This window comes from Pseudomonas sp. MYb541 (genome assembly GCF_037479595.1).
Classification (GTDB): Bacteria; Pseudomonadota; Gammaproteobacteria; order Pseudomonadales; family Pseudomonadaceae; genus Aquipseudomonas; species Aquipseudomonas canadensis.
Genome location: NZ_JBBGYS010000001.1, coordinates 112,789 through 169,129, shown reverse-complemented (window position 1 = coordinate 169,129; position 56,341 = coordinate 112,789). Strand labels below are relative to the sequence as shown.

At 60.0% G+C, this 56,341-nt stretch carries 50 protein-coding genes and 4 pseudogenes (2 of these 54 running past the window's edge); 25 read left to right on the top strand and 29 right to left on the bottom strand.

Annotated elements, in window-relative coordinates:
• Positions 1-328: the 3' end of a LysR family transcriptional regulator gene (locus tag WH299_RS00845; RefSeq protein WP_339549395.1), read on the top strand. 515 nt of this gene lie to the left of the window's left edge; the window shows 328 of its 843 coding nt (coding positions 516-843); its start codon lies beyond the left edge, outside the window; the stop codon is at positions 326-328.
• A 10-nt stretch (positions 329-338) separates the two neighbouring features.
• On the opposite strand, the gene WH299_RS00840 is transcribed toward WH299_RS00845, so the two are convergent.
• The gene (locus WH299_RS00840) at positions 339-1,193 is read right to left on the bottom strand and encodes a LysR family transcriptional regulator (protein WP_028617658.1); all 855 of its coding nucleotides are present in this window, start codon (positions 1,191-1,193) and stop codon (positions 339-341) included.
• 88 nt (positions 1,194-1,281) lie between these two features.
• Here WH299_RS00840 and WH299_RS00835 point away from each other — a divergent pair, with 88 nt between their 5' ends.
• Positions 1,282-1,794 carry a multidrug/biocide efflux PACE transporter gene (locus WH299_RS00835; RefSeq protein ID WP_323624833.1) on the top strand — a complete coding sequence of 171 codons (513 nt, stop codon included), beginning with the start codon at positions 1,282-1,284 and terminating at the stop codon, positions 1,792-1,794.
• Here the strand turns inward: WH299_RS00835 and WH299_RS00830 are convergent.
• Positions 1,693-2,451 (bottom strand): SDR family NAD(P)-dependent oxidoreductase, encoded by a 759-nt coding sequence (locus WH299_RS00830; protein ID WP_323624834.1) that lies wholly within the window; start codon positions 2,449-2,451, stop codon positions 1,693-1,695. The two genes, WH299_RS00835 and WH299_RS00830, sit on opposite strands and share 102 nt — an antisense overlap.
• Positions 2,452-2,557: 106 nt before the next feature.
• Here WH299_RS00830 and WH299_RS00825 point away from each other — a divergent pair, with 106 nt between their 5' ends.
• Positions 2,558-3,454 carry a LysR family transcriptional regulator gene (locus WH299_RS00825; protein WP_339549394.1) on the top strand — a complete coding sequence of 299 codons (897 nt, stop codon included), beginning with the start codon at positions 2,558-2,560 and terminating at the stop codon, positions 3,452-3,454.
• Here the strand turns inward: WH299_RS00825 and WH299_RS00820 are convergent.
• Entirely contained in the window at positions 3,451-4,368 is a 918-nt protein-coding gene (locus WH299_RS00820) for a LysR family transcriptional regulator (RefSeq protein ID WP_122728450.1), read from the bottom strand. The two genes, WH299_RS00825 and WH299_RS00820, sit on opposite strands and share 4 nt — an antisense overlap.
• A 120-nt stretch (positions 4,369-4,488) precedes the next feature.
• Here WH299_RS00820 and WH299_RS00815 point away from each other — a divergent pair, with 120 nt between their 5' ends.
• From WH299_RS00815 to WH299_RS00805, 3 genes are read left to right on the top strand one after another with little or no spacing between them, the layout of a single operon-like run.
• Positions 4,489-5,247, top strand: a complete 759-nt coding sequence (locus WH299_RS00815) for a 5-oxoprolinase subunit PxpA (RefSeq protein WP_122685439.1) — start codon at positions 4,489-4,491, stop codon at positions 5,245-5,247.
• A 57-nt stretch (positions 5,248-5,304) separates the two neighbouring features.
• The gene (locus tag WH299_RS00810; RefSeq protein ID WP_028617653.1) at positions 5,305-6,183 is read left to right on the top strand and encodes a 5-oxoprolinase subunit B family protein; all 879 of its coding nucleotides are present in this window, start codon (positions 5,305-5,307) and stop codon (positions 6,181-6,183) included.
• Complete coding sequence (locus tag WH299_RS00805; RefSeq protein ID WP_123474626.1) at positions 6,180-7,154, top strand: 5-oxoprolinase subunit C family protein; 975 nt, start codon at positions 6,180-6,182, stop codon at positions 7,152-7,154. The genes WH299_RS00810 and WH299_RS00805 overlap by 4 nt, the downstream gene beginning before the upstream one ends.
• Positions 7,155-7,294: 140 nt before the next feature.
• Here WH299_RS00805 and WH299_RS00800 read toward each other — a convergent pair whose 3' ends face one another.
• From WH299_RS00800 to WH299_RS00785, 4 genes are all read right to left on the bottom strand, one after another.
• Positions 7,295-8,911, bottom strand: a complete 1,617-nt coding sequence (locus WH299_RS00800; RefSeq protein WP_122728446.1) for an inorganic phosphate transporter — start codon at positions 8,909-8,911, stop codon at positions 7,295-7,297.
• A 102-nt stretch (positions 8,912-9,013) separates the two neighbouring features.
• Positions 9,014-10,036: a transporter gene (locus WH299_RS00795; RefSeq protein ID WP_016978332.1), complete on the bottom strand. Its 1,023-nt coding sequence runs from the start codon at positions 10,034-10,036 to the stop codon at positions 9,014-9,016.
• Between the two features lie 120 nt (positions 10,037-10,156).
• Positions 10,157-11,329, bottom strand: a complete 1,173-nt coding sequence (locus tag WH299_RS00790; RefSeq protein ID WP_339549392.1) for a GAF domain-containing sensor histidine kinase — start codon at positions 11,327-11,329, stop codon at positions 10,157-10,159.
• A 173-nt stretch (positions 11,330-11,502) separates the two neighbouring features.
• Positions 11,503-11,811 (bottom strand): PepSY domain-containing protein, encoded by a 309-nt coding sequence (locus WH299_RS00785; protein WP_126570650.1) that lies wholly within the window; start codon positions 11,809-11,811, stop codon positions 11,503-11,505.
• Positions 11,812-11,966: 155 nt separating this feature from the next.
• Between WH299_RS00785 and WH299_RS00780 the strand changes: the two are divergent.
• Positions 11,967-12,834 (top strand): annotated as a pseudogene (locus WH299_RS00780) (sterol desaturase family protein).
• Here WH299_RS00780 and WH299_RS00775 read toward each other — a convergent pair.
• Positions 12,826-13,479: an AraC family transcriptional regulator gene (locus tag WH299_RS00775; protein ID WP_339549390.1), complete on the bottom strand. Its 654-nt coding sequence runs from the start codon at positions 13,477-13,479 to the stop codon at positions 12,826-12,828. The pseudogene WH299_RS00780 and the gene WH299_RS00775 overlap by 9 nt on opposite strands.
• A complete protein-coding gene (locus WH299_RS00770; protein ID WP_122728436.1) occupies positions 13,480-14,607 on the bottom strand; it encodes a glycerophosphodiester phosphodiesterase family protein in 1,128 nt (375 codons plus the stop codon).
• A gap of 232 nt (positions 14,608-14,839) precedes the next feature.
• On the opposite strand from WH299_RS00770, the gene WH299_RS00765 reads away from it, so the two are divergent.
• The gene (locus WH299_RS00765) at positions 14,840-15,163 is read left to right on the top strand and encodes a DUF2025 family protein (RefSeq protein ID WP_028617644.1); all 324 of its coding nucleotides are present in this window, start codon (positions 14,840-14,842) and stop codon (positions 15,161-15,163) included.
• Here WH299_RS00765 and WH299_RS00760 read toward each other — a convergent pair.
• Both WH299_RS00760 and WH299_RS00755 read right to left on the bottom strand, forming a co-directional pair.
• Positions 15,160-15,483: an antibiotic biosynthesis monooxygenase family protein gene (locus tag WH299_RS00760; protein ID WP_339549389.1), complete on the bottom strand. Its 324-nt coding sequence runs from the start codon at positions 15,481-15,483 to the stop codon at positions 15,160-15,162. The genes WH299_RS00765 and WH299_RS00760 overlap by 4 nt on opposite strands.
• Positions 15,480-16,181, bottom strand: a complete 702-nt coding sequence (locus WH299_RS00755; protein ID WP_178083549.1) for a CTP synthase C-terminal region-related (seleno)protein — start codon at positions 16,179-16,181, stop codon at positions 15,480-15,482. The genes WH299_RS00760 and WH299_RS00755 overlap by 4 nt, the downstream gene beginning before the upstream one ends.
• 80 nt (positions 16,182-16,261) lie before the next feature.
• On the opposite strand from WH299_RS00755, the gene WH299_RS00750 reads away from it, so the two are divergent.
• Complete coding sequence (locus tag WH299_RS00750; protein WP_339549386.1) at positions 16,262-17,140, top strand: LysR family transcriptional regulator; 879 nt, start codon at positions 16,262-16,264, stop codon at positions 17,138-17,140.
• On the opposite strand, the gene WH299_RS00745 is transcribed toward WH299_RS00750, so the two are convergent.
• The 5 genes and pseudogenes from WH299_RS00745 to WH299_RS00730 all read right to left on the bottom strand — a co-directional run bounded on the left by WH299_RS00745 (position 17,137) and on the right by WH299_RS00730 (position 21,189).
• Positions 17,137-17,655, bottom strand: coding sequence for a DUF1003 domain-containing protein (locus tag WH299_RS00745; protein ID WP_123474618.1), 519 nt, complete (start codon positions 17,653-17,655; stop codon positions 17,137-17,139). The genes WH299_RS00750 and WH299_RS00745 overlap by 4 nt on opposite strands.
• 76 nt (positions 17,656-17,731) lie before the next feature.
• Positions 17,732-18,166, bottom strand: a pseudogene (locus tag WH299_RS29570) (methyl-accepting chemotaxis protein); the annotation flags it as partial.
• 117 nt (positions 18,167-18,283) lie between these two features.
• Positions 18,284-19,051, bottom strand: a pseudogene (locus tag WH299_RS29565) (PAS domain-containing protein); the annotation flags it as partial.
• A gap of 261 nt (positions 19,052-19,312) precedes the next feature.
• Complete coding sequence (locus WH299_RS00735; RefSeq protein ID WP_339549383.1) at positions 19,313-20,371, bottom strand: diguanylate cyclase; 1,059 nt, start codon at positions 20,369-20,371, stop codon at positions 19,313-19,315.
• Positions 20,372-20,562: 191 nt separating this feature from the next.
• Positions 20,563-21,189, bottom strand: coding sequence for a TetR/AcrR family transcriptional regulator (locus WH299_RS00730; RefSeq protein ID WP_122728418.1), 627 nt, complete (start codon positions 21,187-21,189; stop codon positions 20,563-20,565).
• A 123-nt stretch (positions 21,190-21,312) separates the two neighbouring features.
• Between WH299_RS00730 and WH299_RS00725 the strand changes: the two genes are divergently transcribed.
• The 3 genes from WH299_RS00725 to WH299_RS00715 all read left to right on the top strand — a co-directional run bounded on the left by WH299_RS00725 (position 21,313) and on the right by WH299_RS00715 (position 24,845).
• Entirely contained in the window at positions 21,313-22,362 is a 1,050-nt protein-coding gene (locus WH299_RS00725; protein ID WP_122728415.1) for an MBL fold metallo-hydrolase, read from the top strand.
• A gap of 356 nt (positions 22,363-22,718) precedes the next feature.
• The gene (locus WH299_RS00720; protein ID WP_339549382.1) at positions 22,719-23,231 is read left to right on the top strand and encodes a hypothetical protein; all 513 of its coding nucleotides are present in this window, start codon (positions 22,719-22,721) and stop codon (positions 23,229-23,231) included.
• A gap of 249 nt (positions 23,232-23,480) precedes the next feature.
• Entirely contained in the window at positions 23,481-24,845 is a 1,365-nt protein-coding gene (locus WH299_RS00715) for an amidase family protein (protein WP_339549381.1), read from the top strand.
• On the opposite strand, the gene WH299_RS00710 is transcribed toward WH299_RS00715, so the two are convergent.
• Complete coding sequence (locus WH299_RS00710) at positions 24,829-25,632, bottom strand: SDR family NAD(P)-dependent oxidoreductase (RefSeq protein ID WP_339549379.1); 804 nt, start codon at positions 25,630-25,632, stop codon at positions 24,829-24,831. The genes WH299_RS00715 and WH299_RS00710 overlap by 17 nt on opposite strands.
• A 114-nt stretch (positions 25,633-25,746) precedes the next feature.
• Here WH299_RS00710 and WH299_RS00705 point away from each other — a divergent pair, with 114 nt between their 5' ends.
• Complete coding sequence (locus tag WH299_RS00705; protein ID WP_339549378.1) at positions 25,747-26,685, top strand: GlxA family transcriptional regulator; 939 nt, start codon at positions 25,747-25,749, stop codon at positions 26,683-26,685.
• Between the two features lie 4 nt (positions 26,686-26,689).
• On the opposite strand, the gene WH299_RS00700 is transcribed toward WH299_RS00705, so the two are convergent.
• The 7 genes from WH299_RS00700 to argH all read right to left on the bottom strand — a co-directional run bounded on the left by WH299_RS00700 (position 26,690) and on the right by argH (position 33,548).
• Positions 26,690-27,055, bottom strand: coding sequence for a helix-turn-helix domain-containing protein (locus WH299_RS00700; RefSeq protein ID WP_122728404.1), 366 nt, complete (start codon positions 27,053-27,055; stop codon positions 26,690-26,692).
• A 93-nt stretch (positions 27,056-27,148) separates the two neighbouring features.
• A complete protein-coding gene (locus WH299_RS00695; protein WP_122728403.1) occupies positions 27,149-28,096 on the bottom strand; it encodes a hypothetical protein in 948 nt (315 codons plus the stop codon).
• Positions 28,097-28,150: 54 nt separating this feature from the next.
• The gene (locus tag WH299_RS00690) at positions 28,151-29,320 is read right to left on the bottom strand and encodes an MFS transporter (protein ID WP_028617629.1); all 1,170 of its coding nucleotides are present in this window, start codon (positions 29,318-29,320) and stop codon (positions 28,151-28,153) included.
• Between the two features lie 149 nt (positions 29,321-29,469).
• The gene (locus tag WH299_RS00685) at positions 29,470-30,291 is read right to left on the bottom strand and encodes an ABC transporter substrate-binding protein (protein WP_122728401.1); all 822 of its coding nucleotides are present in this window, start codon (positions 30,289-30,291) and stop codon (positions 29,470-29,472) included.
• A gap of 25 nt (positions 30,292-30,316) precedes the next feature.
• Entirely contained in the window at positions 30,317-31,081 is a 765-nt protein-coding gene (locus WH299_RS00680; protein WP_010208290.1) for an amino acid ABC transporter ATP-binding protein, read from the bottom strand.
• A gap of 24 nt (positions 31,082-31,105) precedes the next feature.
• Positions 31,106-31,984, bottom strand: a complete 879-nt coding sequence (locus tag WH299_RS00675) for an amino acid ABC transporter permease (protein ID WP_016979819.1) — start codon at positions 31,982-31,984, stop codon at positions 31,106-31,108.
• Between the two features lie 136 nt (positions 31,985-32,120).
• On the bottom strand, positions 32,121-33,548 hold the full coding sequence (gene argH / locus WH299_RS00670; protein WP_126570640.1) for an argininosuccinate lyase: 1,428 nt from the start codon (positions 33,546-33,548) through the stop codon (positions 32,121-32,123).
• Between the two features lie 193 nt (positions 33,549-33,741).
• Between argH and WH299_RS00665 the strand changes: the two genes are divergently transcribed.
• Complete coding sequence (locus WH299_RS00665; RefSeq protein WP_122728395.1) at positions 33,742-34,701, top strand: LysR substrate-binding domain-containing protein; 960 nt, start codon at positions 33,742-33,744, stop codon at positions 34,699-34,701.
• A 115-nt stretch (positions 34,702-34,816) separates the two neighbouring features.
• Here the strand turns inward: WH299_RS00665 and WH299_RS00660 are convergent, their stop codons facing one another.
• From WH299_RS00660 to WH299_RS00645, 4 genes and pseudogenes are all read right to left on the bottom strand, one after another.
• Positions 34,817-35,461, bottom strand: coding sequence for an HAD-IB family hydrolase (locus tag WH299_RS00660; RefSeq protein WP_339549376.1), 645 nt, complete (start codon positions 35,459-35,461; stop codon positions 34,817-34,819).
• Between the two features lie 72 nt (positions 35,462-35,533).
• A pseudogene (locus tag WH299_RS00655) lies at positions 35,534-35,704 on the bottom strand (HNH endonuclease); the annotation flags it as partial.
• Positions 35,705-35,769: 65 nt separating this feature from the next.
• A complete protein-coding gene (locus WH299_RS00650) occupies positions 35,770-37,020 on the bottom strand; it encodes a ribonucleotide-diphosphate reductase subunit beta (protein ID WP_016979813.1) in 1,251 nt (416 codons plus the stop codon).
• A gap of 473 nt (positions 37,021-37,493) precedes the next feature.
• Positions 37,494-37,763, bottom strand: coding sequence for a DUF2790 domain-containing protein (locus tag WH299_RS00645; protein ID WP_339549373.1), 270 nt, complete (start codon positions 37,761-37,763; stop codon positions 37,494-37,496).
• A 413-nt stretch (positions 37,764-38,176) separates the two neighbouring features.
• Between WH299_RS00645 and acs the strand changes: the two genes are divergently transcribed.
• The 7 genes from acs to WH299_RS00610 all read left to right on the top strand — a co-directional run bounded on the left by acs (position 38,177) and on the right by WH299_RS00610 (position 46,078).
• Entirely contained in the window at positions 38,177-40,132 is a 1,956-nt protein-coding gene (acs, locus tag WH299_RS00640) for an acetate--CoA ligase (RefSeq protein WP_339549371.1), read from the top strand.
• A gap of 652 nt (positions 40,133-40,784) precedes the next feature.
• Entirely contained in the window at positions 40,785-41,570 is a 786-nt protein-coding gene (locus WH299_RS00635; RefSeq protein ID WP_122726362.1) for a lysine/arginine/ornithine ABC transporter substrate-binding protein, read from the top strand.
• A gap of 91 nt (positions 41,571-41,661) precedes the next feature.
• Positions 41,662-42,351 (top strand): ABC transporter permease, encoded by a 690-nt coding sequence (locus WH299_RS00630; RefSeq protein WP_010208305.1) that lies wholly within the window; start codon positions 41,662-41,664, stop codon positions 42,349-42,351.
• Positions 42,348-43,046 carry an ABC transporter permease gene (locus tag WH299_RS00625; RefSeq protein WP_122726364.1) on the top strand — a complete coding sequence of 233 codons (699 nt, stop codon included), beginning with the start codon at positions 42,348-42,350 and terminating at the stop codon, positions 43,044-43,046. Before WH299_RS00630 ends, WH299_RS00625 begins: the two co-directional genes overlap by 4 nt.
• Before the next feature lies 1 nt (position 43,047).
• On the top strand, positions 43,048-44,160 hold the full coding sequence (locus tag WH299_RS00620) for a succinylglutamate desuccinylase/aspartoacylase family protein (protein ID WP_028617618.1): 1,113 nt from the start codon (positions 43,048-43,050) through the stop codon (positions 44,158-44,160).
• Positions 44,161-44,187: 27 nt separating this feature from the next.
• On the top strand, positions 44,188-44,952 hold the full coding sequence (locus WH299_RS00615; RefSeq protein ID WP_010208310.1) for an ABC transporter ATP-binding protein: 765 nt from the start codon (positions 44,188-44,190) through the stop codon (positions 44,950-44,952).
• A gap of 145 nt (positions 44,953-45,097) precedes the next feature.
• On the top strand, positions 45,098-46,078 hold the full coding sequence (locus WH299_RS00610) for a GlxA family transcriptional regulator (RefSeq protein ID WP_016979802.1): 981 nt from the start codon (positions 45,098-45,100) through the stop codon (positions 46,076-46,078).
• 14 nt (positions 46,079-46,092) lie between these two features.
• Here WH299_RS00610 and WH299_RS00605 read toward each other — a convergent pair whose 3' ends face one another.
• Positions 46,093-52,020: a dermonecrotic toxin domain-containing protein gene (locus WH299_RS00605; protein ID WP_339549370.1), complete on the bottom strand. Its 5,928-nt coding sequence runs from the start codon at positions 52,018-52,020 to the stop codon at positions 46,093-46,095.
• A 308-nt stretch (positions 52,021-52,328) separates the two neighbouring features.
• Here WH299_RS00605 and WH299_RS00600 point away from each other — a divergent pair, with 308 nt between their 5' ends.
• From WH299_RS00600 to astD, 4 genes are all read left to right on the top strand, one after another.
• On the top strand, positions 52,329-53,549 hold the full coding sequence (locus WH299_RS00600; RefSeq protein WP_122726368.1) for an aspartate aminotransferase family protein: 1,221 nt from the start codon (positions 52,329-52,331) through the stop codon (positions 53,547-53,549).
• Between the two features lie 246 nt (positions 53,550-53,795).
• A complete protein-coding gene (aruF, locus tag WH299_RS00595; RefSeq protein ID WP_003175655.1) occupies positions 53,796-54,815 on the top strand; it encodes an arginine/ornithine succinyltransferase subunit alpha in 1,020 nt (339 codons plus the stop codon).
• Positions 54,816-54,866: 51 nt separating this feature from the next.
• On the top strand, positions 54,867-55,892 hold the full coding sequence (gene astA, locus WH299_RS00590) for an arginine N-succinyltransferase (protein ID WP_028617615.1): 1,026 nt from the start codon (positions 54,867-54,869) through the stop codon (positions 55,890-55,892).
• Positions 55,889-56,341 carry the 5' end (the start) of a succinylglutamate-semialdehyde dehydrogenase gene (gene astD, locus WH299_RS00585; protein WP_164393720.1) on the top strand. The gene runs 1,017 nt beyond the window's last position, so 453 of the gene's 1,470 nt are visible here — the first part of the coding sequence; its start codon is at positions 55,889-55,891; its stop codon lies beyond the right edge, outside the window. The genes astA and astD overlap by 4 nt, the downstream gene beginning before the upstream one ends.

Genomic DNA, 56,341 nt, shown 5'->3' with positions numbered 1-56,341 from the left:
GCCGATTGAAGACTGGATCACCTGCCCGCAGCACGATTCCCATCAACGCTTGATGGCCTTGTATGGTCGCTCGCCGCAAGCGGTGGCCGGGCATGCCGGTTCGCTGACCCAGGCGTTGCATATGGTCGCGGCGGGTGTGGGCGTGGCGATGTTGCCGCAGTCGCTGGCGGCGGAGCGGGCCGGTGTGGTGATTCGGGAGTGGCATTTGCCGGCCCCCACGCGTCGGGTGGGCTTGTGTTTCGCTGCGCAAGCCTTGGAGTCGCCCGCATTACGTGCGCTGCACGAGTATTTCCAGACCCACTGCCCGCCGCAATTGTCGGCCGCATAAGCCTGTAGGGTTATTCGAGCATCTGGCTCAACATCCAGCTTCCCGCCGGCCCTGGTGGATGTTGGCGCGACCACAGTGCATCCACCGCCACCGAGCGTGGCCAACCCCGGACGTTGAGTTCAACCAGCCCGGCATTACCAAACCGCTCCACCAACCAGCGCGGCAACTCCGCCCAGCCGAAGCCGAGTTGAGCCATCTCCATCAGCATCAGAAAACTCGGCGCCGACCATACACGGCCCGATGGGCGCGTTTCGTTGGGGCTGATGATGCTCCCCAGGCGCAGTTCACGGTGTTGCTGCAAGGCTTGCGGGTCGATGTTTTGGACGCGGGTCAACGCGTGGGTGGGGGCGACGAACAGCGCGATTTCCGTGCGTTCGGCCACAGGCGAGCGCGTCAGGTCGGGCGGGTAAACCTCCTGGGCTTCGATCAAGGCAATCTGTGCGCGGCCGCTCTGCACCAGGGCGATCAAGTCTTCGCACTCGGCGATCAGCCATTCCAGTTCAAGGTCCGGGTAGCGTTGTTCGAACGCTTTGAGGGCGAGCTCAAAGCGTTCTGACTGGTAGGTGTCTGACATGGCGATCGTCACCTTCGGCTCCAACCCCTGGGCCAACTGGCTCGCTGCTAACTCCAGACGGCTGCTGGCCTCCAGCACCTGCTCGGCGCGCTGCAGTAGCACCTGCCCGGCGGGGGTCAGTGTCGGCTTGCGGCTGCTGCGGTCGAACAGCACTACATCCAGGTCAATCTCCAGGCTCGCCACCGCCGCGCTGACGGTGGACTGGCTCTTGCCCAGCTTGCGCGCTGCGGCAGAAAAGGAGCCTTGGGTCGCGGCCTGGACAAACGCTTGCAACACTTCGTGGGAGGCCATGACTATCGCCTTGATCGATGGTTATTAGTTATGAAGTATCGATTCAAAGGGTAATCATGGCAACCATCGTCACTCACGGAGAAGGGTCATGCACCCCACCAAGTCGATTACTGAACGTGTTTGCCAAGCCCTGGGTTTTGAAGGCCTGGCGTTGTTGATCTGTACACCACTGCTGGTCTGGATCACCGGCCGGCCGGCGCTGGAAATGGGCGCGGTGACCTTGGGTCTGAGCCTGCTGGCGCTGACCTGGAACATCATTTTCAACAGTCTGTTCGACCGCCTCAAGGTGCGCCTGCAACTCTCGGGCGGCGGTTGGACGCGGGTGTTGCATGCACTGATGTTCGAAGGCGGACTGATTATCGTGGCAGTGCCTTTGATCGCGGCGTGGCTGAACATCAGCCTGATGCAGGCGTTTATGCTCGACATCGGTGTACTGCTGTTTTTCCTGCCGTACACCTATGTCTATCACTGGGGCTATGACGTACTGCGCGAGAAGTTTCTACAGAAACATGCCGCCCGACGCCTCGATGCGCTGCCCCGTGATCCAGTTGCTGCCGTCGGCCAGCAGGACGGCGATGGCACCGCCAATATCGTCCGGTAAGCCTGCCCGGCCCAGGGCTGTGTTGTTGGCGACCATCGTATTGAGCGCCGCATTGTCGCGCACGGCGCCGCCGCCGAAGTCGGTTTCGATGGCGCCGGGCGCGAGGATGTTCACGGTGATCCCACGGCCGCCCAACTCCTTGGCCTGATAGCGGGTCAGCACTTCCATCGCACCTTTCATCGACGCATACGCCGCATACCCCGGCAGGCTGAATCGCGCCAGACCGCTGGAAATATTGATGATGCGCCCGCCATCGCTGATCAGTGGCAGCAGTTTTTGCGTGAGGAAAAACGGCGCCTTGAAGTGAATCGCCACCAGTTGGTCGAACTGCGCTTCGGTGGTCTCGGCAAAGCTGGCGTGGGCGCCGATGCCGGCGTTGTTGATCAGAAAGTTGAAGTGATCCTGTGCAAATACATCCTTGAGCAAGCGGCCGACTTCACCGACAAAGCCATCGAAGCTGCCACTCTGGCTCACATCCAGTTGCAACATGGCGGCGCGGCCACCCAGTGCTTGAACCTGTTCGACCACCGCTTGGGCTTCAGCCGCCGCGCTGTGGTAAGTGCCGATGATGTCAACGCCCTGTGCCGCCAGGTGCAACGCGGCGTTTTTACCCAGGCCACGGCTGGCGCCGGTGATGAGTGCGATTTTACGGGTCATGGTGCAGTCCTCTCAGGTGATCAGTGGCAGCGAGTGTATTTATTCGCCCCTAACGTGATAAACAGCGCTATACCGGAATCACTGGCCGGATAAGGCGAACAATCCCATGAACAAACTTGAGCTGCTGCGCACCTTCGTGCGCGTCACCGAGCTGTCGAGTTTTACCCAGGCCGGCGAGAGCCTGGGCCTGCCGCGCTCTACCGTGTCGGAACATGTGCAGGCGCTAGAAGAATTGCTCGGCGCGCGTTTGCTGCAACGCACCACGCGCAAGGTGCAGGCGACCCAGGATGGCCGTGTGCTGTATGAGCGCAGCAAGGACTTGCTGGCGCACATGGAAGAGTTGGAAGGGTTGTTTCGCCAGGATGAGGCGCAACTGACCGGACGGATTCGCGTGGACATGCCCAACGTGATGGCGCGCAGCATGATTCTGCCGCACCTGCCGCTGTTCATGGAACGCCATCCGCTGATCCAGATGGAAATCAGCAGCTCGGACCGCCAGGTGGACCTGATCGCCGAAGGCTTCGACTGCGTGTTGCGGGTAGGCGCCCAGCCCGATCAAACCGTGGTAGCGCGCCGGGTGTGCAGCATGCCGATGGTCAACTGCGCGAGCCCGGCCTACCTGCAGCGCTACGGTGTGCCGCAGACCCTGGCGGACTTGGCGGATCATCAATTGGTGCATTACGTAAGGCCGTTGGGCGCACGCTCATCCGGCTTCGAATACCTGTCGGGCGGCAAAGTCCTGCGGGTGCCGATGGCCGGGCGTGTCACCGTCAACAGCACGGATGCCTATCAAGCGGCGTGCCTGGGCGGCTTCGGCATTACCCAGGTGCCGTTGCCGGGGATACGCACCTTGTTGGCCAATGGAGAACTGGTGTCGGTGCTGCCGGATTACCCGGCGCCGCCGTTGGACGTGTCACTGCTGTACGCCGGCCAGCGTCACTTACCGTTGCGGGTGCGGGTGTTCATGGACTGGTTGGCGGCGACGTTGCAAGCCCACCTTTAACGCCGCGCCGATAATTGTTGCGGTGCCAGGAACGCGTCGTGGAAGTAATCGCGCACCGCCTGCATCGCTGGGGTAAACGCGTGCTCGCGGTGCCAGGCCAGGCCCACACTCATCGGCGTCACTGGATCGGTGACGGTGAGTGTTTCGATACGCTTGCCTTCCAGGGACCAGGGCCTGTGCACCAGGTCCGAAAGGATCGCCACGCCGCTGCCATTGGCGACCATGCTGCGCACCGCCTCCACCGAACTGGTGCGCAGGCGCACCTTGGGCGTCTGCCCGGCTTGTTCCCAATAACGCATGGCGCTGTGTTCGGCCTCGTCGACGGTGAGCAGGATGTAGGGCTCCTGGGCCACATCCGCCAGGCTCACGGCGCCGCGTTCGCACAGGGGATGATGGCTGGGCAGCCATAGGCGGCGCTCCGAATTGAACAGGATTTCCGAGACGATATCCGGGTGAGTGAGGTTGGCAGTGAGTACCACCGCCATGTCGAACTGGCCGTCGAGCAGCCCTTGTTCGATGGCCTGACGTTCCTGCTCAAAGACTTCGATGGTTACGTCCGGATGCCAGTGTTCCATGCGTTGCAAGTGGTGGGGCAGGAAGTAGCCGAGCACCGTGTAACTGGCCGCCAAGCGCAGCACGCCGCGGGCGCGGTAGTCGGGCAGTGGGCTGTTCAGCGCGTCATCGACACTGCGCAGGATCACGTAGGCACGGTTGAGAAAGTGCCGGCCCGCGTCGGTCAGGTTCATGCCTTGGGCCGATCGCACGAACAGCTGTACGCCGAGCATCGCCTCCAGCTCCTTGATCGCCGTGGTCACCGCCGATTGCGAGATGTTCAGGTGGATGGCTGCCTGGGAAATCTGGCCGATTTCGGCGGTGGCGACGAAATAACGAATTTGACGCAAGGTGAGGGACATCGGCCTCTCCAAAACATAGGGCTATCTGATTTTCAGAAGATGGGCCATCTGATAATAGATCTTCCCAAGGGGTCAAGCCGCAGCCTACTTTTCCTCCATCACTTTGGCGGAGCGACTCTGATGCAGGCAGTGGATTTCAATTCGGACATGGGCGAAGGCTTTGGCCCCTGGACCATCGGTGATGGCGTCGACGCCGAGCTGATGGCGTACATCAGCTCGGCCAACATTGCTACCGGCTTCCATGCTGGCGACCCCGGCACCATGCGTCGTACGGTCGAGCGCGCCAAGCAACTGGGCGTGGCCATCGGCGCGCATCCGGGTTTTCGGGACCTGGTCGGCTTCGGTCGTCGTCACATCAACGCCCCGGCCCAGGAGTTGGTCGACGACATGCTCTACCAGCTCGGCGCCCTGCGGGAAATCGCCCGCGCCCAAGGCGTGACCCTGCAACACATCAAGCCCCACGGCGCGCTGTACATGCACCTGGCCCGTGATGAAGAAGCGGCGCGGCTGCTGGTGCAGAACCTGCAAATCATCGAACCGACGCTGTTGTTGTACTGCATGCCCAACTCGGTGATCTGGCGCGTGGCCAAGGAGCTGGGGCAGCCGGTGGTGCGGGAGTTTTATGCCGACCGTGAGTACGATCTGACCGGCTCCATCGTGTTTACCCGCAATGTGCGAGCGCTGGATCCTGCAACGGTGGCGGCGCGCGTCTTGCGGGCTTGTCAGACCGGGCTGGTGCGAACCGTGGAAGGCGAAGACCTGTTTATTGAATTCGATTCCATCTGCCTGCACAGCGACACGCCGGGTGCCCTTGAGTTGGTAGAGGCGACCCGCGAAGCGTTGGACCGAGCGGGCATCACCGTCAAAACACCACAATAAAAACGATTCCTCAATTTTTTCGCCTGCCTTTCTACAATGATTCCAAGAGGAACAGACATGGCTGAAACATCTCCCATCCGCTACAGCTTCGGCGGTGATGAACACCTGTTTGCCGAGGTCAGCGACAGCATGTCCCTGGAGGCCTTTTTCAAAGGCATGGCGGTGACCCGTGCCGTGGAGCGCCTGGCGCTGGAAGGCGTGCTGGATGTGTGCCTGGCCAATGCGTCGTTCCAGATCCGCTTTGACCCCGACCGCATCGCCCCACATGTGCTGCTCGATGCGGTGCAGACCGCCGAAGCCCAGGCCGTGGCCGAGCGCACCTTGCACACGCGCATCATCGAAATCCCGGTGCTGTACAACGACCCGTGGACCCACGAAACCCTGATGCGTTTTCGCGACCGCCACCAAGACCCCAGCGGTACGGACCTGGAGTACGCCGCGCGCATCAACGGGCTGGCCGATGTCGAGGCGTTTATCGCCGCCCACAGTGGTGCGCCGTGGTTTGTGTCGATGGTCGGATTCGTGGCGGGCCTGCCGTTCATGTTCCAGATGGTCGAGCGTGAGCGGCAATTGCAGGTGCCCAAGTACCTGCGACCGCGCACTGACACGCCGAAACTCACCCTCGGCCATGGCGGCTGTTTTGGCTGCATCTACTCGGTACGCGGTGCCGGCGGTTACCAGATGTTTGGCGTGACCCCAGCACCGATCTACGACCCGGCGCAGCAACTGGCGTACCTCAAGGAACACATGGTGTTCTTCCGTCCAGGCGATATCGTGCAGTTCAAACCCATGGACCGTGAAGCCTACGACTTGGCGGTGGCCGACGTGGATGCAGGACGTTTCGACCTGCGCATCCGTCCCGTGGAATTTTCCCTCGACGCCTTTCTTGCCGACCCCATCGGTTATCCGAAATCCCTGCAGGAGGCACTGGCATGATCAAGGTCCTCAAACCCGGCCTCGCCACCTCCGTGCAGGACCTTGGCCGCGAAGGCTATTACCACTTGGGTATCCCGCCGTCAGGTGCGCTGGACCAGTATGCGTTGAGTGCGGCCAACCACCTGGTGGGCAACCCGGCCGGTGCGGCGGGCCTGGAATGCACGCTGATCGGCCCCGAACTGGAGTTTCAGCAGGACGCGCTGGTGGCCCTCAGCGGCGCCTTGATGTCGCCGCGCCTGGACGGTGAAGTGGTGCACCAGGACACCGCATTTCAGGTGCGCGCCGGGCAGGTGTTGCGTTTCGAGTTTCCCAAGGCGGGCGCACGGACCTACCTCGCGGTGGCCGGCGGGATTGACGTGCCGTTGGTGCTGGGCAGTCGCTCGACTTACACCCTTGGCGCCCTCGGCGGGTTCCACGGGCGGCGCTTGCAGGAAGGTGATGAACTGCCCATCGGTGAAGCCAGTGGGGTGGGCCGGGCGGGCAACAGCCTGCCGATGGCACTGCGCCGATCAGTGGGCGGTGATGTGACTCTGCGTGTAGTGCCGGGGCTGTATTACGAGCGCCTGACGGAGGCGGCCAAGAGCAGCTTCTTTGCCGAGCCGTGGACCGTGGGTTCCGAAGCCGATCGCATCGGGTATCGCTTCAAAGGCGGTAGTGCCCTGAGTTTCCAGCCACGGGAGCAGCCGTTTGGCGCGGGATCGGATCCGTCGAATATCGTCGACAGTTGCTACCCGATTGGCTCGATCCAGGTACCGGCGGGCCTGGAGCCGATTGTGTTGCACCGGGATGCGGTGTCGGGCGGTGGCTACGCGATGATCGGTACGGTGATCAGCGCCGACCTGGACCTGATCGGCCAGATGCAGCCGAACCAGCGGGCGGGGTTTGTGGCGGTGACATTGGAGGAGGCGTTGGAGGCAAGGCGGGTGTACAAGAAGCGCAGCAAGGCCATGGCTGGACTCTTCAGCAACTGAATACGGCAGGACAAAATGTGGGAGGGGGCTTGCCCCCGATAGCGGTGTATCAGCCAGTCTATCTGTAGCTGACCCACTGCTATCGGGGGCAAGCCCCCTCCCACATTTGATTCTCTGTTCAATCTTGCTTTTGTAGCGTGTCAGAAGAGTTGGGTGAACAGCCAGTAGAGGCTACCTGACAGCAGGATGGCCGCTGGCAACGTCAGCACCCACGCCATCGCCAGGTTGCGGATCGTGCGCATCTGCAACCCGCCCCCGTTCGCGACCATGGTCCCCGCCACACCGGACGACAGCACATGCGTCGTCGACACCGGCAACCCATACATATCCGCCGCGCCAATCGTCAGCATCGCCACCATTTCCGCCGAGGCGCCTTGGGCGTAGGTCAGGTGCGTCTTGCCGATCTTCTCGCCCACGGTCACCACGATGCGCTTCCAACCGACCATGGTGCCCAGGCCGAGGGCGATGGCCACGGCGATCTTCACCCACAGCGGAATGAAGCGTGTGGAGCTGTCGATCTGTTGCTTGAACAGTTGCAGCTTGCCCTGGGTATCCGCGTCGAAATTGCCGACTTTGCCCTTGTCCATCAGGCGAATGGTTTCGCTGGTCAGGTACATGTCGTTACGCACGTTGCCGACGGCCTCGGCGGGCACTTTGGCCAAGGAACCGTAGCCTTTGACTTCATCACCGATCTGCCCGGCCAGGGCGGCGAGGGCGGGGACCAGTTCCGGGGTGGCTTCCTTGGTGCGCACGTAGGTCGAGAGGATCGGGCGCGGGTCGCCGGCCAGTGCCTGCGGCGCGCTTTTCACCAGCGCCACTTGGGTCACTTCGGCCACCGCCGCAAACTGCAGCGACTGCTCGGCGGGCATGGTGCGGTTCAGTGCGTAGGCCATCGGCAGGGTGCCGACCAGGATCAGCATGATCAGGCCCATGCCTTTCTGCCCGTCGTTGGAGCCGTGGGCAAAAGACACGCCGGTGCACGTGGCGATCAGCAGGCCGCGGATCCACCACGGTGGCGGGGTGTCGCCTTTGGGTGCCTTGTACAGCGCGCGATTCTTGACGAACGCGCGCAGGGCCAGCAACAGCATCGCCGCAAAGGCAAAGCCGATCAGCGGCGACAGCAGCAAGGCGTAACCGATCTTGATTGCCTGGCTCCAGTCCACGCCGCTGGTGCCATCACGCCCGTGCATCAAGGCATTCGCCACGCCGACGCCGATGATCGAACCAATCAATGTGTGGGACGACGACGCCGGCAAACCCAGCCACCAGGTGCCGAGGTTCCACAGGATCGCGGCGATCAACAGGGCGAAGATCATCGCGAAACCGGCCGACGAGCCCACCTGCAGAATCAACTCCACCGGCAACAACGCAATGATGCCGAACGCTACCGCACCGCTGGAAAGCAGTACGCCCAGGAAGTTGAAAAAGCCTGACCACACCACCGCAAAATGCGGCGGCAAGGAGTTGGTGTAGATCACCGTCGCCACGGCATTGGCGGTGTCGTGGAAACCGTTGACGAACTCGAACCCCAGGGCGATCAACAGCGCCACCCCGAGCAGCAAGAAGGGCGTCCAGGTGGTGAGTTGGGCGCCCATTTCGTGCATGTCATGCATCAGGCTGTAGGCGGTGAACAACAAGCCCATGGCGAGCACGGCGAAGAAGATGATTACTGTCACCAGGCTGGGTTTCTTGTCCAGCCTGGGTTTGGGGTCTGCTGGTGAGGCGTGGGTGGAGGCAGTCAGGGAAGGGGTGGCCATGCCGGAGCATCCAGTGTGATGAGGATGTCGTTCATAGTCATTGCAGAATGTTACAGAGATGCTGCCATACATCAGTGTTTAGGTGATTGAGCTGGCCGCTGGTCAGTAATCCTTGCGCTTTCTGAAGGCCCAGCGCCCGGCAATCAACGTGAAGGTCGCGACGAGCGCCACCAGAATCCAGAAGCCTTCCGGGTCTTGGGAGAGCGGCACACCGCCCACGTTCATGCCGAAAAAACCGGCGATGATGTTGATGGGCAACGCCAGCACTGTCACCACGGTAAGGGTGAACAGCGTGCGGTTGCTTTGCTCGTTGAGGTTGGCGGCGATTTCTTCCTGCAACAACTTGATGCGTTCGCCCAGGGCCATCAGGTCGTTGATGATCAACGCAAACTCCTCGGTGGATTTGCGCAGCTCCTTCACGTCTTCCTTTTGCAACCACTGCGGCGGCCGGTTGAGCAGGCGCAGCAGCGAGCCCGGCTCCAGCGCCAGCAGGCGTTGCAGGCGCACCAGCACCCGGCGTGCGGCGCCGAGTTCGGCGCGGTTGGTGGACAGACGCGAGGACAGCAACTGGTCTTCGATATGGTCGACGCTGATGCTGGTCTTGCGCACGATCTGGGTCAGCACTTCACCCTGGTCGCGTAACAGGTGCACCAGTAAGGCCAGCGGCGAGCGAAAGCTTTCACCGGCTTTTACCGACGAGCGCAGTTTATCCACCGAGTGCAGCGGTTGCAGGCGCGCACTGATCAGCAGGCGGCTGCGGGCGCAGACCCACAGCGTGGAAATGTCCGACGAGACCATGCTGCTGAAGTTGAACACCACGTCGTTGACCACCGCCAGCAAGGCCGAGTCGACGTGTTCGATGCGCGTGGAACGCGAGCCTTCGTGCAGGGCTTCGAAGAACTCTTCCGGCAGATCCAGGTGGGCCTGCATCCAGCGCTCGCACGCGGCGTGGGCTAGGTTCAGGTGCAGCCACAGGAATTCTTCCGGGTCACCCGGTTGGCGCAACGCCTGGAGCGCCGCCGCCGAATCTATCTGCTCACCCTTTTCCCCTGGGCGAAAACGAAAACCGTAGAGCAAGCCAAACAGGTCGGAATCCTGGTGGCTGTGATCGATGCTGTGGTTCATGAGGGCTCGCAGAAAAAGCGCCTGTAGGAGATTTCACAGGTTCGCATGCGCGAATCATTGCAAGGGGATTTGACAGTTTTGTGACGGTTTGTTGAGTTGACAGCGCGCCTGGGCGCTTGGTCAGGCGGTTGGCAGGCGGAATGTGAACTCAGTGCCGTGCTCGGCGGTGGTGGAGATACTCAACTCGCCGCCGTGGGCGTCGGCAATCTGCTTGACGATATACAACCCTAGCCCCAGACCGGCCTGGGGTGTGTCCTTGGCGGGGCGTGAGTAGGGCTCGAACAGGCGGGGCAAGGCCAATGCGTCGATTTGCCCGGGGTTCTTGACCGTCAGGTTGAAATGGCCCTGCGCGATCTTTGCCGTGACTTCCACTGGCCCATCGTGACGGCCATGGTGGATGGCATTTGCGACCAGGTTGGAGAGCAACTGCGCCAGGCGGTCACGGTCGCCGCTCACGCCCTGCAGGTCGCCGATGTCTGCGTGGATCTGCCGTTGCGGGTGCACGCTCTGCACTTCAGATACCACATGCAGCAAGGCTTCCTGCAAACCCAGGCAATCGCTGATGTTCAGCCGGATGCCGCCGCCCAGGCGGGCACGGGCAAAGTCCAGCAAGTCTTCGACCAACTGCGCGGCGCGGCGACCGCTGGCGAGGATATGGCGTACGAGGGTGTCGGTGGCCGGGTCAGGGAATTTGCGCAGCAGCCGCTCGGCACCGAAATTGATCGCAAACAGCGGGTTGCGCAGGTCGTGGCCGAGCACGGCAATGAATTGCTCGCGCAGCTCGGCGGTGCCGCGCTCTTCCTGCAATTGCGCTTGGGTGTGAAGCGCGGCTTCCTCGGCTTCGATCTGCAGGGACAGCACCCTGGCGAATGACTCCATGGTCGACTGGATGCTGCTGCTGCGCAGGTGGGCCGGGTTGGGGTCGAGGGCGCAGATTGTGCCGAAGAACCTCCCGTCGGTGCGGAACACCGGCACCGAAATGTAGCTTTCGAATTGGTAGAGGCGCGGGGTGTGGTGGTCGTGGTAGAGCGGGTCCTCGCTGGCCTTGTCGATTACCACGGACACATGGGAGCCGCGAATTTCGTGGCAGAGGGTGGTGGTCAGGTCCAGTTCTGCGCCTACACCGAGGCCAAAGTCCAGATGATCGAGTACTGCGCAGGCGGTCCAGGTGTCGTCGGTCACCCGCGCTACGGCGGCAAAGCGCAGGCCGGTCATGTCGCTGATGACCTTGAGCATCGCGGGGACGGCACTTATGCGGCCAATGGTGGCGATGTCGGCGGCTTTTTGCTCCATGCAGCACTCTCGATCCGGAAGGTGGTGAGCGTTATGCCCCGGCCAATGAGTGGGATTTTAGCGACCTTGTGCGTTGTAGGGTAATTTCATTCGTTAAGTGGGGATTTTTCCTATGCGTGAGCATGAAAAAGCCGCGCTACCCGAAGGCGCGCGGCTATGAGTGAAGCGGTGACTCAACTGTCGATCTTGTCTTCCAGCACAGCACCGGTCTTGGCATCGAGCTTCACTTCAAACTTCTTGCCGGCGGTGTCGGTCAGGTCGACTTCGTAGACCAGTACGCCGCTGTTGTTATGGTCCAACTCGGTGTCAGTGATGGTGGCACCCGCGTGTTTGGCCACGGCGGCAGCGTTGAGTTTGTCGAAAGGCATCACTGCGCCGGACTTGACCAGACCTTCAATGTGGTCTGGGCGAACATCGGCCTGGGCCAGGCCAGCGGTCAGGGTCAGGGCGGTAGCGGCGAACAAAGCGGTCAAGGTTTTCATGGTGTGTATCCTTCTCAGGTGAGCTGTTTAAGTGGGGCCAGATTAACCAGCGCAACTTAATTCACCCTTAATTATTTCAAGCGGTTGCGCAGTTTGTTCAATCCGTCACGCGCGGGGAATTTCATGCTGGAGGCTCACTTCAAAGGAGACTCGGCATGAAACGGTTAGTGAGTTGGATCTACGCCCCTGCATTCCTGCTGGGGTTTCTCGGTTACGGGCTTTGGCAGCCGGACAGCTTGATTCTGCTGTTCGTGATTGCGGTGGTGGTGTCATTCCTGGCAGAACAATGGTTGCCCTATGAACCGCAGTGGAATCGCAGCCTGGGCGATCGTCGGCGCGATACGTTGCACGCCCTGGTCAACGAAAGCCTGAACGCTGTGGGCTTGTTGATCCTGCCAGGGCTCACGGCGTTATTGGCGTTTGAGGGCATTTGGCCGCGTGGCTGGCCGTTGTGGGAGCAACTGCTGATGGCCATTGTGCTGGCCGATGCCGGCATCACCTTGATGCATTACGCCAGCCATCGCGTCCGGCCGCTGTGGCGACTGCATGCGGTGCATCACAGCGTGCAGCGGCTCTATGGTTTCAACGGGTTGATGAAGCATCCCTTGCACCAGGTGCTGGAAGCCACGGCCGGTTTGCTACCGTTGATCCTGCTGGGCATTCCCCTGGACGTGGCCCAGTTGCTGGCATTGGCCATTGCCCTGCAATTGCTGCTGCAGCATTCCAATGTGGACATGCGCCTGGGGCCGTTCGTTGCGCTGGGTGTTCGCCTGGGCGCCAGTGCATCGGTTTCACCATATGAAATATGGCCGCGCCGGGGATGTGAATTTCGGTTTGTTCTTCAACCTGTGGGATTGGCTGCTGGGCACGGCGTATTACCGTGAACGCTATCGCATGGGGCCGGGGGATCTGGGGATTGGCAGTCGTCCGGACTTTCCGGTGGACTATGGGGCGCAGTTGCGTGATCCCTTCAAGGCGGTTGGCTTGAGCAAGGAGCCGTCACTGCCGGACGATTTACGTTAACAGTTGAACATCCAGCTGGCGCAATGAGGCGGCTGCCGTGACGCCAAACAGCTGCTTCATGGTCCGCGAAAAATGCGCCGAATCGGCAAACCCCGCACCGTGAGCCGCATCGGTCAGCGTGCCGCCTGCGAGCGCCAGTTGCAGGGCGACGCGCAATCGTCGCCACAGCACCAAACGACGCACAGGTAAACCCAGTTGATGGGCGAACAGTCGCTCCAGTTGGCTCAATGAAAGGTGCGCGGCCTTGGCCAGGGCCTGGGCTGATACTTTGCCGTTGAGTTGTTGATCCAGTGCGGCGAGGGCGCGCTCCAGACGTGGATCATCCAGGCTGCGCCGAGGGAGTCGGCGCAATGCCTCCTGGGACAGGTCCTGGTGCAGCAAAGGGGCGACATCAAACACGGCCGGTTCGGCGTACAGCACCGAGACCTCACCTTGAGTCTCAAGAATGGCGTGAGTCTGTCGCGACGGGATAAACAGGCGATGGGCCGTGGTGACCTGGCCATCGAGGCTGACCGTGATCGGTGAACCTTTGGAGACCATCAACTGATGGGCGTAGTGCGCATGGGGCGCGGTGCGCCCCAGCTCGCCGAGGATCAGGCCGTAGTCACGGCCCAACCATAGGCGGCCTGACCATTCGGCCTTCACTCAGTACTTATGGTCGTGCAGCAGGTCCTGCACGCTGGAGGACGGCCAGCGCTTGTAGAACTTCAGCAGTTCGGCGGCGCGGTTGGTGAAGATGCCATCCACGCCGGCCTTCATCACTTTGTCGAAGTCCACCGGCTCGTCCACGGTGTAGACATGCACCAGCAGGCCCTTGTCGTGGGTCAGCTTGTTCATTTCCGGTTTGACCAGGTCCGAATAGCTCTGGTCGCCATGGTCTGTCAGCTCAGCCGAGGGACCGGTGCCGATGGCGCCGAGGCTCTTGGCTTCGTCGACCCACTTTTCGAACTCGGCCGCGTCTTTCGGCTCTTGCTTGGCGTAGTAGGCGGCCTTGGTGGTTTCGCCGGACTCAGCAAATGTCTGCTTGTTCTTCGGCTCGATGCTGCCTTCACCCACCCACAGCAACAGGATCTTCGGGGTGTTGGGCATTTCTTTCTGCAGCTCTTTCAGGCTCGCCACTTCGAAGGTTTGCAGCACCACGCGACCCTTGCCCTGGCCGACGCCGGTGTTGCTCTTGCCCAGCTTGGAGCCGGCGGAGCTCAGCCAGCCTTTGTCGAGCAGCTTGTTCTTGAGGTCAGCTTCGATGCCCGGGAATTGCTTGGGCTCCTTGGTTTCTATGTACAGGCCGGGTTTGTGCTGTGGGTTGCCTTCGGCAATCTTGATGATGTCGTCCAGGCTCTGGATTTTCAGGCCGACGAAACCTGGACGTGCGCGGTCCGGGTAGGCGGCGTTGAACCAGCTGCCGGCGTCGAGGGTTTGCAGTTCTTTCCAGGTGAACTCGTTGGCCGGGGCGTCCTTGCGATCAGGGAACTTGGTGGCCACGTCGGTGGTGCGCTGCAGGTTGTTGTCGTGCAGGGCGAACAGCACGCCGTCCTTGCTGCGCTGCAGGTCCATTTCCAGGTAGTCGGCACCCAGGTCGCGGGCGATCTTGTAGGCGGCAGCGGTGGACTCCGGTGCATCGTAGGACGCGCCACGGTGGGCGATCACGGCCGGGTACGGAATGCCTTCATTGGTTGCCAATTCAGCCGGACTGATCGGATCGGCAGCCTGCGCTTGGCCAAGGCCGAGCATCAGAGCGAGCAGCAGGGCGCTCTTGGTAAACGTGACAGGCATATGCGAAGTCCTTTCGTGGAGGTAGCTTTGAGAAGGCCTCCTTTTTAACAATTGATTGCGAAAGGCGCTATCACCAAACCGACATTAACGTGCGCAGGCTTCAATTTTCTCGGATTTTTTCCCTGGCATTGCAGTATTCTTGCCCGAAGCTGCCCCATTAGAGGGCGGTACTTTCCGCCACGCGTGTAAACCATCTTTCCAGTCCCTGTGGGACTTTTCAGTGAGGTTTACCATGCGCATCACCTCCGAGCTTATCTGCCAGGCCGCCGACCAACTCCACGGGTTTGTTGGCCTCAACCGCAAGACAGGCCAGTACATCGTGCGTTTCAGCGAAGACTCCTTCGGCATGGACGTGGCCGATGACGGCATCATTCCCACCGCCGAATTCGTCTGGCTGCCGGCCCCGGAGCAGACCATGACCCTGTCCCGCGAGCGCATCCAGTTGCTGCTGGACCAGAACATCGACGAGCGCATCAACATCACCGAGCCGTTGCGGGTGTATATGCGCCGGGTGGAGATTGCGCAGATCAGTGCGTTGCGCAGTCTGGTGAGCTAGCTCGCTTCAAAACTGTAGACCCGTTCGACTTTGCATACCCGGGTCTGGAAGGCCGAGTACCAAGTGGCGCGCCCCTGTTCGCGCACCGCCCGGTGCTCGGCCTGCTGCTTCCAGGCCAGGATGGCCGCTTCACTCTCCCAGTACGACACGGTGATGCCCAGACCATCTTCCCGTGCGGACTCCACGCCGATGAACCCCGGTTGTTCACGCGCCAGTTCCAGCATGCGGCTGGCCGCCTGGCCGTAGCCTTGATCGCCTTCGGTGCGCAACGAGCTGAAGATCACCGCATAGTAGGGCGGCGAAGGTGTGCGGGCGATCATGCGGACACCGCCTGGCAAGCTTTGAGCAGGGCCATCGCCAAGGGCGGGGCAGTACCTTGCAGCGCGGCGCGTTCGGGTTGGAAGAGGGTGGCGACGAAGAACGGGTGGTCGAGCAGTTCCACCGCGCGCAGGTCGCCGGCCGAGTCATGGCCGCTGGGGATCAGGTCGCCTTCGAGCAAGGCATCGAGGAACTCGGGGTTCACGCCATAACGGCAGCGATAACCTTCCTGCACATCCAGGGTGCCATAGGCCTCGGCGATCCGGGTGTAGGGCGCCAGGCGCACGCTGTCGGTTGCCTCCACCAGGGCACAGCTCAGTGGTGCGATCACGGCGCGCTTGGCCTGCGGCGCGAGTTCGCCATGCTCGGCATCCTTCCAGCCCAGGACATTGCGCGCGTATTCCAGCACGGCATGCTGAAAACCGCCGCACGTGCCGAGGAACGGTCGGCGTTGCTCGCGGGCAAACCGGATCGCCCGCATTGCGCCGTCAGTGTCGCGGTAAGGGCTGGCGGGGACGCACCAGAAACCGTCGAAGTCATGCAGTGATTGGGGCAGGTTATCGGTGTCGAGCCACTGCACGTGAACCCCCAGGCCGAGGGTCTCGGCCGCCTGTTGCAGCGCCACGGGGATGGCCTGGTGGGCGATGACATCGGGGTTGTAATCGCCGATCAGGGCGAGGTGCAGAGGCGTGGTTTTCATCGTGTACATCCCATGGCTTGTGGTGTCCTGAGGCGCACTATAGATTGGCGTTCACGCAATCAATATTGGCGTTTTAGCACATGCTCAATGCAGTCACGCACTATTCAATTGACTACCCCGACTTATCGCTGATCCTCGCCCTGGTGCGCGGCGGCACACTCGCACGGGCGGCCGCGTTGTTGCGGGTGGACGTGTCCACAGTGTTCCGCGCGGTGCGGCGCCTGGAGGCGGCGCTGGGCCAGACGTTGTTCGAAAAAAGCCGCGCCGGCTACCTGCCCACCACCCTGGCGAGCAACCTGGCGCAGCAGGCGGAACGCGCCGAGCAAGCGCTGGAGGCCGCGCGCATTGGTGTGGAGCAAGGTGGTGAGGTGATCAGCGGCACGGTGCGCCTGACCTGTACCGATTCTGTGCTGCAAGGCTTGCTGTTGCCGGCCCTGGCGCAATTCATGCCGCAGTACCCGGCGTTGACCCTGGAACTGAGTACGTCGAATGACTTCGCCAACCTCAGCCGCCGCGACGCGGATATCGCGCTGCGCCTGACTCGCACGCCGCCGGAGCATCTGGTGGGCCGGCGCCTGGGCAATGTGGCGTATCGGGTGTGCGCCAGTCCGGGTTTTGCCCAACAACACGAAGGCCGCGAGCTGGCAGACCTGCCATGGATCGCCCCGGATGACTTCCTGCCCGACCACCCCACGGTAGCCTGGCGCCGCGAGCACCTGCCCGGCGTGCGTCCCAGCTATCGCTGCAACAGCATGTTGTCGGTGACCGAACTGGTGCGTGCAGGGTTGGGGGTGGCGGCGTTGCCGGACTTTCTAGTCAGGGACCGCCTGCAACCACTGGGCCCCGCATTGGCGGGGCACGACACGGCGTTATGGTTGCTCACGCGCCCCGATTGTCGGGCGCTGCGCTCGGTGGTGACACTGTTTGACGAGCTGGGGCGACACCTGCGGTTGCCTTAGGTTTTTCGCACAAAATGCTCGTGCATTTCGCTGGTCAGGCTTTCGATATGCTCTGTCAGTTGCTTGGTCATTTCCGTCAGTCGGGTGTTCTGCTCCAGCAACTCCAGCAACTGTTTGGTGGTCTGCGCGGCCTGGGCCTGGCGCTCGGCGTTGGCAATCGCCAGCGCTTCGCGGTGCTGGGCGTCGGCGTCTGACTGCGCTTTGTCGCGAGCGGCCTGACGCGTCTGGGCCAGCAGGATCAGCGGCGCGGCATAGGCCGATTGCAGGCTGAAGGCCAGGTTGAGCAGGATAAACGGGTACACGTCGAAATGCGTGACGCCGGTCATGTTCAGCACCACCCACAACACGACGATGGCGGTTTGCGCGCCGAGGAAGGTGGGCGTGCCGAAGAAACGGGCGAAGGCTTCTGCCTTGAGGGCAAAGGTGTCATTGCCGAAGGTTGGCGCCAAGTGGGCATGGGGACGATGGAAGCGCAGGTGGTCGACGGCGGCGGTTTCGGTCTTTTCTGGGGTCATGGCGGGCTCGGATCGTTTGCTTGAAGACAAGCAAGCACTATAGACCGAGCCCCCAGCGCCCCGTATGAAGATCGGGTCAGTTGCCACCGCGCTCATTGGCGAATGCACTCACCGCCTGCACGGCCTCACTGGTGCCTTCGCGGATCTGCAGGATTACCGTGCCGGCGCGGTTTGCCAGGTCGACCCCTTGCGCGGCGCGGTCGCGGGTGCCGTCCATACTGTGGATGGCCTGGCGGGTCTCCTCCTGAATCATCGCGATCATGCTGGAAATTTCCGCCGTTGAACCGCTGGTGCGGGCCGCCAATTGCCGTACTTCATCGGCCACCACGGCAAACCCGCGACCTTGCTCGCCGGCACGCGCCGCCTCGATGGCGGCGTTGAGGGCCAGCAGGTTGGTCTGGTCGGCGATGCCGCGAATGGTATTGACGATGGCGGTGATCTGCTGCGAGCGCTCGCCCAGCTTGGCGATCAGCTGTGAGGAGCCATCGATGTCCGCCGCAATGTCGCGCATGCCACTGGCGGTTTGCTGGATCACTTCGGCGCCTTTTTCGGCGATGTCCCGGGTGTTCAGGGAGATGTGGTACGCCTGGGCCGCGCTGGCGGCGTCGGCGGTATGTTGTTGCACCATGGCGGTCACGTCCGAGGCGAACTTCACCACTTTGCACAGGCGTCCGCCGGCGTCGTATACCGGGTTGTAGTTCGCTTCGAGCCACACGGCCTGACCGTTCTTATCCACCCGTTCGAACTGGCCGCTGAACATTTCGCCCTGGTTCAGACGCTTCCAGAAGTCGCTGTAGGTCGAGCTGCTGGCCACGGCCGCGCTGCAGAAGATGCGGTGATGCTGGCCCTGGATCTGCGCCAGGGTGTAACCCATGCGCTGCAGGAAGTTGGCGTTGGCTGTGATGATGGTGCCGTCGAGGTTGAACTCGATCACTGCCATGGCGCGGCCGATGGCGGCCAGTTTGGCATTGGCTTCGCTTTCGGCCTGCAGGCGCGGCGTGACGTCCATGGCGTACTTCACCACTTTGATGACTTGACCTGCTTCGTCACGCACCGGGTTGTAGCTGGCCTCCAGCCAAACCGACTGGCCATCGCCCGCCACCCGTTCAAAGGTGCCGGACTGGAACTGGCCATTACGCAGGTTCGACCACAGCTGGTTGTACTCGGCGCTGCGGGCGAATGCGGTGGTGCAGAACATACGGTGGGACTGGCCCTCGATCTGCTCGGCGCGGTAGCCCATGGTCTGGAGGAAGTTGGCATTGGCTCGCAGCACAGTGCCGGACAGGTCGAATTCGATTACCGCCATGGAGCGCTCGATGGCATCCAGCAGGCTGGCCTGTTGGGCGGCGGTGTGTTGCAGGGCGTTGATGGTTTTTTTATGGGCTTTAAATAGCATGTTCGGGGGCTCGGGCAAGCAAGCTTCTGGGTTTCCTTGGGTATGCGCCTGCCCCCGTAAGGCATTCGCTATACGGTTGACTTGCTCATTGTCAGCTTCCTTGTACCGACAGCGGGGGTGGAACAACGGGTTCAGAGTGATCAGCCTGACAAGAAGTTCGCCTCAGGGGCAGGACCTTTTTTGGGTAGCCGACAAATGGTGGCATTATGCTTTCTCCTGGCGTGCAGGCACGAGGATTCAGACGAGGGTCGTAGGACAACCTCAGGCGGAATGAGCGATCACTGCTTCGCTGATGTTGACCCGATTACGCCCGGTGTCCTTGGCGGCATACAGCGCGCGATCCGCCGCATTCAGCCACATGGCGGCGTCGGTAAAGAAGGGCTGGAAATCAGCCAGGCCGATGCTCAGGCTCACGCGCAATTCAGGGATCTGCGGGTTGCGGTAATTGCTGAAGGTCTCGCGCATGCGTTCCATCATCTGTGCCGCGTCTTCCAGCGGAACTTGCGGAAGAATCACACAGAATTCATCGCCACCGTAACGCCCGGCCAGGTCGTTTTCACGCAAGTTGCGTCGCAACTCCAGGCTCAGTTGACGCAGGACCGCGTCGCCGACGATGTGGCCGTGGGTGTCGTTGATCTGCTTGAAGTGATCGATATCGATCAACGCGATGGTGGCATGGCTTTGCTGCTGTTGGCACTTATGAAATTTAAGGTGCAGCAAGTCTTTCCATGAGCCGTGGTTCAGCAGACCGGTGAGGCTGTCGGTTCGGCTGAGGGCGCTGAGTGCGCGTTTGTGTTCCGACAACTTAATCGCCAACTGATAGCAAACCATGCCGATGGCCATGGGGTAGAGCGTCAGCATCGGCAGGCAGGTGTAGACCTGGGTGAGGCTGACGTTGGGGTTGAATTTGATGCCGAAAAGCGCACAGGCGACCCCGATACCGGCCACTTGCGCCAGTAGCCCACGCAGGAACAGCCGCTTGCCGCCCGCCGCCACGTTGTTCATGGTCATCATGGAAAGGATGGTAACGGTTGTCAGTGGTGTGAACTGCGTGGTGGCGGCCCAGAACCCGCCGAACAATGAGTCGTACAGCAGGTTGCGTTGCTCGGCCTGGTAGGGGAATTGCGAGCGTGCTGAGAGTTGGTAGGCCACATGTGCCCAGGCGAACCCGTTGAACAACAGGAATGCCCAGACCCACCCCGGCATTGCGAGCGGATAAAGAGCGCCTGTGACACTGATGCAGCCGATGCCCAAGCCGATAATCCTTGGCTTGTAGATACGTCTGGCAAATGAAAGCCCTTTGCCTCGTCTGTTTTCCATAAATTCCTGGAGCCGTTTTTTTCTGCAGGTGCGGCAAGGTGCGTCAGCGGGTTGAACCGTTGATCGGATAATAATTGTGAATATTGTCAGTTATTCGCGTAGGAATAATCAGTGTCCTTCCAAGCCATTTGCTCAGGACAGCGTGCGAATATGTCAAAAGCGACCTGGAATGTCGTTCACACAACAGGTTTTTACGGCTGCCGGGGCGACGTGACTTCGTAGCCGGCCAGGAACAGGTCGATAGCCGACTCGATGACACTGGCCTGACAGGCGGCGTCCAGGACTGGTTGGCCCAGGGTAATCTGCGGCCAGAATGCAAACGCCTTGAGCAGGCTCTGGATCTGGTGGGCGGCAAATGCCGGGTCACTGCAATTGAGCCGGCCATCGTCCTGGGCGGCGCGTACCCATTGGGTAAATCCTTCTTCGCGCTTGCTCAGGCGGGTGACCATGTCTTGCGCGCGCTCCGGCGAATGGATGGTGGCGGCGATGGCGACCCGGGCCAGGTCGAGGAAATTGGCATCCGCCATCATCTTCATCTTCGCTTCCAGCAAGCCGCGCAATTGTTCGCGCAGCGGGCGGTCGCTGGCGTAGCTGACGTCGAGCTGCGCAACGCTGCTGGCCCAGAGTTGATGGAGAATTTCGGCGAACAACTCTTCTTTGCTGGGGAAGTGGTTGTACACCGTGCGCTTGGAAACGCCGGCGGTGGCGGCGATCTTGTCCATGCTGGTCACCTCGAAACCGTTTTCGCGAAATTCAGCGATGGCCGCGGCCACGATGGCTTCGCGTTTACGGTCGGTGAGGCGTTGAGGGGCAGTCATGGAGGGCGCTCGGTTCGTCAAGGAAAGTTACACTCTGTAGTTTACTTGCTGTGTGTTTTGTTGCAATCTTGAAACTACACTGTGCAGTGTAATTCAAGAGCGGTCTGTAGGAGTCACCTGTAAATGGCCACGATTTCGTCCCGTGTTGATTCTTCGCCGGCAGCGCCCAAGCAAGACCAAGGGCACTTCAGCAACGATGCACCCGTGCCGCAGGGTGGCTTCGGCAAGACCTTGCGTATTTTCTGGAACATGCTGTTCAACAAGCCGCGCACCACGCGGCCGGTAGGACAGATTCCGGTGCAGCCGCTGACCCGCGAGCAGTTGCTGGCGGCGCCGGATCACAGCGTGTTTCGCCTCGGGCATTCCACCGTTTTACTGAAAATGCGCGGCAAATTCTGGGTGACCGACCCGGTGTTCGCCGAGCGTGCATCGCCGTTCAGTTGGGCCGGCCCCAAGCGTTTCCACCAACCGCCCATCAGTCTTGAAGAGCTGCCGCCGTTAGAAGCGGTGATTCTTTCACACAACCATTACGACCATCTGGACCGCAAGGCTGTCGTCCAATTGGCCGATAAGACCCGCTACTTTCTCGCGCCTCTGGGCGTCGGGGATATCCTGGTGAAATGGGGCGTGGACGCCAGCAAAGTGCGGCAACTGGATTGGTGGCAGGGCACCGAAGTGGATGGCATCCGGTTTGTCGCCACACCAGCGCAGCATTTTTCCGGGCGGGGCCTGTTTGATGCCAACCAGACCTTGTGGTGTTCCTGGGTGATGATCGATGGTGCGCGACGGATTTTTTTCAGCGGCGATACCGGTTACTTCGACGGTTTTAAACGTATCGGTGAACAGTACGGCCCGTTTGACCTGACGCTGATGGAAACAGGTGCTTACAACGTCGATTGGCCGCACGTGCACATGCAACCTGAGCAAACCCTGCAAGCGCATATCGACCTCAAAGGCCGCTGGTTGCTGCCGATTCACAACGGCACCTTCGACTTGGCGTTCCATGCCTGGCATGAACCGTTCGACCGCATTATGGCCCTGGCCTGGGAGCGTAACGTGTTTATCACCACACCGCAGATGGGGCAGGCGTTCAGCTTGCACCAGCCTGACCGAGGGTATGCGTGGTGGCTGGAGGTAGAAACCCAAGGTGCAGAGGAGCGCCTCGCCAACTGAAGTAAGCGGCGTCGGAAAAAGGAGTTTTCAAGCTGTTTCAGAGCTGCGACAGACGCCAGTCAAGGGTGCGATGATCCCCGGAAAGTCATTTCTCGGGGGCGGATTTTATGGACGGTAAATGTCAGAAATATTGGCATGCAGGTATGACTTGCCCGACGGGCCAACCTGTTCCTGTTCTCGCTGAATGTTCAGGCCTGGCGATTATAGCCAACAATCATGCGAGCCCTAAAGGGATCGATTTCGGCGTCGAGCCCCTGGCTCGTGAAAACCCTGGGCGAAGCGTCCCCGTTCCAGGATATGACGCTCCGAGTCTTCCTCTGAAACCCTTGCGGGACCCATCGCTTTCATTGATTGCGTTGAGTGGAGTCGATCCTTCCGGGCCGGTGATGGTTGAAGTCCCCCTAGTAGAAAACAACACGGCTTTCACGGCGGATCACGCGCTGGGCGGCAGGCGCGTGGGGTTTGCCGAGCGGTTTGTAGATGACCACGAACATGGGCGGATCGAGCACAACTCATCCTTCCTGAGAGCCTTGGACATATTGCGTCGATCCGGAGCTGAGCTGATACCGGTGGCTGCCCACCGGGCCAATCACACCCTTCACACCCGCAACGAAATCGATGAGCTGGTGCGTGCATTCCGACTGGATGCCCTGGTATCCGACAGCCGCAACAGCGCCTTCCACAGCGCGTGCTGGAGTGGCTACCCAGGGTTTGGCACGCCGCTCGAGGATGGCGCGACGCTGTGGTTCTACGGTGCGCGATGGGCGAAGGATTGGCTGCCGGTTTTGGTGCTGGGGTATCAAAACGGACGCCGACTGATGGAACGGCAGGACGAGCCACCCGCAGCGCTGAACTATCCCACACGGTGAGTCACCCGCGTCGCGCAGCCAATGAGGAGTGGAGTTTTTAGACTGGCCACGGATCAACGTTGGTCCTTCTTCATTTCTTACTCCTCAAGAGGTCTTATGTTGGGCATCGCATCTGTAGGAATCGCATATGGCATGGGCTCCATGGCCCTGCAAGTCGTACAGTCCTTCGCTGGAGGCTACTCACCCGTTGCTTCAAAACCCTTGCCAGCCGGTACTGAGTACCTCAGTGTCAACGAGCTAAGCAGGCAAATGGCCCTCCCGGGCGGGCTTACTTCGGCCGATCTGGTCACTCATCTGCAGGAGCGGATTCGCAGGCTGGATCCGCAACTGAACGCTGTTATTGAACTCAACCCAAATGCGCTTGAAACCGCACGTGAACTGGACCGTGAGCGGGCCAGCGGCAACGTGCGCGGGCCGCTGCATGGCATTCCCATCTTGCTCAAGGACACGATCGAAACCGAAGGTATGCAAACCAGTGCAGGTGCGTTTGGGTTGGTCGGTGCAACGGCCGGTAAGAACGCCCCGTTGGTGGACTACCTGATCAAGCAGGGCGCAGTGATCCTCGGTAAAACCAATATGACTGAAATGGCTGGGTTCCGTGGGGGGGCCGATGGCTGGAGCAGTCGAGGCGGGCAAACCCGTAACCCTCATCAAGCGGATGCCGACGTGGGAGGTTCCAGTTCCGGTTCCGCCGCAGCGGTTGCTGCTGGCTTCGCGCCTTTGGCGGTGGGTGCGGAAACCAATGGTTCGATCATTGTGCCGGCAGCACGCAACGGTATTGTCGGGTTCAAGCCTACTGTCGGGCTGCTGGATCGTAACGGGACTATTCCGGCGAGCCATCACCAGGACACACCGGGCCCGATGACGCGTTCGGTGTTTGATGCTGCGTTGATGCTCAATGCCATGTCGGGCAGTGATCCTAAGGACCCGGCAAGCGTAGGAGCGCCCCAAGGTATCGATTACACGCAGTTGCTGGTACCAGGGGCCTTGAAAGGCAAGCGTATCGGCTACCCTGCCACGTTCTCCAAAGATGGCGAAACCCTGTCAGTGGAGAACAGCCCGCAGTTCAATCGGACACTGGACGTGCTTCGCGAGCAAGGCGCGGTGTTGGTGCCGGTCAACCTGCGCCTGGCCGATGCCTCACGCTACGACGAACTGTTGCTCTCGGATGTGAAGGAAGAACTGAACACCTACCTGGGCAAGCGCTCGGGGTTGCCGGTCAAGTCGCTGACTGAACTGATCCGGTTCAACGATTTACGTGACGGCAGTGAGACGGATCATCAGCCAGTGCTCAAGGAAATCAGCGCCACAACCCTGACACCAGAGGAACGCAAGCCACTTTGGGATGCGCTCATTCAGGATTTCAGAAACACGATCGATGACCCGATCAAGGCAGAAAACCTGGACGCGATGGTGTCGGATTTCGACACCAACAGTTACTTCGGTGTCGCAGCGGCCGGCTATCCGGGAATTGCCGTACCGTCTGGCTTCGATGAGGGTGGCATACCCACCAGTGCCCACTTCTTTGGTACCCAATGGGCCGAACCTACCTTGCTGGCAGTGGCCCATGGGTATGAGCAGGCAGCTCAGGTAGCGGTTAAACCGGAACTTTGACGCCGTAACGTGCCGCTGGGGAGCGATGTGACAGGTTGGGGCCCAGGGCCAGGCGTGCTGTTTCATAGGCGTCCCAGTCCAGGCGGTCGGGCAATGAGGGGATTGTCACCTTCTCACCCTGGGCAAGGCCTGCCAGCGCGGCATCCACCAGATTTTCCGTGGTCATGACGATGGTGTCGGGGAGGTTGTTCACTGGTAGTCCCGCGACATCCCAGAACTCGGTGGCGGTGGCGCCGGGCAGCACCACTTGAACACTGACACCTTTGTCGCTCAGTTCATGGTCGAGGGATTCACTGAACGCCTGCACAAAGGCCTTGGTGCCGCTGTACACACCATTCAACAACTTAGGCGCGACCGCGACGATTGAGCCGATGTTGATCAGGGTGCCACGACCCTGGGCAACGAAATTGGTCGCGGCAGCTTTTGCCAGGCGAGTGAGCGCGAGGACATTGAGCAGGATCATGGCGTCCATCTTGTCCGCGTCCGAGGCCAGCAGTGACGCCGTTGCACCGACGCCGGCGTTGTTCACCAGCAGGCTGATGCGGCTATCTTCAAGCAGAATCTGTTCAATGCGCGCCAGGTCGGCAGGCAAGTTGAGGTCGGCCGCCACTGTCTGGATGTCCCGTTGGGTCTCGGCTTTCAGTCGGGCCGCGAGTTGGTCCAGTCGTTGCTGGTTGCGCGCCACCAGAATCAGGTCGTAACCCTGGCGAGCCAGGCGGTCGGCATACACAGCGCCAATCCCGGACGAAGCGCCAGTGATCAGGGCGAAACCTTTGGATTGAGTCATTGCAGTTGCTCCAGAAGGGCCGGGGAAGGGCGGCCTTGTTGGAACCAAGATTATGGGTGTAATGTATTGGCTGCAATGTCGTATATCCCTCCTTTTGGGACATGAGGTCTCGCCATGGTATCAATCGGTATTCTGCTGTTTCCCGGGTTCCAGATGCTCAGCCTGGGCACCAGTACCGTGTTCGAATTTGCCAACTTTGAGTTGGACCAGCCGTTCTATCGCGTGGACCTGTTGTCGGAACACGGTGGGCCAATCAAAAGCTCCATGGGTTTCGCCATCGATACCGTGCCCTTCGGCCAACAGCACTACGACACATTGCTGGTGGTGGGAGACAACGAATTGCTGAAAGCCACGCCCAGGATGCTGACCTACTTGCAGCAAGCCATGTTTACCTCGCGTCGCGTGACATCGGCCTGCACCGGCTCCTTTTATCTGGCCGCCGCTGGGTTGCTGGAGGGCCGCAAAGCGACGACCCATTGGTACCACGCACACACGTTTCGCCAGGCCTACCCGAATGTACGGCTGGAGGAAGATCGGATCTTCACCGTCGATGGTCCGCTCTGGACCTCCGCCGGCCTGACCGCCGCCCTCGACCTGGCCCTGGCACTGGTCGAGCATGACCTGGGTGTTGAGGTTGCACGCGCAGTGGCGCGTAAATTGGTGGTCTACCATCGCCGCGCAGGTGGCCAGTCGCAATTCTCCGCACTGTTGGAAATCGCCCCCAAATCCGACCGCGTGCAAACCGCCCTGGTCTACGCCCGACAACACTTGCAGGCCGATCTCTCAGTAGAGCAGTTGGCTGAAGTCGCCCACTTGAGCCCACGCCAATTCAGCCGATTGTTCCGTGCCGAAACCGGCCAGTCACCCGCCAAGGCTATCGAGCGGTTGCGCATCGAGGCAGCCCGCCTGTTGCTTGAGTCTGGCGATCATTCCATCGATATCATCGCCAGCGAGACCGGCTTCGGCGACCCGGAGCGCATGCGCCGCGCTTTCCTAAGGGCCTTTGGTCAACCGCCGCAAATGATGCGTCGGGCACTGCAACTGCAGGCTTGAAGCTCTATGTACCACTAGGTTCAAGTGGTGCCGACGTTGCCCCTATCAAGCGAGAGAGGATGCCTTGCCCCACAGGCGCCGGTTCTTCGGTGTCGAACCGGCGCACACTCATCCCCCACCCCGGCGCAAACCCTGGGAAGAACACCAACCCTTCAGCCTCCAACCGAAACGCCAGGGCCAGGCGGGTTTCATCACCCACGTCATATTGGTTTTCAAACTGTTGAACCGCCTCAACCGCCACTCCGGCCTGGTGAGCCAGGTCTTCCCGGCTCCAGCCCAAGATCGCGCGGGCCTGCACGCTGTGCTTGGCGGTGAATTGATGCAGGACGATCTGCTGTTCTACGAAAGAGCTCATTGCCAGAGAGGACATGGGTTTTCTCCAGGTTCGACGGGGGAGGACAAACTATACTGTGTTTTTGTACAGTTGTTTTGACCGCTCATCAACTGGATTCTCGAACATCCACTATTCCACCCCTGGCGCCTCCCGAATGATCAGGTGGTCGAGGTTCTCGATGTTCGCGCTGAATACCCCAAACGTCTGCTCGGGATTCTTTTTACTCGGCACCTGTTGCAGCTGCGGCGTCACCCCGTAGAAGAAGCAGTACAACGCTCGCTCACTGTCTACTGCTGCCTTGATCTGCTCTAAAAACGCTTTGCGCTTGCGATAGTTCTCTATCAGCTTTTTACTCAGGTAGACGTTGACCGAGTAGGGCTTCTTGTCGAGCCACACTTTCTTTTCGAAGTCGATGCGAAAGCTACTGGTGTAGTCCTTGATCGCCTTGATCTTGCCCCAGTAGATCAGGCCCTTGTTGTCTTGCAGGTATTCGATCTTCTTGAAAAACGTCCAGTAGCTCGCGGTGTGGTCACCGATCTTCAACGGCATGGACTTGAGCTTGTCCTTGTCGTCGATGTTGGACACGAAACATTCCACCGGGTGGGCGAACACGCTGGTTTTGTCTGGAGTGCTGTCATTGGGACTATGGGATACAGAGCCTCGGTTTGAAGGCACTTTCAGTGGATCGTGTGGGACGCTTCCCTCTGTAATCACAACTGGTGTCTTGCGTTCGTACTGACGACGGGTGAGGACAAACTCCGATGGGAAATTGTCCTCACGCTCGTCGTCATTTTCATCTGTCGCGGTTTTATGGCGACTGGCGTAACGACAACCCTCTATATGCCGGGTGCTGGTCTTGTTCTTGAAATGCGGCGTACGCAGGTAATTGACGTTTTTGGCGTTGAAGGTGCTCAGTGCGTTGCTGGTATCAAACGCCGCACGACATTCATCATTAGGGCAGAGGAAGCTGTCCTTGTCTGAGTCAAAGTCGGTTGTTTCGTCGAAATTCAGGTCTCGTACGTCGTAGATCGACAACTTGTCATCGAGACTCAGGCTGTAGGCCGTGTCGAATTTCATCGGGCTCGGGTCCGTGAGAGGTTTCGCTATTAATAGCGGGATCTTGCGTAAATATCAGCAAGAACCTGCAACCCGTCGCCCGCTCAAGAAGCACAGCGTTCCACCGACCGCAGTCAGCGCCCCCAATGCATAGAACATGCTGGCCGGCGCCGCATTGATCAGCAGATAGCCGCAAATCACCGGGCTCATCGCCCCTCCAAACGCGGCCAGGTTCTGCGCTCCGTAGTAACTGCCGCGCAGTGCATCCGGCGCGATGGTGTCGATAAACAGGAACTCGGAGGGGTAGATGATCATCTCGCCGAGGGTGAATACGAACATCGCCAGGCACCAGGTGAGCAGGCTGTCCGCGAGGCTGAAACCGATCAGCCCGGCAATGAACAGCAGCGTGCCGAGCACGATCCAGTAGCGCAGTTGTTCACGCTTGAGAAAGCGGCCGATCTGGTACTGCATCAGAATTACGGTGATGGCATTGCACGCCAGCACCGCAGACAGAATTTTCAGCGCCTCGGCGGGCTTGTAGGCCACCAGCAAGAACTGCGACAGATACAGGGTGTAGCGCCCATGGACAATGGTGCTCAGCAAGCTGCCGCTGGTGAACAGGATGAGTGTGCGGTCGCTGCGCAACGTGCGCAGGGTGGTGAGAAAACTCAAGGGCTTGTTGCTGTCATCCCGTTGGGTGGGCGGGATGCCGATCATCAGGAACAGGCTGCCAAAGGCGATCGCACTGGCAATCAGGAACGGTGCCAGTTGCATGTGGCCGGCGATCACCACGCCGACCATCGGGCCTGTGGCGTAGCCGACGTTGGTCAGGGTGTAGCGCAGGGAAAACACCTTGGCACGGTCACCCACCGGCAGGTTCTCGCTGATGATGGCTTTTGAGCCAATCAGGAACAGCGCCGACGCCGCTTCGGTGATGACCAGGGTCAGGGTAGTGAGGTAGAGGTTGCTGGCAAAAGTCAGCAACAGAAAACCGATGGAGCTGGAGAGCATGGCCAGGATCAGCAGCTTGCGCTTTTCCAGGCGGTCGATGATGTAGCCGCCGTACAGGCCCAGCAAGGTCGCGATAAAGACGGCAATGCCCATCAGCAGGCCGATGTCCTGCTGGTTCAGGCCCAGACGGGTACTCAGCAACAGGGCCAGCAACGGGCTGGTCATGGCGCGGCTGACCACGATGGTCACCGAGCAGATCATCAGGCGGCGGATTACCAGGGAGTAGGTGGCCACGGTGGGGGCAAGTGTCCTTGTTATTTTCTCAAGACAATACACATCAAATGTGGGAGCTGGCTTGCCTGCGATAGCGGTGGTTCAGGCAATGATGATGCAAGCTGACCTGCCGCCATCGCAGGCAAGCCAGCTCCCACACTTGGATCGACTTACTGGCCGGCGTTGATGGAGATTTTTTCTACGGCGCCTTGCTCCAGGTCCCACTTTTTCAGGATCTTGCCGTAGGTGCCGTCATCAATCATGCCCTGCAACGCTTCACTGATCGCCGTGACCAGTTCCGTGTTGCTCTTCTCAATCCCAAGCCCCGTGAATTGCTTGGAAATCGCCAGGCCCACCGGCTTGTACTTGCCCTTGTCCAGCGACATCAAGTAGGGAATTGTCTCGCTGCCCTGCATCGCCGCATCCAGGCGATTCTGCTGCAACTGCGCCCGCGCATCCGCCGAGCCTTCAGTCCCAATCACCACAATCGCCGGCTTACCCGCCGCTTCGCAGTTTTCCTTGCTCCATGCGGCAATTTCCGACGGCCAGGTGGTACGGCGGCTGGTGCCGACTTTTTTACCGCACAGGTCAGTCAATTCCTTGAGGTCTTCACGCTTGGCCATCGTGTACAGCTGCGGGCCGCTGGTGAAGTAGTCGATGAAGGTCACGGACTTCTGGCGTTCGGCGGTGTCGGTCATGCCCGACAGCACGATGTCCACACGCTTGGTGGTCAGGCCGCTTAGCATCTGCTCGAAGCCGGTTTCCTGCCATTTGATCTTTACGCCCAGGCGCTCGGCCAGGGCGTTGCCCAGGTCAAAGTCCAGGCCGGTGATCTTGTTGGTGGCCGGGTCCTTGAAATCCATCGGCGGATAGTTCGGCACGATGGCCGCGCTGATCTCGCCCTTGTCCTTGATTGCCGCCGGCAATGCCGCGAAAACAGCGGAGGAGGCCATCAGGCCTGCGAGCAACGTTGGGATAAACAATTTTTTCATGGGGGCGTTCTCGTTTGTTTTTTAGTTAAGTGCGAACGGCAGAAATAAAGCTTTGGGTACGCGGGTTTTGTGGGCTTATTAGAATTTCTTCGGGGCTGCCGGCTTCCACAATCTGGCCGGCATCCATGAACACCATGCGGTTTGAGACTTCGCGGGCAAAGCCCAATTCATGGGTGACCACGATCATGGTCATGCCGGTGGTGGCCAAATCACGCATCACCGACAGCACTTCGCCTACCAGCTCCGGGTCGAGGGCTGACGTGGGTTCGTCAAACAGCATCAATTTGGGTCGCATCGCCAACGCACGGGCAATCGCTACCCGCTGTTGCTGGCCGCCGGACAATTCCACTGGGTAAGCATTGCGCTTGTCCGCCAGGCCTACGCGGGCCAGCAGTTCCAACGCATCTTCGATAGCTTCCTTGGGCGAGCGCTTGAGCACCTGGCACGGGCCTTCGATGATGTTCTGCAACACGGTCATGTGCGGGAACAAATTGAAGCGCTGGAACACCATGCCGGTCGCCAGGCGCTGGCGGGCGATCTGCGATTCGTTCATCTCATGCAGCTTGTTGCCGACGACGCGGTAACCCACCAGTTCGCCGTCGACCCACAGGCCGCCCTTGTCGATTTTTTCCAGTTGGTTGACGCAACGCAGCAGGGTGCTTTTACCAGACCCCGACGGGCCGATGATGCACATCACTTCGCCTTGCTCGACCTCGATATTGATGTCGCGCAGCGCGTGATACTGGTCGTAATACTTGTTCAGGTTGACGGCCTTGACGATGCTTCTCATGGGGCAAATCTCCTCAACCCAGACTTACGAACGCTTGCCGGCGCCGCGGGCAAAACGACGCTCGAGGCGGCTTTGACCAAATGAAAGAACAGTCACCACCGCCAGGTACCAGATGCCTGCCACGATCAGCAGCTCCATGACCCGCGCGTTGGCGTAGTAGATGTTTTGCGCGTTGTGCAGCAGCTCCGAGTACTGGATCACGCTGGCCAGGCTGGTCATTTTCACCATGCTGATGAACTCGTTGCCTACAGGCGGGATAATTACTCGCATCGCCTGCGGAAGAATGATCCTACGCAGCGCCTGAAGGCTCGGCATGCCGATGGACTTGGCGGCTTCGTACTGGCCGGTGTCCACCGACAGCAAGCCGGCGCGGACCACCTCGGCGGTGTAGGCGCCCTGGTTGATGCTCAAACCGAGCAGGGCGGCCACGAACGGCGTCATCAGGTCGACGGTGTCGATACTGAACAGGCCGGGAATCGCGATCACCGGGAAAATCAACGCCAGGTTGAACCACAGCAGCAGCTGCAGGATCAGCGGTGTGCCTCGGAACAGCCAGGTGTAGGTGATTGCCACATAACGCAGGATCGGGTTGGCCGACATGCGCATGATCGCCGTGATCACCCCGATCACCACACCCAGTGCCATCGCCAAAATCGACATGACAATGGTGTTCACCAGACCCCAGAGAATGGCCTCAGACGTGAGGAACTGACCGATGTAGGACCATTCGATCTGGCCATTGGCGAATGCGCGCAACAGCGCGGCCAACACGATCACGATCAGCGTGGCAAAAAACATCCGCCCGTAATAGCGACGCGGCACGTGCTCGTACTGCGTGATATCAAACTGGTTCTCGGACAACTTGCGCTCGGCTTCCAAGCGCTCTGCCGGGGTTTGGTTCATGGTGATTCTCCAAAAAAGCGATTACCGCTGTACTCGGTGCAACTGTTGAAACCCGATTCAATGTGGGAGCTGGCTTGCCTGCGATGGCGATCTTGTGGACGCTATCGCCGGCAAGCCGGGCTCCTATAGGTGTGGGTTAAATTCGAAAACCGGTGTAGCTGTCGGCCCATTGCTGTTGGGTCGCCAACGCCACTTTCAACCGCTCAATTTGCTCGCGAACTCGCTCCGGCGCCGTGCCCCCCCAACCACTGCGCGCCGCAATCGCCGCTTCCAGGGTCAAGCAGTCGCGCACTTCGGGGGTGAGTCGTGCATCCACCTCCGCCAACATCGCCGGCGAGGCTTCCCACAGTTCAATCTCATGCTTCTCACACGCCTGCACCAACGCGCCGGTAATCTCATGGGCCTCTTTGAACGGCACACCACGGGTCGCCAACCAATCCGCCACCTCTGTCGCCAAGGTAAAGCCCATCGGCGCCTGACGCCGCAGCTCTTCCACCTGTACCTTCATGGTCGCAACCATTCCCGCCATCGCCGGTAACACAAGCAATAAGGTATCCACACTGTCCAACACACTGTGCTTGTCTTCACTCAAATCACGGTTGTACGACAGCGGCAACGACTTGAGCGTCGACATCAACCCCGTCAGGTTGCCGATCAACCGCCCAGCCTTGCCCCGTGCCAGTTCGGCAATGTCCGGGTTCTTTTTCTGCGGCATGATCGAACTGCCAGTGGCGTAGGCATCATCCAACACCACCCAACGAAACTGCCGTGACGACCATAGGCAAAACTCTTCGGACAGGCGCGAAATATTCACCCCGAGCATGCCCGCCACAAACAGGAACTCCGCCACATGGTCACGGCTGGCGACGGCGTCGATGGAGTTTTCGCACGGCCCGGTGTAGCCCATTTCCTTGGCCGAATGCTCCGGCTGGCGCGCAATCGCCGAACCCGCCATTGCCGCTGCGCCCAGTGGCGACAGCGCCGTACGCGCATCCCAATCCACCAGACGTTGCACATCCCTCAACATCGACTGCGCGTGTGCGAGCAGGTGATGGGCGAACACAATCGGCTGCGCCTGCTGCAAATGGGTAAAGCCGGGGCAGATACTCTCGATATGCTGCTCGGCTTGCTCCACCAACGCCTGCTGCAAACCCAGCACCTCGGTGGTGATGGTGCGCGCGTGGTCCCGTAGGAAAAGCCGCAGGTCATTGGCTGTCTGATCGTTGCGAGAACGCCCGGCGCGCAACTTGCCGCCCAAGGCGCCCAGGCGCTCGGTCAATACGCGTTCGATAAAGGTGTGTACGTCCTCGTCATCCAGGGTCGGGTGCAGGTTGCCGGTGGCGAAATCCGCACCGATCTCGTCCAGAGCGGCCAGGGTGCGTAAGGTTTCCGACTCATCGAGCAACCCGGCGCGCTGCAACTCACGGGCATGGGCACGGGAGCCGGCCAGGTCGTAGGGCGTCAGGCGGAAATAGCGCTCGGGGCAACGCGACAACGCAGCCAATGCAGCAGACGGGCCGGTCTTGAAACGAGCGCCCCAAAGGCGGTCGGTGGGCTGGGACATGGATATTCCTCACGCTTGTTTTTAGAAGAGTCGGAGGCAGTAAAAATAAGGTTTCAACTAGACTGAACCAGCGTCTGACGCGCCGTATTCAAGGTTGCCAAGGGCGGATGTTTATGTTCATTATCGCCGCCTGGCTATGTTCAAGGACTGGGTTGAAGCCTGTTGAATATGGCACTTGAGGTCAACGCGTATTATGGAAACTCCACTTTCCACTTCTGGAAACCTGCCGCCAAAACCCGGCACAAGACCGCCCCTGCAGTTGAGCGGGCTGGACTTCAAATTGCTGCGCGTGTTCATGGCCGTGGTCGAAGCCGGCGGCTTCAGCGCCGCGCAAAACGAGCTGAACGTGGGCCTGGCGGCGATCAGCAAACAGATCTCCGACCTCGAGATTCGCATCGGCATGCGCCTGTGTACACGGGGGCGGGAAGGGTTCGGGCTGACGGAAGAAGGCAAGTTGGTGTATCAGGCATCCATCGAGTTATTTACCTCGGTGGACAGTTTTCGCGACAAGCTTAGTTCGGCGCAAAACGAGCTTATTGGCGACCTTAGTGTGGGCGTTATTGATAATACCGTGTCCGATGTTAATTCCCCGCTAATTGCCGCGTTGGGGAAGTTACATAGCAAATCGCCGAAAATCAGATTACGGCTACACGCCTCACAATTGGATGAAGTTGAGCGTGGCGTGGTCGAAGGGCGGCTAATCGTAGGCATCGTGCCGGTGTACCAGCGCCGCGAAGAATTCGATTATTTCCCGCTGTATGAAGAAAAGGCCCACGCCTACTGTGCCGTAGGACACCCACTCTTCGACGCAAACGACATCACGCCCGAGGTCTTGCGCCAATACGAAGGGGTGAACCATCGGTATGCGATCCATCGCGACAAGGCCAACTTCGTCAACTATGACAGCCAGTCCGCCTCGGCCTCACAAGTCGAAGCCGTCGCGATCCTGATCCTTACTGGCCGTTTCCTCGGCTTCTTGCCCGAACACTACGCCACGCCCTTGGTAAGAGAAGGGCGCCTGCGCGCACTGTGCCCGGAGCAAGTTCACCTGAGCACCGCCTTCAACCTCATCCTACGCCACAACGCCCCGCGCAGCCCGATGGTAAAAGCCTTCGCCACAGCCTTGGGCGTAGACCTCAAAGCCACGGCATAGACCTTCTGCCAAACACGGATCTGGGCTCGGCGAAGATCAAATGTGGGAGCTGTCGAGCTTCAGCGAGGCTGCGAAGGGATCACATCGGGCTACCTATCGAACCCACCCACCCGCATCACCGCTGCAATCGAGCCCGCTTCTTCTTCGCATGAAAATGCCGAAAATGCGCATCCTGCGCCGCCGCCAGCAACTCCCGATCCCCACGCGTATCGCCCCAGGCCCGCAGCCGATACTCGCCCAAATCCCCATACACCGCTTCAAGTCGCAGCACCTTGTTTTCACAACGGCAGTTGTTCCCGGTGAGCTTACCGGTCAACACCCCGTCGACCACCTCCAGCTCAGTCCCAATCAACTTGATTCGGAGCCGATTCGCAAACGGCTGCAACACCAACGCCGGCGACGCCGAACACAGTGTGACCTCCGCACCTGAGCCCAGCTCCTGCTCCACCGAAAGCACCCCCGCCGGCCGCATCAACCGCGCCCAATTGCGCTGGCAATACTCCTCGGCCTTCTGCTGCACCCACGTCTTCTGCACCCCAGTCATAAAGGTGCGGATCAACTGCGCCTTCAACTCATCCCGGCTGATCTGCCGCACCAAAAAGCGCAGCCCCGGCACCGCCAGCTTGACCATCCGGCCATAGAACTCACCGGGGCCAAAGGCAAACTTGAGGAAGGGCACGAAACTGTCGTGGTGGGTCAGGGTGCCGTCGAAGTCAAAGACGGAAAGTACTTTGGCGTCAGCGGGGCCGGCTTCGAGCATGTCTGGGTTCACGGGTTGGCCTCGGTCCTATCTGGTATTTTTTGAGTGTTCATCAGGTGTGACAGCGGGAGTTTACTCCCGTGCCAATCTTCCGACCTTGGCGTAAAGCCTCTCGGTGAAAGCCTCCCGGTCACTCGACCGGTGACAACGCTGATGGCAATTGGGGCACAAGGCTACAGCATTGGTGATGCGATCCGAACCCTTCTGGACGAGGTGGTCAGCTTGATGTGCTTCAAGAAGTGGCCATTCACCGGGCATAAAAAAGCCCTGAACGTGTCAGGGCTTAATGGGGTTTATGGGCTCAGGAATCAATCCCAGCTCAGCGCGCCGCCAGTCTGGTACTCGATTACACGGGTTTCGAAGAAGTTTTTCTCTTTCTTCAAGTCCATGATCTCGCTCATCCACGGGAACGGGTTAGTCGTCCCTGGATACTCTTCCTTCAAGCCAATCTGCGACAAACGACGGTTGGCGATGAACTTGAGGTAATCCTCCATCATCGCCGCGTTCATGCCCAGCACGCCGCGCGGCATGGTGTCGCGCGCGTATTCGATCTCCAGCTGAGTCCCTTGCAGGATCATCTGGGTCGCTTCTTCCTTCATCTCGGCATCCCACAGGTGTGGGTTTTCGATTTTGATCTGGTTGATCACATCGATACCGAAGTTTAGGTGCATCGACTCGTCACGCAGGATGTACTGGAACTGCTCGGCGACGCCGGTCATTTTGTTGCGACGGCCCATGGACAGGATCTGGGTGAAGCCGCAGTAGAAGAAGATGCCTTCCAGGACGCAGTAGTAGGCGACCAGGTTGCGCAGCAGCTCTTTGTCGGTCTCGACGGTGCCGGTTTCGAACTTCGGGTCGGAGATCGAACGGGTGTATTTCAAGCCCCAGGCGGCCTTTTTGGCGACCGACGGGATCTCGTGGTACATGTTGAAGATCTCGCCTTCATCCATGGCCAGGGATTCGATGCAGTACTGGTAGGCGTGGGTGTGGATCGCTTCCTCGAAGGCTTGGCGCAGGATGTACTGGCGGCACTCCGGGTTGGTGATCAGGCGGTACACGGCCAGCACCAGGTTATTGGCGACCAGGGAGTCGGCGGTGGAGAAGAAGCCCAGGTTGCGCATGACGATGCGACGTTCGTCGTCGGTCAGGCCTTCAGGGTTTTTCCACAGTGCGATGTCGGCGGTCATGTTGACCTCTTGCGGCATCCAGTGGTTGGCGCAGCCGTCGAGGTACTTCTGCCAGGCCCAGTCGTACTTGAAGGGTACGAGTTGGTTGAGGTCGGCGCGGCAGTTGATCATGCGTTTTTCGTCAACGGCGACGCGGGCGGCGGAGCCTTCCAGCTCGGCGAGGCCTTCGGCGACGTCGAGTTTGTCGAGGGCGGCCTTGGCGCGCACGATGGCGGCGGAGTCACTGGCGGTGACGGCGCGGGCTTCGAGGGCTGCTTTGGCGCCATCGCCGTCGAGGCGGTCCATGTTGGCTTCGGTGGCGTGGCCGGCGTTGGCGCCTTTAGCGGCAACTTCGCCTTCTTCTTCTTTGTCGAATTCGTCCCAGCTCAGCATGACGTGTCGTCTCCTGCGTGAGGGCTCAAAGGTGCCCGTGTGAAACCGGATGGTTGGGTGTTCACACGGCCCTGAGGCCGCGGTGGATCTTAAGGAATCGTTTGTTGCAGCTAGCGCACGCATTAAACGGAATAGGGTTACGGGTGCTCTGCGTGAGGCTTGAGGTGCGGAGCGGTAGGTGCTTGCTCCAGCGGGAGGCCTCAGGTCTGGCTCTTCATCCCAGTGTAAAGGGATATTGCAGGCCCGATTTACCCGCGCATTATAGGGAAAAAATCGGCTTTGTGTTGTGGCGGATGCTCACGGATCGCAGACAAAAAGCCTACTTTTCAAGCCAAGACGCGGGTTTGCTGGGGTTGGCCGGAGGGACGAGTGGCAGGATTTTTTTCGAGGGGGCGCAGCGAGGGGAGGAGGGGGCCGGTTCTTTGCCGCAAGAACGATTTCTTGCGGCGAACAAGATCACACTAATGAAGTTATTACCCGTTAGAACAACCGTTGCCCATCACATGGTAATTAAGAATGTGACGCTGACCTTGTGAGTCTTCATATTCCATCTTCACCGGTAAAACTTCGCACACTTCCGGAATACTGCTCATGGACAATACTTTGGCAACATCCAAGTGGGTGCTGTAAGTGTAGTCTTCAACGATCGGGGTGTTGCGGCCAGCTACGTCAGTCGGGGCTTCGTCGGCCAGGGCGGCGGTTGCGCACAAGCTGCTGAGGGCCATAACTACTAAAGCTTTCATTTCTCTATTTACCTTATTTAGGTCGAATGGGGTCACGGGGCCCTTATGAGGCCGCGTGTGTAACTTGAAGGTTTGGAAGTTCGGATTAACGTTGCCTTCGTGGGGGCTGTTGCGTTGTTAATCACTGCGGTATGTAACCAACGTGCCTTGTTGGCGGAGTTGATTTTAGGCCCCCAGGTTATATTCATATACCCGTACTTTTGATAAACACTATTGGCGGTTTTTGTAACAATCCCGTGGTAAAGCTTTTTTCACATGGCTGCGAAACGCCGCAGCCCGCGGGCTAGAGGTGCAAACGGGGATATCAGGGCAATTTGTAGGGGCTTGTTACTACCATCGTCGAATGGTTCTATAGGTCAGCCCCGGCTACAACAGGGCCATACAAAAACAACTATGTCACCGAGGTAAGAAAGATGAGTGCGGCTTCCCTGTACCCCGTCCGCCCCGAAGTAGCAGCCAACACGCTGACCGACGAGGCGACCTACAAGGCCATGTACCAGCAGTCGGTGGTCAACCCCGATGGCTTCTGGCGCGAGCAAGCCAAGCGCCTTGACTGGATCAAGCCTTTCACCACGGTGAAGCAGACCTCGTTCGACGATCACCATGTCGACATCAAGTGGTTCGCCGATGGCACCCTGAACGTTTCCTACAACTGCCTGGACCGTCACCTCGCCGAGCGCAGTGACCAGATCGCGATCATCTGGGAGGGCGATGATCCTGCCGAGAGCCGCAACATCACTTATCGCGAGCTGCATGAAGAAGTCTGCAAGTTCGCCAACGCCCTGCGCGGCCAGGATGTGCACCGCGGCGACGTGGTGACCATCTATATGCCGATGATCCCCGAAGCCGTGGTCGCCATGCTGGCCTGTACCCGTATCGGTGCGATCCACTCCGTGGTGTTTGGCGGCTTCTCGCCGGAAGCCCTGGCTGGTCGTATCATCGACTGTAAGTCGAAGGTGGTGATCACTGCCGATGAAGGCATTCGCGCCGGTAAGAAAATTCCGTTGAAGGCCAACGTCGACGACGCCTTGACCAACCCGGAAACCAGCAGCATCCAGAAGGTCATCGTGTGCAAGCGCACCAATGGCCAGATCAAGTGGAACCAGCATCGCGACATCTGGTACGAAGACCTGATGAAAGTGGCGGGCACCGTGTGTGCGCCCAAAGAGATGGGCGCCGAAGAAGCGCTGTTCATCCTCTACACCTCCGGTTCCACCGGCAAGCCGAAGGGCGTGCAGCACACCACCGGCGGCTATCTGCTGTACGCCGGCCTGACCCACGAGCGCGTGTTCGACTACCGCCCGGGCGAAATCTACTGGTGCACCGCCGACGTCGGCTGGGTCACTGGCCACACTTATATTGTCTACGGCCCGCTGTCCAATGGTGCGACCACGCTGCTGTTCGAAGGCGTGCCGAACTACCCGGATATCACGCGGGTGGCGAAGATCGTCGACAAGCACAAGGTCAATATCCTCTACACCGCGCCGACCGCGATCCGCGCGATGATGGCTTCCGGCACCGCTGCCTGTGAAGGCGCCGATGGCAGCAGCCTGCGCCTGCTTGGCTCGGTGGGTGAGCCGATTAACCCAGAGGCGTGGGACTGGTACTACAAGAACGTCGGCCAATCCCGTTGCCCGATTGTCGACACCTGGTGGCAGACCGAAACCGGCGGCAACATGATGAGCCCGCTGCCGGGCGCCCATGCGCTCAAGCCGGGTTCGGCGGCACGGCCATTCTTTGGCGTGGTGCCGGCGCTGGTGGATAACCTGGGCAACCTGATCGAAGGCGCGGCCGAAGGCAACCTGGTGATCCTCGATTCGTGGCCAGGCCAGGCGCGTACGCTGTACGGCGACCATGACCGCTTCGTCGACACCTACTTCAAGACCTTCCGTGGCATGTACTTCACTGGTGACGGTGCGCGTCGTGACGAAGACGGTTACTACTGGATCACCGGTCGCGTGGACGACGTATTGAACGTGTCCGGCCACCGTATGGGCACTGCCGAGATCGAAAGCGCCATGGTTGCCCACCCTAAAGTCGCTGAAGCAGCGGTGGTGGGTGTGCCACACGATATCAAGGGGCAGGGCATCTATGTGTATGTCACGCTCAAAAATGGCGAAGAACCGAACGAAGCGCTGCGCCTGGAGTTGAAAAACTGGGTGCGCAAGGAAATCGGGCCGATTGCTTCGCCAGACGTGATTCAGTGGGCACCTGGCTTGCCGAAGACGCGGTCGGGGAAAATCATGCGCCGTATCCTGCGCAAGATTGCCACGGCCGAGTATGACGGTTTGGGCGATATCTCCACTCTGGCGGATCCAGGTGTGGTCGCGCATTTGATCGAGACGCACAAGACCATGAACGTCGCATAAGGCGGGATAGTCAGATAAAGCCCCACTTGGCGTAGGCCGGGTGGGGCTTTTTTGTGGGATCTTGAAACCAATGGAGATCAAATGTGGGAGGGGGCTTGCCCCCGATGGCAGTGTGTCAGCGGCCATATTTGGCGCTTATCCAACGCTATCCGGGGGCAAGCCCCCTCCCACATGGGATCTGCGCCAGTCAAATAAATATCGGTTTTTCGTGTAGGGCGTTTCTGATTGTTACCGCCCGCCCTGAATGTGTAACCTCGCGCGCAAACCTGAGGCAATGTGCTACGTCTGCGCCCCGAAAAACCCCATTCCAGACACCCCTGGAAATAACATTAAACGCCAGACTTGCCGTGCTAGAAGGGTTTGCGAATAATAGGCCCGCAATTTGCAGCGTCTACAGGTTTAATGTCTTTTGTCTCTGCATAAAATACAGAGGCTGTCAATGAGCTGGAACCGCTTTCTCGGTGCTTCTGTAAATTGTTGTCGCATTGAGGAAATATCGGCTTCCGGCCTGTCGTTAGAATGCCGATCACTCGCTCGTCGTCTCCAGTGTGTAGCTGGTGTAGGACGCAGCACCGCAATTCGGTTTCCCTTAAGTCGCATCGTGGGCCATGGCTCATACTGCTGTTTTGCCCTATACCGATGGAGTCCCAAGATGAAGAAACTCGTGCTGTTGGGCGCCCTGGCGCTGTCCGTGCTGTCCATGCAGGCTTTCGCTGAAGGCAAGCCCCTGAAAATTGGTATCGAAGCGGCTTACCCTCCGTTTGCCTCCAAAGCGCCCGATGGCAGCATCGTCGGTTTTGACTACGACATCGGCAACGCCCTGTGCAAGCAGATGGACGTGAAGTGCACTTGGGTCGAGCAAGAGTTCGACGGCCTGATCCCTGCGCTGAAAGTGCGCAAGATCGACGCGATCCTGTCGTCCATGTCCATCACGGAAGACCGCAAGAAGTCCGTGGACTTCACCAACCGCTATTACCTGAGCCCAGCGCAACTGGTGATGAAGGAAGGCACCACCGTCAGCAACAGCCTGGATGAATTGAAGGGTAAGAAAATCGGTGTACAACGCGGTTCGATCCACGATCGTTTCGCCAAGGAAGTCCTGGCTCCTAAAGACGTCACGGTTGTGCCTTACAGCTCGCAGAACGAAATCTACCTGGACGTGGAAGCCGGTCGCCTCGACGGCACCGTGGCCGACGCCACCCTGCTGCAAGACGGCTTCTTGAAGACGCCAGCCGGTAAAGGCTACGCGTTCGTGGGCCCACAGTTCACCGACGCCAAGTACTTCGGTGACGGCATCGGCATCGCCGTACGCAAAGGCGACAAGGAAAACCTGGACCGCATCAACGCAGCCATTGCCGCGATCCGTGCCAACGGTGAGTACAAGAAAATCCAGGACAAGTACTTCGACTTCGATATCTACGGCGCTGACCCTAAGTAAATCGTCGTAGCTGTCTGTTCGAAATGGCGCAAGCAACAGAATTCCTGAGGTTTGCGCCATTTTTTCATCCCCCTTTTCGAGGACCTGAATCATGTTGAAAGGCTACGGGGCCGTCATCCTCGATGGCGCATGGTTGACGCTTCAGCTCGCCTTGTCGTCCATGGCCTTGGCCATTGTTCTGGGTCTGATCGGGGTCGCGTTACGCCTGTCGCCGGTGCGCTGGTTGGCTTGGCTGGGTGACTTGTACTCCACGGTGATCCGCGGGATCCCCGACCTGGTGCTGATCCTGCTGATTTTCTACGGCGGTCAGGACCTGCTCAACCGCGTCGCGCCGATGCTGGGCTACGACGACTATATCGACTTGAACCCCTTGGCCGCCGGTATCGGCACCCTGGGTTTCATCTTTGGCGCCTACTTGTCGGAAACCTTCCGTGGCGCCTTCATGGCCATTCCCAAGGGCCAGGCCGAGGCCGGCCTTGCGTATGGCATGAGCAGTTTCCAAGTGTTTTTCCGGGTGATGGTGCCGCAGATGATCCGGCTGGCGATCCCCGGTTTCACCAACAACTGGCTGGTCCTCACCAAGGCCACTGCGCTGATTTCGGTGGTGGGCCTGCAAGACATGATGTTCAAGGCCAAGCAGGCGGCAGACGCCACCCGCGAACCTTTTACCTTCTTCCTCGCAGTGGCGGCGATGTACCTGGTGATCACCAGCGTGTCGTTGCTGGCCTTGCGTCATCTTGAGAAGCGCTACTCGGTAGGCGTAAGGGCGGCTGATCTATGATCTTCGACTACAACGTCATCTGGGAGGCCATGCCGCTGTACCTTGGCGGCTTGCTGACCACCCTGAAACTGCTCGCCATCTCGCTGTTCTTCGGCCTGCTCGCTGCCTTGCCTTTGGGCTTGATGCGCGTGTCCAAGCAGCCGATCGTCAACGGCGCGGCCTGGCTCTACACCTACGTGATCCGTGGCACGCCGATGCTGGTGCAACTGTTTTTGATCTACTACGGCCTGGCCCAGTTTGAAGTGGTGCGCGAAAGCTTCCTCTGGCCGCTGCTCTCCAGCGCCACCTTCTGTGCGTGCCTGGCCTTTGCGATCAACACCAGCGCCTACACTGCCGAGATCATTGCCGGTAGCCTCAAGGCCACTCCCAATGGCGAGATCGAAGCGGCCAAGGCCATGGGCATGTCGCGCTACAAACTGTATCGCCGCATCCTGTTGCCATCGGCCTTGCGCCGTGCGCTGCCGCAGTACAGCAACGAAGTGATCATGATGCTGCAGACCACCAGCCTGGCCTCCATCGTCACCCTGATCGACATCACCGGCGCCGCACGTACGGTGAACGCCCAGTTCTACCTGCCGTTCGAAGCCTACATCACCGCCGGCGTGTTCTACCTGTGCCTGACCTTCATTCTGGTGCGCCTGTTCAAGTTGGCCGAGCGCCGCTGGCTGAGCTACCTGGCTCCACGGAAGCATTGATATGGAACGTATCGATCACCTGTTGCCTTGGGGCCACCTGGGCTGCGAGCGTCAACTGAGCGTATTCCGTTTCGGCCAGGGCGAGCGCAAGGCGTATATCCAGGCAAGCCTGCACGCCGATGAATTGCCCGGCATGCGCGCCGCGTGGGAGCTGAAAAAGCGCCTCGCCGAACTGGAACAGCAAGGCGCGCTCAACGGCGTGATCGAGCTGGTGCCGGTGGCCAACCCAATGGGCCTGGGCCAGTTGCTGCAAGGCAGCCACCAGGGCCGTTTCGAGGTGGGCAGCGGCAAGAACTTCAACCGTGATTTCGTCGAGTTGAGCGAGCCGGTTGCCGAGTTGCTCAGCGGCAAGTTGGGTGATGACCCCCACGCCAATGTGCGTTTGATCCGTCAGGCGATGAGCGATGTACTCAGCGCGTTGCCCGAGCCAAGCAGCCAGTTGCAAGGCATGCAGCGCATCTTGCTGAGCCACGCCTGCACCGCCGATGTGGTGCTCGACCTGCATTGCGACGCCGAAGCCGCACTGCATATGTACGCGCTGCCGCAGCACTGGCCGCAGTGGCGTTCGCTGTCGGCGCATTTGAATGTGAAGGTCGGCCTGCTGGCGGAAGACTCCGGCGGCAGTTCGTTCGATGAGGCCTGTTCGCTGCCGTGGTTGCGTTTGTCTCAGGCGTTTCCTGAGTCGCAAATCCCGTTGGCTTGCCTGGCGACTACGCTGGAGCTGGGCGGTCAGGCCGATACCGGGCGTGACGAGGCGATTTTTCACGCCGAAGGTATTCTCGCGTTCCTCGCTGAGCAGGGCTTGATCAAGGGCGAATGGCCTGCGCCGCAATTCGAACCTTGCGAAGGCGTGCCTTTCGAGGGCACTGAATTGCTGTTCGCGCCCCACGCCGGGGTGATCAGTTACCTGCGCAAAGCCGGTGAATGGATCGAAAAAGGCGAGCCGATTTTTGAAGTGATTGATCCCCTGGAAGACCGCGTCAGCACCATCTGCGCAGGTACTTCGGGGGTGTTGTTTGCCGTTGAACGGCTACGTTATGCCCAAGCGGGTTTCTGGCTGGCCAAGGTGGCGGGGCGCGAAGCGCTGCGTCACGGGCGCTTGCTCAACGACTGACCACCTGTTTTTGTGAGAACCGACCGCATGTACAAACTTGAAGTCCAAGACCTGCATAAACGCTATGGCAGTCATGAAGTGCTCAAAGGCGTGTCCCTGGCCGCCGCAGCCGGTGATGTGATCAGCATCATCGGTTCCAGTGGTTCGGGCAAAAGTACCTTTTTGCGCTGCATCAACCTGCTGGAGCAACCCCACGCCGGCAAGATTCTGCTGAACAACGAAGAGCTGAAACTGGTGGCCAACAAGGACGGCGCCATGAAGGCTGCCGACCCTAAGCAACTGCAACGCATGCGTTCGCGGCTGTCCATGGTGTTCCAGCATTTCAACCTGTGGTCACACATGACCGCGATTGAAAACGTGATGGAAGCCCCGGTGCACGTGCTGGGCGTGTCGAAGAAAGAAGCCCGTGAAAAGGCCGAGCATTACCTGGCCAAGGTCGGTGTGGGTCATCGTAAAGATGCGTTCCCTGGTCACATGTCCGGCGGCGAGCAACAGCGCGTAGCCATCGCCCGTGCCTTGGCGATGGAACCGGAAGTGATGTTGTTCGACGAGCCCACCTCGGCACTCGACCCGGAACTGGTCGGTGAAGTGCTCAAGGTGATGCAGGACCTGGCCCAGGAAGGCCGCACCATGGTGGTGGTGACCCATGAAATGGGCTTTGCCCGTGAAGTGTCGAACCAGCTTGTGTTTTTGCACAAAGGCATCGTCGAAGAGCGCGGCAACCCGCGTGAAGTGCTGGTGAACCCGCAGTCCGAGCGTTTGCAGCAGTTCCTTTCCGGGAGCTTGAAATAATGACCTCCTGTGAATAGGTAACCCCTGTGGGAGGGGGCAAGCCCCCTCCCACATTGGATATGCATCGTTTTTGAGATTTGTACTCGATTACGGGCTAGCATTGGCCCTTGTCTTCATTACTGTTACTGGCTTCGGATAGCACTCCATGACCGCCCACAAAATTGGTTTCCTGATTTGGCCCAGCACAAAAGCCCTGACGCTTGCGCTGGCTGAGGAGGCCTTGCGCGTTGCCCAGCGGGTGCATCCGGATGTGGTCTACGAGCTGTCATTCCTTCAAGCCGAGCCGGCGACCGAAGGCGCCTGGCAACTGCCGGGCGAGCCATGGGCGGGCAAATTGGAAGGGTTCCAGAAGCTGTTCCTGCTGGCGGATGAACCGCCGACGGTCATCGCCTCCCAACTGAGCACCGCGCTCAAGCAACTGGTCCGCGCCGGCTGTGTGATCGGCGGCTTGTCGGCCGGTGTGTACCCGCTGGCCCAACTTGGCCTGCTCGACGGCTACCGCGCCGCCGTGCACTGGCGCTGGCAGGACGATTTCGCCGAGCGTTTCCCCAAGGTCATCGCCACCAGCCATCTGTTCGACTGGGACCGCGACCGTCTCACTGCCTGCGGTGGGATGTCGGTACTCGACCTGCTCTTGGCAGTGTTGGCCCGTGATCATGGCGCCGAACTGGCTGGTGCGGTGTCCGAGGAACTGGTGGTGGAGCGCATCCGTGAAGGCGGCGAGCGTCAGCGCATCCCGCTGCAAAACCGCCTGGGTTCCAGCCATCCAAAGCTGACCCAGGCTGTTTTGTTGATGGAGGCGAATATCGAAGAACCGCTGACCACCGACGAAATTGCCCAACATGTATGCGTGTCGCGACGACAGCTCGAACGGATCTTCAAGCAGTACCTCAACCGCGTCCCCAGCCAGTACTACCTGGAACTGCGCCTGAACAAGGCCCGTCAGATGCTCATGCAAACCAGCAAGTCGATCATCCAGATCGGCCTGTCGTGCGGCTTCTCCTCGGGGCCGCATTTCTCCAGCGCCTATCGCAATTTCTTCGGCGCCACGCCCCGGGAAGACCGTAACCAACGGCGCAGCAGCAGCCCGTTTGAGTTGTCGTCGGTGCCGTCCGAGCGCGGTTGACCGCCGGCGAGTCGTTATTCCTCCATGGGCTCTGGGGAGCTGGATCTCACCAGTGGATTGCCGTTTGCATCCAGGCCCGCTGCCGCCACCTCCAAGTCGTCACCGGTTTGCATGTAGTACTGCCTGAGGATATCCAGACTCGCTGCCGACAATGGGTTGCCGCTCAGGTCTGATGCGGTGTCGAGCTGCGTGGCCAGTTGTAAAAAGTCCGCAGGCACCTCTTCGATCAAATTGTCGCTCAAGTCCAAGGTGCGCAACTCGCGCAAGGCGAATAGCCCTTGTGGGATTTGAGTAATGTCGGTGTCTGGCAGAATCAGCGTTTCCAGTTCAGACAGATGACTGACGTCGGGTGTGAGGCCCAGCGGGTTGCCGCTCAGGTCCAGGTACTGCAGGGTCCTCATCCCCGACAAGGCGTCGGCACTGGTGGGTGTCAAACGAATAGCAGATTCGGTCAGGCTGAGGGCGTTGAGCTCAGTCAGACTTAACGCGGTGAGGGGAATATCGCCCAGGCTGAATCGTGAGATGACCAGGCCCCTGAGTTTGGGGAAGCATTTGAGCAGTCCGTCGATACGGGTGGTGGTGCCATTGCCTTCAAGGTCGAGTGTTGTCACATGCTCAAACCGGGCGCTCAATTCGGGTAGCTCCCCTAGGATCGGCGCCTCAAAGGTCAGCTTATAGCTCGGCTCAAACCTGTCGTTGTTGTCGTCCAGTTCGCTTTCGCGGCGCCAGGCTTCTTCAAGCAGCGCTTTGAATGCCCGTCGATTGAGCTGATCCTGTGCCCGCGTTTGCTCATCCAATGGCGTGTCCACGATCGGGTGGCGCTCTGGCACATTCACCACCCATGCTTCAAGGTCGGTGCGCAGTTTGGCGTATTCGGCTTCAAGTTGTCCGATGGCAGGCTCTGCCGCGTCCAGGTCACCGGGTCGCTCAAAAAAGAAGCGGCTGGCTTCGTTTTCGGTGAAGGTGGGGTACAGCGCTTCGATCCTTTCTCGCAACGACGTCGGCGCATCGACGCGCCAATGCTCGCCCGTGCGCTGGCAATGGCGTTTGATCTGCATCAGTGCCGAGCGGTTCAGTGGGTTGCGGGAGAGGTCGAAGACGGCGGTGACTGAGTCGGGCAGCCTGAACATGCTGTCGGGAACCTGGGTGATCAGGTTATTGCTCAGGTTGACGTGTTGGCGCTCCACGGCCGTCAGCAGGCTGTCGGGAATTTGCGTCAAGCCGGTGTCTTCAAGCGCGATGCTGGACAGCCTGGGCAGCGCGCTGAAATCAGGCAGTTGGCCCAGAGGGTTATGACTCAAGTCCAGTGTTCCCAACTCGTTCAGCGTGGCGAGTGATGCGGCACTCTCGGTTGATAAGGTGAGCGCGCAACGGGGCAGACGCAACGAGGTCAATTGGGGCAGGTCCCATAACGAAGCGGGAACATCACCCATCACATAACCCTCGATAAACAAGTGGTTAAGGGTGGGGAACCCTCTGAAAAAAAGCGACGATTGCAAGGGAAATGGCGCCTGCGCACCCTTCAGGCGCAATGCAGACACATGCCTGAAGACACCGCTGTCCAGTGATGGGAATGTGCCTGTAACAGGTTGCGGGCTTTCCACGGCGAACGTGGGAATGACCTTGGGGCTGCTCGTATCCAGTGCACCTTCTCGGCGCCAGCAGGCTTGGAGTTCCTCTTTGAATGCCTCTCGCCGGGCTTGCTCCTCCGGTGCGGGGGCTTGCTGTGCCCATGTATCAAGCCCGTCGGACAGGTCAGCATATTCGACTTCCAGTCGCGCCAGTTCGATCTGGCCCATTTCAATATTGCCAGACAGACCAAAGAGAAAGCGGTTGACTTCGTTCACGCTGAAGTCCGGGAAAAGCGTATTGACGCGCTGAATATCGATTGCCAATGCGTCGATGTCCCAATAATGACCTGTTCGCTGGTAATAGCTTTTTACCTGCTCCAAGGTCGCTCGCGACAGGGGATTGCCCGAGAGGCCGAAGGTGGTTGGGGTGTCGGCGGGCAGATCGAAAAGCGCGGAAGGCAGCTGTGTAATCTGGTTTTGGGACAGCATTGCCAGCTCCAGCGATGTTCGGCTGAGCAGACCGACAGGTACATTGGAAATGCCAGTCTCGGATAGGTCCAGAAAGCGCAGTTCAATCATGCGTTCAACGTTTGGGGTCAAGTCCAGCGGGTTGTTGTACAGGTCCAGGGTTCGAAGTCTATTCATGGCCGTCAGCGCATTCAGGCTGTCGGGTGTCAGGGTGATACCGCAGTCGCTGAGGACCAATGTGTTGAGGCGTGGCATTGCGCTGAGAGAGGGTGGCAGTTGACCCAGTTGGGCGTTGGCGATGCTGAGGTGGCGAATGTTGGGAAAGCTACGCAAAAAACCATCGACGTTATTCAGTGCTGTCTTGTTGCCATTGAGTTCAAGGTAGGAAATATGCTCGAAATTGGCCTGCAGCGCCGGTAGCTCTCCATACAGAATGGCGTGCGATTTGAGTTTCTCACCGTTTTGGCTGGGATGCTCGAAGTAGGTATCTGTCTCGGTTTCCCGGCGCCAGGCGCTCAAGAGTTCACGCCAGAAAAGCACGCGGTTTTGCCGCATGTCACTGTATTCCTGACGGCCCATGTTCACCTCGCTGTCCGGGTAGCGGCGCGGGGTGCGGGCTGCCCAGTCGGCCAGGACACGATTAAGTTGCAGATACTCTTGGCGTAGGGCGGTTAATGCCGGAAAGGCTCCACCCGGACGGCGTTCCAGTGCCTGGATCATCTCACCGATTTGTTCATCGGTGCGGGCTGGATACAGCTCTCGTGCCAACGCCTGCGCGCTGGGCTGTTCAGCCGGTGCAGCCGGTGGGTAGTTGTCCATGCCCAGCAGGCGCAGATGGGTGCGGGTGTCGGTAGGCGCGCGGGCGGGCTCGGCGGTGATCAGCTTGCGCAAGGGGGCGCGTTTCAGTGCATGGGTGCGCAGGGCCAGCCGCAGATCGGGGCCTTGGCCGATGCGCAGGCCCAGGGCGTTGCGCTCGGCATCGGGCAGGGCCTGGAGCACCGCGTTGTACAGGTCGGTTGCGCCGAACAGTTCGCCGCTATCGTCTTGCGGGGTGTAACGCCCATCGGGCGAGCGCACCAGGATTCTTTTGATGCGTGCCTTGGGTTTGCCGATGGCACCCAGGAGGGTGGCCTCGGGCGTGGAGCTTCTGATCTCAATGCGCACCTTTTTTCCTGCCCAGCCGGGCAATTGCTCCAGGGAGTGCAAGGCCAGTCGGTGGGTGTCGAGGGTGTCCGTCGAGTCGAGGTATAAACCGTCGTAGGCATGGTTCACCCTGGCTTCGTCTCGCAACGCTTGGGCCAGCTCGGTCAAGCGCGCGGGGACTGTTCCTTCGTCAATGGCCTTGAGTTCCTGGCTGTTGGCGGTGTCCAGCAGGGCGTCGGCTGCAGTGAGCGGCAATCCGGGTGTGTTGTCGACCATGGCCTGTTGGCGAGGGGTGACAGGGGTCTCCAGCTTTTGGTAGCGGGTGTTGAACAATTCAGCGCGATGCGATTGAGCCAGTTCGGCCAGTTTTTTCCTGAGTTTAAGCGCGCGATTGTCCAGGGAGGTTGGCGGGTCGCCGAATGCTTCTCCCAGCAAGGTTTTGCGTTGGGGTTCATCCAGCGCTTCCAGCAGGGTTTTCAGTAAGTCACCGTTTTTCAACTGGGCTTCGAGTATTTGCACCACGCTGGCGTTTGTTTCGCCGGGCAACTCCCAGGCGGTTCTGCCTTCGGCATCTACAAACCGCAGGGTCTTGGCTTTTGGCCAAAGGTCCAGGTTGGCCAGCAGGTGCAGTTGGGACTGCGCATCGGCCCGCTTGAAAACCGCGGGATCATCGCTGTTCATTTGATCAATGAAGTCCTGCAGCGTCTGGTCGATCTGGAAGCGGTCAATGGTATCGGTCAGCAAAGGGGGTGGCTGGTGCTGGTTGACGTACATCTTGCGCAACGCGTCGTCGTCCGTGGCGCTGATGCGCCGAGCGGTGACCAATTGTTCATCGCTGAGCCCGGCTGTTTTAGGGCCTTGGCGTTTCATGAGGGTGGCGCTGTCCCAGCTCAGGGGGGTGTCCAGTTCGCTCACCCAAGTACCTTTGCCGTTGGTCAGCAGGGACGGGCGGTAAGCGTTGGCCCTGGTGGGATGTTGAAGGTAAGGCTGCTGGGTGACAGGGTCCTTCTGTACAACAAACAGTTTGTCCGGGAGCAGCAGGATATTTTTACCGTTGTGGGCGTGCAGGCCCTCGGCGTTTGGATAGGCGTGGTCGGCCAGTTTGATAGCGTGGGCGTAGGGTGCAAGGTCTGGCTTCCAGAGTCGTGCCTTGCCGTTGGGTAACGTGACGGGCTTGAGGCCATTGAAAAACGTGATGACTTCGGCAGGCAGCGCAGCACGCAAGGCGCCAGCGGCCAGCGGCGCGCCCGCGATGAACAGGGCCAATTCTAATCCTTGCTCCACGAATGACAGAAAATGCCCCCAAGCTACGGTCGCGTCGCCCACAGCCAGGTCGATGATCCATTCAAAGGCGTCATCAAGCATTTGATAGGCGGCGTAGCCGAGCATCAACAGGCCCACGGGGGGGACAAATGGGGCGGCAATCAGCGCTGCGATTTGCAGGATGGCCGCGGCCACTTTCTGCACGATGTCCCAGCGCTCCCAGCGTACTCGCTGATCGACGCTGGCGGTGGACACCGCGATAATGCGGGCATCGTTGAACACCTTGCTGAATTTTGTCTGAAACAGATGCTCGAACAGGTTGCCGCTGATGCTGGAGGCGCTGAACGTCAGGTGTGGCTTATCGATGGGGGTCTCGCGCCAGGAGGGCAGTGGATCGCCACGTGTGTGCTCGTGCCAAGTGACCTTGGACAGCCTGCGGTTGAGGTCGGCAAAGAAGAGGCCGCGATCTTCGTGATTGACGAAGCGGCTGAAGAACTGTTGATACTCAGCGGTGCGCAGGTTGTTGCCCAGTGCGGTCATGAAGTCGACAAGGGTTGGGTATTGCTTGAGCGGCGCGTAAGGGTCGTCCGGGATATAGGCGATAACGCCCACCGGGCGACGGCTGCCAATGTTCTCGGCAAACAGCACGATGCCGGTGAGTGGGGTGGACATGATGCTCAGGTTGTAACACCGCAGCGGTAGGCAGGTACTCAGGCTGCCGTCGCTGTTGATCAGGCGTTGCAAGAGTATGAATGACTGATCATCGTGCAGATCGTCTTTCATCCAAGCCATTTGCAGCGCGACGTGCAAGTTCGCTGCCTGGCTTTGCCTGACCTTCAATTTTAGGCTCGCCATGGCCACTGGGTTTTTGAAATCAAAGAATTGTTCAAGATAGCGCTGGTACTTGGCGCCGATGTCCAGTTCCCGGCACAAGGCAGTGAATTGCGCCACGGTGATTCGCGTGTGGAGCGCGGTCAGCCTGTCGAATTGTCCGGTGCTGGTGGGTTGGGTGATGAACGCCGATTGCGCTTCAAATGCCTCGCCGTCTTCAAAGTTGTGCAGGGCAGCGTCGATCAATGACACCGTCCAGGTTCTTGCGCCGTCTGATCGAACGGGGAACCAAGGTATCGTTTGGGGAATGTAGAGCCGCAGGTAAGTGGTTTTGACGTCAGTTTCGATACCGAAGCGTTGCTTGAGTAACTGTTGTAGCAGCGGCGCGCCGAAGTCTTGCGCCGACTTCATCTCGGCCAGGGTCTGGTCGAGCCGCAGTTGTGCCTCCCAGGCGGTATTCATGCGGTTTTTGAGACGGTCATGATCTTCCGGGGAGGCCGTTTTGTACCACTGCGCAAAGTCTGGCTTTACCGTGCGAAACGCTGCGCGCTTGTCAGGAGAGAGCTTGGGCAGCCAGTCGGGAACCGCCTGCGTGAGGATCTCCAGATGCAAGTCGCGATAAGTCGACAGGTCCGGGAGCGGGATGGAAGGAGTCGGTGGGGTCACGAGAGAACGCCTTTGTGTGATGAATAGGCGTGAGAGCAGACCAATTTCTTCCGACCGACCGGAGGTAGATAGATCGCCGACCACCCCTTGCGTTGCATCTATCTTGCTGAACACCTGCCGCTGCGACACCACAGTGTTTAAACTGCGCCATTGCGACGCTATTTGTCGCATTGGCGTAAACCCGCCAAAATCGCGGGTTGGCGCTATAAGAAGTTGTCGCTTGGCGACAAGGCCGCGCTGAAAACTGTCCTTACAATCCCTGCATCGCCCGCCAGTTCCAGGCAGGCGTTCCTCTTCAGGAGACTCCGATGTCCGTTGAGCAAGCCCCGGTGCAACGTGCCGATTTCGACCAGGTCATGGTGCCTAACTACGCACCGGCCGCATTCATTCCTGTGCGTGGCGAAGGTTCGCGCGTGTGGGACCAGGCGGGTCGCGAGCTGATCGACTTTGCCGGCGGCATCGCGGTCAACGTGTTGGGCCACGCCCACCCGGCGCTGGTCGGTGCACTGACCGAACAGGCCAACAAGCTGTGGCACGTCTCCAACGTTTTCACCAATGAGCCGGCCCTGCGCCTGGCCCACAAGCTGATCGACGCCACCTTTGCCGAGCGCGTGTTCTTCTGCAACTCCGGCGCCGAGGCCAACGAGGCCGCATTCAAACTGGCCCGTCGCGTTGCGTTCGACCGTTTCGGCAGCGAGAAATACGAGATCATCGCCGCGCTGAACAGCTTCCACGGTCGTACCCTGTTCACCGTCAACGTCGGTGGCCAGTCCAAGTACTCCGATGGTTTCGGTCCTAAAATCACCGGTATCACGCACGTGCCTTATAACGACCTGGCCGCGCTGAAAGCCGCCGTGTCGGACAAGACTTGCGCTGTGGTACTGGAGCCGATCCAGGGCGAAGGCGGCGTACTGCCGGCTGAGCTGGCTTACCTGCAAGGCGCCCGCGAGCTGTGCGACGCGAACAACGCGCTGCTGGTGTTCGACGAAGTGCAGACCGGCATGGGCCGCAGCGGCCATCTGTTCGCTTACCAGCATTACGGCGTGACCCCGGACATCCTTACCAGCGCCAAGAGCCTGGGCGGCGGTTTCCCGATCGCGGCGATGCTCACCACTGAAGCGCTGGCCAAGCACCTGGTCGTCGGCACACATGGCACCACCTACGGCGGCAACCCGCTGGCGTGCGCGGTGGCCGAGGCGGTGATCGACGTGATTAACACCCCAGAGGTGCTGGCCGGCGTCAACGCCAAGCACGACCTGTTCAAGGCACGCCTGGAACAGATTGGCAAACAGTACGGCATCTTCACCGAAGTACGCGGCATGGGCCTGTTGATTGGTTGCGTGCTGAGCGATGCGTTCAAAGGCAAGGCCAAGGACGTGTTCAACGCGGCCGAGAAAGAAAACCTGATGATCCTGCAAGCCGGTCCGGACGTGGTGCGTTTTGCCCCGAGCCTGGTGGTGGAAGAGGCGGATATCAAGGAAGGCCTGGACCGTTTTGAGCGTGCAGTTAAAGCGCTGACGCAAGCTTGATGGACCGCTCGGCGTCCGAACAATCGGGCGCCGAACACAAATTCCAAAGGCCGGACTGGATCAAATGTGGGAGCTGGCTTGCCTGCGAAGACGGTGGTACAGGCAACATCTGTGCTGACTGACACGCCGTAATCGCGGGCAAGCCCGGCTCCCACATAGATTTGTTTACACCGTGAGAGCGGTGTGAGCAGTTCTCCTGTCCGGCATTTTTCCCTCTGTGAGTTTTTCGAGTTAAGGAGTGACACCATGCTGGTGATGCGCCCCGCGCAAATGGCTGATCTGGGCGAGGTACAGCGTCTGGCTGCGGACAGCCCGATTGGTGTCACCTCCTTGCCGGACGATGTGGAACGCCTGAGCGACAAGATCGCCGCCAGCGAAGCGTCCTTCGCGGCCGAGGTCAGTTTCAACGGCGAAGAGAGTTATTTCTTCGTGCTTGAAGACACCGAGACCGGCAAGCTCGCCGGTTGCTCGGCTATTGTCGCGTCGGCGGGCTACTCGGAACCTTTCTACAGTTTCCGTAACGAGACCTTCGTGCACGCCTCCCGCGAGCTGAAGATTCACAACAAGATCCACGTGCTTTCCCAGTGCCACGACCTCACCGGCAACAGCCTGCTCACCAGTTTTTATGTGGTGCCCGAGCTGGTCGGTTCGCCGTGGTCGGAACTCAATTCCCGTGGCCGCCTGCTGTTTGTCGCCAGCCACCCCGAGCGCTTTGCCGACTCGGTGGTGACCGAGATCGTCGGCTACAGCGATGAGAACGGCGACTCGCCGTTCTGGGACGCCATCGGGCGCAACTTCTTCGACCTCAACTACGCCGCCGCCGAGCGCTTGTGCGGGCTGAAAAGCCGTACCTTCCTCGCCGAGCTGATGCCGCACTATCCGATCTACGTGCCGCTGCTGCCGGACGAAGCCCAGGAAGCCATGGGCCAGGTGCACCCGCGTGCACAGATCACCTTCGACATCCTCATGCGCGAAGGCTTCGAGACCGACCATTACATCGACATCTTCGACGGTGGCCCGACGCTGCACGCACGGGTGTCGGGCATTCGCTCGATCGCCCAGAGCCGCGTGGTGCCGGTGAAGATCGGTGAGATGGTCAAGGGTGTCGGTCGCCAGTACCTGGTGAGCAACGCGCAGTTGCAGGATTACCGCGCGGTGATGCTGGAGCTGGACTATGCGCCGGGTAAACCGGTGACGTTGGACCTTGCAGCGGCCGAAGCCCTGGGTGTTGGTGAAGGCGCGAGCGTGCGCCTGGTAGCGGTTTAAAAAGAGAGTTTCGCGGGTGGCTGACAACAGCGGCCCGTTCGAGGAGATAGCATGATCGTTCGTCCCGTACGCAGCAGCGATTTACCGGCCCTGATTGATCTGGCGCGCAGCACCGGCACCGGCCTCACCACCTTGCCGGCCAACGAAGAGCGCCTGACCCACCGCGTGGGCTGGGCCGAGAAAACCTTTCGCGGCGAAGCCGGGCGTGGCGATGCCGACTACCTGTTCGTGCTGGAAAACGACGAAGGCCGAGTGGTGGGCATTTCCGCCATTGCCGGCGCCGTTGGCCTGCGCGAGCCTTGGTACAACTTCCGGGTTGGCCTGACGGTCAGTGCCTCCCAGGAGCTGAACATCTACCGCGAGATCCCGACGCTGTTCCTGGCCAACGACCTCACCGGTAACTCCGAGCTGTGCTCGTTGTTCCTGCACGCCGATTACCGCACCGGCCTTAACGGCCGCATGCTGGCCAAGGCGCGCATGTTGTTTATCGCCGAATTCCCGCAATTGTTTGGCAATAAGATCATTGCCGAGATGCGCGGCGTGTCCAACGACGCCGGCCGTTCGCCGTTCTGGGAAAGCCTGGGCCGCCACTTCTTCAAGATGGAATTCAGCCAGGCTGACTACCTCACCGGCGTGGGCAACAAGGCTTTTATCGCCGAGCTGATGCCGAAGTTTCCGCTGTACAGCTGCTTCCTGTCCGAGGATGCGCGCAACGTGATCGGCAAGGTCCACCCGGACACCGAGCCGGCGCTGAGCATGCTCAAGAGCGAAGGCTTCAGCTACCAAGGCTATGTCGACATCTTCGATGCCGGCCCTGCGGTGGAATGTGAAACCACCAAGATCCGTGCTGTGCGCGACAGCCAGTCGCTGGTGCTGGCGATTGGTACGCCGGGGGACGATGCCACGCCGTTCCTGATCCATAACCGCAAGCGCGAAGAATGCCGCATCACCGCCGCCCCGGCTCGTCTGGCGGCGGGCACGCTGGTGGTCGATCCGCAGACCGCCAAGCGCCTGCAACTGGTGGTGGGTGATCAAGTGCGTGCCGTACCGTTGTCCGCTGCTCGGGAGTCGAAATAATGAATTCGTTGTATATCGCAGGTAGCTGGTTGGCTGGCCAGGGTGAACTGTTTGAATCGCGCAACCCGGTGACCCAGCAGGTGCTGTGGGCCGGCAATGGCGCCACGGCCGAGCAGGTCGAGTCCGCCGTGCAGGCCGCGCGCCAGGCGTTCCCAGCCTGGGCCAAGCGCCCGCTGGAAGAACGCATCAGCGTGCTGGAAACCTTCGCCGCCACCCTGAAAAGCCGTGCCGACGAAATCGCCCGTTGCATCGGTGAGGAAACTGGCAAGCCGCTGTGGGAGTCGGCCACCGAAGTGACCAGCATGGCCAACAAGATCGCGATCTCGGTGCAAAGCTACCGCGAGCGCACCGGAGAGAAGAGCGGCGCGCTAGGCGACGCCACCGCCGTGTTGCGCCACAAGCCCCACGGTGTGGTGGCGGTGTTTGGCCCGTACAACTTCCCTGGCCAC

Excerpts from the sequence above, each read along its gene's own strand:
- WH299_RS00840 (WP_028617658.1), bottom strand. The coding sequence starts at position 1,193 with ATGGCCTCCCACGAAGTGTTGCAAGCGTTTGTCCAGGCCGCGACCCAA.
- WH299_RS00835 (WP_323624833.1), top strand. The coding sequence starts at position 1,282 with ATGCACCCCACCAAGTCGATTACTGAACGTGTTTGCCAAGCCCTGGGT.
- WH299_RS00830 (WP_323624834.1), bottom strand. The coding sequence starts at position 2,451 with ATGACCCGTAAAATCGCACTCATCACCGGCGCCAGCCGTGGCCTGGGT.
- WH299_RS00825 (WP_339549394.1), top strand. The coding sequence starts at position 2,558 with ATGAACAAACTTGAGCTGCTGCGCACCTTCGTGCGCGTCACCGAGCTG.
- WH299_RS00820 (WP_122728450.1), bottom strand. The coding sequence starts at position 4,368 with ATGTCCCTCACCTTGCGTCAAATTCGTTATTTCGTCGCCACCGCCGAA.
- WH299_RS00815 (WP_122685439.1), top strand. The coding sequence starts at position 4,489 with ATGCAGGCAGTGGATTTCAATTCGGACATGGGCGAAGGCTTTGGCCCC.
- WH299_RS00810 (WP_028617653.1), top strand. The coding sequence starts at position 5,305 with ATGGCTGAAACATCTCCCATCCGCTACAGCTTCGGCGGTGATGAACAC.
- WH299_RS00805 (WP_123474626.1), top strand. The coding sequence starts at position 6,180 with ATGATCAAGGTCCTCAAACCCGGCCTCGCCACCTCCGTGCAGGACCTT.
- WH299_RS00800 (WP_122728446.1), bottom strand. The coding sequence starts at position 8,911 with ATGGCCACCCCTTCCCTGACTGCCTCCACCCACGCCTCACCAGCAGAC.
- WH299_RS00795 (WP_016978332.1), bottom strand. The coding sequence starts at position 10,036 with ATGAACCACAGCATCGATCACAGCCACCAGGATTCCGACCTGTTTGGC.
- WH299_RS00790 (WP_339549392.1), bottom strand. The coding sequence starts at position 11,329 with ATGGAGCAAAAAGCCGCCGACATCGCCACCATTGGCCGCATAAGTGCC.
- WH299_RS00785 (WP_126570650.1), bottom strand. The coding sequence starts at position 11,811 with ATGAAAACCTTGACCGCTTTGTTCGCCGCTACCGCCCTGACCCTGACC.
- WH299_RS00770 (WP_122728436.1), bottom strand. The coding sequence starts at position 14,607 with ATGCCTGTCACGTTTACCAAGAGCGCCCTGCTGCTCGCTCTGATGCTC.
- WH299_RS00765 (WP_028617644.1), top strand. The coding sequence starts at position 14,840 with ATGCGCATCACCTCCGAGCTTATCTGCCAGGCCGCCGACCAACTCCAC.
- WH299_RS00760 (WP_339549389.1), bottom strand. The coding sequence starts at position 15,483 with ATGATCGCCCGCACACCTTCGCCGCCCTACTATGCGGTGATCTTCAGC.
- WH299_RS00755 (WP_178083549.1), bottom strand. The coding sequence starts at position 16,181 with ATGAAAACCACGCCTCTGCACCTCGCCCTGATCGGCGATTACAACCCC.
- WH299_RS00750 (WP_339549386.1), top strand. The coding sequence starts at position 16,262 with ATGCTCAATGCAGTCACGCACTATTCAATTGACTACCCCGACTTATCG.
- WH299_RS00745 (WP_123474618.1), bottom strand. The coding sequence starts at position 17,655 with ATGACCCCAGAAAAGACCGAAACCGCCGCCGTCGACCACCTGCGCTTC.
- WH299_RS00735 (WP_339549383.1), bottom strand. The coding sequence starts at position 20,371 with ATGGAAAACAGACGAGGCAAAGGGCTTTCATTTGCCAGACGTATCTAC.
- WH299_RS00730 (WP_122728418.1), bottom strand. The coding sequence starts at position 21,189 with ATGACTGCCCCTCAACGCCTCACCGACCGTAAACGCGAAGCCATCGTG.
- WH299_RS00725 (WP_122728415.1), top strand. The coding sequence starts at position 21,313 with ATGGCCACGATTTCGTCCCGTGTTGATTCTTCGCCGGCAGCGCCCAAG.
- WH299_RS00715 (WP_339549381.1), top strand. The coding sequence starts at position 23,481 with ATGGCCCTCCCGGGCGGGCTTACTTCGGCCGATCTGGTCACTCATCTG.
- WH299_RS00710 (WP_339549379.1), bottom strand. The coding sequence starts at position 25,632 with ATGACTCAATCCAAAGGTTTCGCCCTGATCACTGGCGCTTCGTCCGGG.
- WH299_RS00705 (WP_339549378.1), top strand. The coding sequence starts at position 25,747 with ATGGTATCAATCGGTATTCTGCTGTTTCCCGGGTTCCAGATGCTCAGC.
- WH299_RS00700 (WP_122728404.1), bottom strand. The coding sequence starts at position 27,055 with ATGTCCTCTCTGGCAATGAGCTCTTTCGTAGAACAGCAGATCGTCCTG.
- WH299_RS00695 (WP_122728403.1), bottom strand. The coding sequence starts at position 28,096 with ATGAAATTCGACACGGCCTACAGCCTGAGTCTCGATGACAAGTTGTCG.
- WH299_RS00685 (WP_122728401.1), bottom strand. The coding sequence starts at position 30,291 with ATGAAAAAATTGTTTATCCCAACGTTGCTCGCAGGCCTGATGGCCTCC.
- WH299_RS00680 (WP_010208290.1), bottom strand. The coding sequence starts at position 31,081 with ATGAGAAGCATCGTCAAGGCCGTCAACCTGAACAAGTATTACGACCAG.
- WH299_RS00675 (WP_016979819.1), bottom strand. The coding sequence starts at position 31,984 with ATGAACCAAACCCCGGCAGAGCGCTTGGAAGCCGAGCGCAAGTTGTCC.
- argH (WP_126570640.1), bottom strand. The coding sequence starts at position 33,548 with ATGTCCCAGCCCACCGACCGCCTTTGGGGCGCTCGTTTCAAGACCGGC.
- WH299_RS00665 (WP_122728395.1), top strand. The coding sequence starts at position 33,742 with ATGGAAACTCCACTTTCCACTTCTGGAAACCTGCCGCCAAAACCCGGC.
- WH299_RS00660 (WP_339549376.1), bottom strand. The coding sequence starts at position 35,461 with ATGCTCGAAGCCGGCCCCGCTGACGCCAAAGTACTTTCCGTCTTTGAC.
- WH299_RS00650 (WP_016979813.1), bottom strand. The coding sequence starts at position 37,020 with ATGCTGAGCTGGGACGAATTCGACAAAGAAGAAGAAGGCGAAGTTGCC.
- WH299_RS00645 (WP_339549373.1), bottom strand. The coding sequence starts at position 37,763 with ATGAAAGCTTTAGTAGTTATGGCCCTCAGCAGCTTGTGCGCAACCGCC.
- acs (WP_339549371.1), top strand. The coding sequence starts at position 38,177 with ATGAGTGCGGCTTCCCTGTACCCCGTCCGCCCCGAAGTAGCAGCCAAC.
- WH299_RS00635 (WP_122726362.1), top strand. The coding sequence starts at position 40,785 with ATGAAGAAACTCGTGCTGTTGGGCGCCCTGGCGCTGTCCGTGCTGTCC.
- WH299_RS00630 (WP_010208305.1), top strand. The coding sequence starts at position 41,662 with ATGTTGAAAGGCTACGGGGCCGTCATCCTCGATGGCGCATGGTTGACG.
- WH299_RS00625 (WP_122726364.1), top strand. The coding sequence starts at position 42,348 with ATGATCTTCGACTACAACGTCATCTGGGAGGCCATGCCGCTGTACCTT.
- WH299_RS00620 (WP_028617618.1), top strand. The coding sequence starts at position 43,048 with ATGGAACGTATCGATCACCTGTTGCCTTGGGGCCACCTGGGCTGCGAG.
- WH299_RS00615 (WP_010208310.1), top strand. The coding sequence starts at position 44,188 with ATGTACAAACTTGAAGTCCAAGACCTGCATAAACGCTATGGCAGTCAT.
- WH299_RS00610 (WP_016979802.1), top strand. The coding sequence starts at position 45,098 with ATGACCGCCCACAAAATTGGTTTCCTGATTTGGCCCAGCACAAAAGCC.
- WH299_RS00600 (WP_122726368.1), top strand. The coding sequence starts at position 52,329 with ATGTCCGTTGAGCAAGCCCCGGTGCAACGTGCCGATTTCGACCAGGTC.
- aruF (WP_003175655.1), top strand. The coding sequence starts at position 53,796 with ATGCTGGTGATGCGCCCCGCGCAAATGGCTGATCTGGGCGAGGTACAG.
- astA (WP_028617615.1), top strand. The coding sequence starts at position 54,867 with ATGATCGTTCGTCCCGTACGCAGCAGCGATTTACCGGCCCTGATTGAT.